Below are 53,971 nucleotides of genomic sequence, written 5' to 3'. Positions count from 1 at the left end.
CGAAGAGCACGGCAATGGAAACAACGTACAGGGCAATGACGGGGTATCCCTGATCCGGGTCGAGGAACGGGTAAGGAACCCATCCATCGGACGCTCCGCGAATCAGCACTACCCCGGTCCAGAGCAACGGGTAAATCAGCAATAGCGGCACTGCCCGGTAGGACAGGGAAGTACGGTCCCTGGCCAAGAGCCAATCGGCCAGAACCAGCAGGGGACCGAGAATATGCATTACCCAATTCGCCCAAGGAAGCGGAACCCCGCCTGCGGCCCCTAAGGGTGCCAGCAGCGTGAGGTAGATCAGCCCGACCACGACCATGCACACGCTCGCCATGGCACGCAGGCCCACAACCCAGCGGGGCATCGAAGCACCCTTGGCTAGGCCCATCAGTCCTGCGATAAGCCCGACCAGAACCACCACCAGATTCGACTGGATGGTGAAGTAGCCAAAGAAATTCAGTGGCTGCACCGGGCCCCGTGAGGCAGTGTCGGCGTAGGTCGCCACGATAGCGCCCAGGGTGGCCAGCGCCCACAGTATCCGAGCCAGGTTGAGGAAGCGCAAGGCGGTTTGACGGGTCTTCACCCTGGAAGACTATAGCCAGCTGCTGCCTCATCCAAGGATTCATGCGTAGCTGCTCGGAGATTCCGGAACTTTGCCGGCCGTCAAAACCGCCCGGGAGAACTCTCGCGATGCAACAATTATTCCAAAACCAGCCAAGGGCTTGCCCCTGACACAGTGTGAGGGCGGAGAACTGAAGCATGCTATCCATCGGGGCGTTTGCGCAGATCGGCCAGGTTACCCACCGCATGCTGCGGCACTGGGATACCGCCGGGGTGCTCAAGCCCGCCCACGTAGACCCGTGCAGCGGCTACCGTTCCTACGACCCTTCCCAGCTCCAGCGCTTGCATCAGATCGTGGCCTTGCGCGAGCTGGGTTTCGGCCTGGAAGAGGTTTCCCTGATCCTGGATCAGGGAGCCACCGCGGAAAAGATTGCTGAGCACTTGCAGAATCGTGCCGCGCAGGTCGAGGCCGAACACCGGCTGGCCACGCAGCGGCTGCAGGATGTGCAACGGCGCCTGCGCTTGATCTCAAAGGAGAATCTCATGTCACGCATTGAAATCATCCACAAGCCACTGCCCGCAGTGCGCTTGGCCGCAGGCCGCTTCACGGTGTCCGAGCAACCTGAAATCGCTGGTCGCATCGGCCCGCTCTTCGACAGAATCGCGCAGTCCATTCAGGGCCAAAGCCTTGCCACGCCCATTGCGCAATACAACGGAACTGAGGATGGAGTAGAGGTCATTGCCGGATACGCCACTAACGCTCCCAACCTCGCCGATGTCGAAATCATCGAGCTCCCCGCGGTGCCCGAAGCCATCTGCGGAGTGCACCTCGGCTCCATGGACACCATCCATGAAAGCTGGCAGGCCGTGCACGAAGAAGTCCTAGCCCGCGGTTTGGTTCCGACCGGTCCGTGCCGCGAAGTCTACGTGCGTGCCATCTCCGAAGACCAAGGTGATTGGGTGGCCGAACTGCAGCAGCCGGTAGGCGTTTCTCAACCCACCAGCTGATGCGGGGCCTCCAACAGGTCCCCCGCCACGCTGCGCGCGGCACCGACCAGCGCACCTGTTTGACCCAGCGGCGAGCACAGCAGTCGAGCCTGGCCGGCGATGCTCGGCGCGTGCATCTGGAGGCTGGCTTCCATGGCAGGACGTAGCCACTGTTCCAGGGCGGCAAAGTGCCCGCCAAAGACTACCGTGGAAACGTCATACAGGCGCATGGCCGAGGCCACCGCAATTCCCAAGGATTTTCCGGCCTCGGCTACCGCGCTCAGCGCGGGTTCGGTTCCGGTTTCCAGCGCTTGGAATAGCTGGTGGATCCGCCGTTGGCGCGAGGCGCTATCGACCATCGCCCCTAGATCAGCGGCAGCCAGGATCGCTTCCTGCCCGGCAATGGTTTCCAAGCATCCACGACCGCCGCAGCTGCAGGCCCTGCCCTCGGGGGCAATCACCACATGCCCGAGTTCACCGGCGTGTCCCTGGGGACCGGCAAAAAGTTCAGCGTCGATTATCAATCCGCCACCGATGCCCACTTCCCCGGAGACAAACAGGAAGTCGCGTTCTTGGACGTCCATCAACTGCTGCTGGGCCAGCGCTGAGGCGTTGGCTTCGTTAAAGAGCCTGAAGCGGGTTTTGGCGTCGGGCAGCAATGCTGCGACATCCAGGTCTTGCCGCTCCCAGCCGAGGTTAGGGGCCTGCAGGACGGTGTACCGCTCCTCGTTGACCAAACCAGGAACAGCCAACCCGCCGCCGAGAATCATTAGCCCTTGGGCCCGGGCGGCAGCTTGGAGCCTTTGACTCAGCTCTCCCAGCGCAGCGAGCACTTCGCTGGCTGTTGAGCTGTGGTTGGCACTGGGCAGGATTTCGTGTGCCAGCAGTTTGCCGCTGAGGTCCACCAGCCCGGCGGCTATGTAGTCAACGTTGATTTCCATGCCCATGACACAGCGTGCGGGGTTCAGGATGAGCCCCACCGAGGGCCGCCCGCGTTCCCCGTCGCGGTGCACGCCAATTTCGATAACTAGTCCGGCCGCCAGCAAATCGGCGACCAGGCTGGAGACCGAGGCCTTGGTGAGCTGGCTGAGTTGGGCGATATCGGCGCGTGATAACCGCTGGTCTTCCCCTGCGCCTGCGATCACCGATAGGACCCTGGCCAGGTTGGCTTTGCGCACGTCTCCGACGTTACCCGGGGCCGAAGAGCTTGCGGCACGGGCGCTAGACGCTGGTTGGCGCATGCCTTCTCCTTGAGAATTTATTGGGACGAATCGTTCACTGCTCGCTATTGACTCTAGCGCATCACCACCCATATAGTTCAGGACATAAACTAAATGGCATCAGCCAACCCCCGATCCAAGGATGCATCCCATGACTCTTCAGCCAACCGCCGCCGACCGCTTCACTTTTGGACTGTGGACCGTGGGATGGACCGGTGCCGATCCCTTCGGTGTCGCCACCCGCAAGAACCTGGATCCGGTGGAAGCTGTCCACAAGCTGGCCGAGCTCGGCGCCTACGGCATCACCTTCCACGACAACGACCTGATTCCTTTTGACGCCACCGCTTCCCAGCGCGAGCAGATCCTTTCGGACTTCCGTGCAGCACTCAAGGAAACCGGCCTGAAGGTCCCGATGGTGACCACCAACCTGTTCAGCCACCCGGTATTCAAGGATGGCGGCTTCACCTCCAACGACCGCTCGATCCGCCGCTTCGCGCTGGCCAAGGTCCTGCACAACATCGACCTGGCAGCCGAAATGGGCGCCGAAACCTTCGTCATGTGGGGCGGCCGCGAAGGCGCCGAGTACGACGGCTCGAAGGACCTGGCCGCGGCACTTGACCGCATGGGCGAAGGCGTGGACACCGCAGCCGGCTACATCAAGGAAAAAGGCTACAACCTGCGCATCGCGCTGGAGCCGAAGCCGAATGAGCCACGCGGCGACATCTTCCTGCCAACCGTAGGCCACGGCCTGGCCTTCATCGAGAAGCTGGAACACGGGGACATTGTCGGATTGAACCCGGAGACCGGCCACGAGCAGATGGCTGGCCTGAACTTCACCCACGGCATCGCCCAGGCGCTGTGGGCAGGCAAGCTGTTCCACATCGACCTCAACGGCCAGCGCGGCATCAAGTACGACCAGGACCTGGTCTTCGGCCACGGCGATCTGACCAGCGCCTTCTTCACCGTCGACCTGCTGGAGAACGGCTTCCCGACCGGCGGACCCAAGTACGATGGCCCCCGCCACTTCGACTACAAGCCATCGCGCACCGACGGCTACGACGGCGTGTGGGACTCGGCCAAGGCAAACATGTCCATGTACCTGATGCTCAAGGAACGCGCACAGGCATTCCGCGCAGACCCCGAGGTCCAGGAGGCGATGAAGCTCTCGGGCGTGTTCGAGCTGGGCGAGAGCACCCTGGACGCCGGCGAAACCGCGCAGCAGCTGATGGACGATGCGGCAAGCTTCGCCGACTTCGACGCCAACGCCGCAGCGCAGCGCAACTTCGCGTTCATCCGCCTGAACCAGCTGGCCATCGAGCACCTGCTCAACGCCCGCTAGACCGCTCACCCCCGCCCACCGCAGAAAGCAGCCGAAGAACAATGACGCTCGTTGCCGGCATAGATTCATCCACCCAGTCATGCAAGGTGGTCATCCGCGACGCCGCAACAGGCGCCCTGGTCCGCTCCGGCCGTGCCTCGCACCCCGATGGCACCGAAGTGGATCCGGAATCCTGGTTCAGCGCATTGCAGGAAGCGATCGCCCAGGCCGGGGGCCTGGACGACGTGGACGCCATCTCGGTGGGCGGGCAGCAGCATGGCATGGTGGTGCTCGACGCCAGCGGTGCGGTGATCCGCCCGGCACTGCTGTGGAACGACACCCGCAGCGCGCAGGCGGCCAGCCAGATCATCACCGAGGCAGGCCAGGGCGATGCCGCGGCGGGCGCCCAGTACTGGGCACAGCGCACCGGCACCGTCCCGGTCTCCTCGATCACGCTGACCAAGCTGCGCTGGCTGAGGGACAATGAGCCCCAGAACGCGGCCAAGGTCGCTGCCGTCTGCCTGCCGCACGACTGGCTGTCCTGGCGCCTGGCCGGCTACGGCCCGGGCTCCGGGGCAGCAGGGCTGGCCGCCCTGCGCACCGATCGTTCGGATGCCTCGGGCACCGGCTACTACCGTGCCGCCGAAAACGCCTATGACTACGAGGCGCTGGAGCAGCATCTGGGCCACGCCCCGATTCTGCCTACGGTCGCTGGCCCGCTGGAATCCATTGGCCGCACCACTTCCGGAGCACTGATCGGTGCCGGCGCGGGCGATAACGCCGCGGCCGGCTTGGGCGTAGGCGCCACGGTGGGCGACGTCGTCATGTCCCTGGGCACCTCCGGCACCGTCTTCGCGGTTGCCGATTCCCCATCGGCAGATGCCTCCGGCCTGGTGGCAGGCTTCGCCGACGCCACCGGCAACTACCTGCCATTGGTATGCACCCTGAATGCCACCCGCATCTTCGATGCCACCGCCACCCTGCTGCAGGTCAGCCTCGAAGAATTCAATGACCTGGCACTATCCGCCGTCCCGGGTAGCGACGGGCTGGCCTTGCTGCCCTACTTCGACGGCGAGCGCACCCCGAACCTGCCAGAGGCCACCGGCTCGCTGCATGGCATCACCCGAGCCAACTACACCGCCGCGAATCTGGCCCGCAGCGCCGTGGAAGCGGTGGTTTGCTCGCTAGCCGACGGCCTGCGCGCACTGGAAGCCCAAGGGGTTGAAGCGCAGCGCATCATCCTTGTCGGCGGTGGAGCGCAGTCCCGCGCGGTCCAGCAGATCGCCGCCCAGATCCTGGGATTGCCAATTTTGATCCCGGCCCCGGGCGAATACGTCGCCGATGGCGCAGCCCGCCAGGCGGCCGGCGTACTGGCCGGGGAATTCCCCAATTGGGCCCAGGGCACTGCCCAAGTCCCAGCGATGGAACTGGCCCCGCAGATACTGGAACGCTATCGCGCACTGGTTTCCAGCCAGTGGCTCGACAAGTAAGGATTAGCCGTGGAACTGCGCAACAAGGAACTGAACTGGGCCGGAAATCTTGAATACCGGGCCGCGCAACTGCTGTTTCCCGCCAGCCTCGAGCAGCTGCAGGATATTGTTCGCGCAGCCAAGGCCGTGAAGGTCCTGGGCTCCCGCCATTCCTTCAATGACATCGCCGATACCCGCGAAACCATGATCACGCTGGCCAAGATGCCGGAAGCCATCGAGATTGATGCGCTGGCCATGGCCGTGCGCGTCAGCGCCGGCACCACCTACGGCGCCCTGGCTGATGCACTTCAACGCGCCGGCTATGCCCTGCACAATCTCGCCTCCCTGCCGCATATCTCGGTAGCCGGCGCAGTATCCACCGGAACCCACGGTTCGGGCGAAACCCATGGCAACCTCGCCACCGCCGTGCGCGCAGTGGAACTGGTGCTGGCCGACGGCTCGCAACTGAGCGTGCAGCGCGGCGACGAGGATTTCAATGGCATCGTGGTCGGCCTGGGCGCGCTGGGCGTGCTGACCCACCTCACCTTGGATATCCTGCCGAGCTTCGAGATGCAGCAGACCGTCTACCAGGATCTGTCCTGGGACAAGGTGCTCGACGGCTTCGACACCATCCAGGCTTCGGCCTACAGCGTCAGCCTGTTCACTGACTGGAGCGGCGAGCAGGTAGGCCAGACCTGGCTCAAGCGCCGCGTCGGCGATGCGCTGGTAGAGCATTTTGACCAGGGCCGGTTCGGCGGGTTCCCGGCAACTGCTGCGATGCACCCGCTGCCCGGTGCCGATGGGTCCATCTGCAGCCAACAGCTCGGAGCAACCGGTCCATGGTCGGATCGCTTGGCGCATTTCCGCATGGACTTCACCCCCAGCGCCGGCGATGAACTGCAGACCGAATACCTGGTCCCGCGCGAGCACGCGGCAGAAGCGATCCAGGCCGTCCGCGGGCTTTCCCCCGCCATCACTCCCCTGCTGCTGGTCTCGGAAGTGCGCACCATTGCCGCCGATGAACTGTGGCTCAGTGGAAACTACGGCCGTGACGGCATCGCCCTGCACTTCACCTGGAAACCCCAGCAGGAGGCTGTCGAGGCGCTCCTACCGCGGATCGAGGAAGCACTGGCTCCTTTTGCGGCACGCCCGCACTGGGGCAAGCTCTTCGCAGCCACCTCTACGCAGCTGGCCGGGCTGTATCCGAAGTTCAACGACTTCATTGCATTGGCGCAGCGCCTGGATCCGTCCGGCAAGTTCCGCAACGACTTCCTGGACCGCACGGTGTTTGGAGCCTGAGCGCGCACAGGCGTTGCGACTAGACTTGTCACCATGGCATTGACTCAGTTAACGGTCGTGGACACCGCGGTCGGCATCCTGCAACAGTTCGGGTTGGCTGATTTGTCGATGCGCCGATTGGCCAAGGAACTCGATGTCCAGGTCGGTGCGCTCTACTGGCATGTGAAGAACAAGCAGGAGCTGCTGGCGCAGGTTGCCGCCCAGCTGCTGAATACCCCTGCGCTGTCGGTGGATGCCGAGGACTACAATTCCCCATCCGAGGCAATCCTGCAGCTGGCGCGCAAGCTCTACCTCGCGTTGCTGCCGATCCAGGACAGCCCCGAGGTCATCGAAGTCGCCACCGCAATGCAGGCCACCGAGCTCCAGCCGGTGCTGCAGCTTCGCACCCTGCTGGAAGCAGCAGGGCTGCCTGCCGAAAATGCCCGCCATGGACAGCAGCTTTTGCTGAACCACGTGCTCGGCTCGGTCGCCTACCGCCAGAACCTCGTGCAGCTCGATGTCGACGCGCCCCTGGCTGATGGCTTCGACTGGGGGCTGCGGCGGGCCGTTGCCGGCCTCATCGGCTAACGCCTCGCGCCGGGAATTCCCAGCTCTGCCAGCTCCCGCGCGCTAGCGGTCATTTCTCGAACTTCCTTTTTGGCCAAGGCAGCTTCCGGGTTATCGCTCAGGACCGAGACGTCCTCAATCAAACTTGCCAGGTAGTTCTTCGCTTCCCGCACCGAGTCGACAAGCAGCTGGGCTTGTCGAGCACCCGAGCGGCAGCGATCCATTCCTGCGCGAAGTCCCAGTACGGTTGGGCGTCCTGCGTGATCCGGTGGTGGTCGAGCTCTTCGACCAGCATGCCAGGGTCGTGGAGCACTGCCATGGCAACAGCCTCGGCAGTACGCCCTTGCTCGATCGCATCATGCATCAATTCCTTGTTCACGACTCCCTCCAGGAATCCCTGGTATTTGCCTGCGGCCGCAAGCGGGCGGTTGCTTCCGCAATGGGTTTGGGCCCTCTAGCTGTCCGGCATGAATCGGTGCCGATGAATATTCGATTCCGTGGCCTTCGGTACCGCACCTTCGAGAGATCCCGATGCGCCGGAAGCAGGGCCAGCGGGATGAACCTTCATTCTGGAGGTTCTTCCTGGAATGAGCCATCGCCGTTCTGTTCTTCGAGCTGGTCGTATCGTTCCCGCGCTTGTTCGATATCGGGCATATGGCTCACTGTCCAGTCGAGGAGCGCATCGATCGGTGCGCGCATGGTCTTGCCTATCGGCGCAACACGGTACTCGACTGCTACCGGACGGGAGCGCAATACCCTGCGGTCGATGACGCCATTTCGCTCCAGCCGGCGCAGCGTATTGGTCAAGGACTTCTGGCTCACTCCCGGAACGGCTCGCCGCAGCTCGTTGAATCGCTTGGGTGATTCGCAAAGCTGGCTCAAGACATGCAAAGACCACTTGTCCAAGACCTGGTCGAGCAGTTCGCGGTGGGAAGCCGATATGCCCAGCGGCGATTCGGAGGTTTCTTCCATTGCACCTAGTTTCGTTGCAGTTGCTTTTGTAGACCAAGTATAAGTTTTATACCTGCATCCAGCAGCGAACTACTGAAGGAGAATTCCATGCCAGTGAATTATTCAAGCCCCGCCGGGATGCTCCCCGGAACTCCCTACCACCACGTAGCGGTGGGATCCGGCACGCGGCATATCCACATCGCCGGACAGGTAGCCCACATGCCCGACGGCTCCAGGATCCCCGACGATTTGGCTGGCCAGGTGGCGCAGGCGCTACGCAACGTTTCCGCAGGCTTGAACTCGGCAGGGGCGGGGTTCCAAGACGTCGTCAGGCTGACCGTATACGTAACCGACTGGGAAACCAGCAAAATATCGGAGTTCATGCAAGGAGTCGAATCCGTCGCGGAGGAAATCGGGTTGCAGCTTCCAATGCCGCCTGCATCGCTGATCGCCGTGGCCCAACTGTACGAGCCAGCAGTTCTCGTGGAGATCGAAGCTACAGCGATACTCTGACCCGCAACGAAAACGCCGAATGGGCCGCGGCCAGCGCCTTACCCGGCTGGCCGCCACTGGGTGGACCGGCCGCCGGCGGCTATCGGCCGGCGCGAGGCTTCCGGTCCGAAAGGCTACCGAGCTAGCCCAGCTTGCCGCCGGAGGCTTCCAGATAGCAGGCAGCGCACAGCGACTCGTACCAGACCTCTTCACCGTCGATAGCGACCTGGTCTCCATCAAAAACAATGTGGTCACCCGATCGGCGGGTATTGAACATGGCCTTGCGCCCGCAGCGGCAGATGGTCTTCAGCTCTTCAAGCGAGTGCGCCAGTTCCATCAAGCGTGCCGAGCCCGGGAAGGCACGGGTGCGGAAGTCGGTACGGATACCGTAGGCAAGCACTGGGACATCATCGAGCACGGCAATGCGCAGAAGATCATCGACCTGGGTGCGGGAGAGGAATTGAACTTCGTCGACCAGCAGGCAGGCTACCGGCGGCGCATCCACATGCGGCAGCAAGGCATCAGGGTCATCGCCGAGGCAATGGGCCGCGAACTTCTCGCGGAGGTTCTCTTCCGGCCCCACGCTGAAGTCGACTTCGCGTTCGATTCCCAGGCGGGAAACGATTGATTTCTCGCCCTTGGTGTCAACCCCCGGCTTGGCCAGCAGGATACGCTGGCCGCGTTCTTCGTAGTTGAAGGCAGCCTGCAGCAAGCTCGTGGATTTGCCCGAGTTCATCGCTCCGTAGCGGAAATACAGCTTGGCCACCATTGCTCCTCGAAAGTTGCGGCGCCTGCCAACCGGCAGGCCCCTTAAGATCTTAGTGCCCGCTCCGCAGATCTCAAGCGAACCAGCACCGCGGACGACTGCCCTGCTACTTCGCCGCAGGCTGTTTCTTGCCGGCGAAAACCAGCCTGTAGAGCACCGACATTACGATGACGAAGGGAACACCGAAGATCAGGGTGTACTTGAATTCCGGCACGAAGAACGAGGTCACCAGCAGGCCGCCGAGCAGTACCGAGCCGAGAATCGACGCGGCCGGGTAGCCTGGCAGCTTGTACTCCAGGACGGCCCGGTCCAGGCGCACCTGGCGGCGGAAGGACACGTGGGTCACCAGGATCATGAACCACGTCGCCAGGGCACCGAAGGTAGCCAGCGACATCATGATGCCGAAGCCTCCCTCCGGAACCAGCGCGTAGACCAGTGCTGCCACGGCGATGCCTCCGGCAGACATCCACACCGCGTGGATAGGAGCGCCCGCGCTGTTGGTCCGGTGTGCCAGGCGCGGCGCGTGCCCGGAATCAGCCAGCGAATGCAGCATGCGGGTTGCCGCATAGAGCTGGGCATTCATGGCCGAGAGCGCGGCAATGATGAGCACGAAGTTCAGTACCGAATCGGCGAACGGGATACCCATCTGGGACATCACAGTGACAAATGGCGATCCGCCGGCCAGCAGTTCGCTGGTGGGCGCCACCGCGAGGATCAGGGCCATGGTGAACACGTAGAAGAGCAGCAAGCGCAGGAAGGAGACCTTGAAGGCCTTGCGTACGGCAATCTTGGGGTTCTTTGCTTCTGCGGCGGCAATGGAGATCGCCTCGATGCCCATGTAGGAGAAGATCGCCACGATGACAGCGGTCCACATGCCGAACAGGCCATTGGAGAAGAAGCCGCCTTCGGCCGAGTAGTTATGGAACCCGTATTGGTCGCTGGGGTCGTGGAACACCAGCCAGAGGGCAATGATGATGAACGCGACCACCGCGAAGACCTTGATCGCGGAGAACCAGTATTCGGTGGTTCCGAAGATCTTCACGCTGGAGAAGTTCACGCCCAAAAGCGCGGCCGAGAAGACAAGGACCCAAACCAGCCCTGGAATCTCGGGGAACCAGTACTGCATGTACTCGCCTACCGCGCTGACTTCGGTGCCCACGGCGAAGATCAGCGCCGACCAGTACAGGTACTTGGTCAGGTACCCGGCGAAACGTCCAAGATAGCGTTCGGCGTAGACCCCGAAGGAACCGGCTACCGGCTGCTTGACGGTCATTTCCGCCAATGCGCCCATGACCAGCAAGGCGACGACCCCGCCAATGAGGTAGCTGATGATCACCGAGGGACCGGCCATGGCGATGGCGAGCTTGCTGCCCGCGAAAAGACCGGTGCCGATGGCACTGCCCAGCGCGATCATGGACATCTGCCCAGGAGTCAGCGACTTCTTCAAACCCGAACCGACTTCAATGGCGCGTACCGGCTGCTTGCCCAACGATGCTCCCTTTAGACCTATGCGAACAGCACGGCATCGAAAATGCCGTGCTGCTGTTAAGGCTACTCTCGCGCAGATTCGCCGGCTTCGGCGCACCAAGACCCGAAAGCGGCGGAATTTGCGTTATGTCACGGCATTACGCACGGCGTACTCTTCGCGCTGCCAGGCATTGGTGTGCAGAATTTCACGCAGTTTCTCCACGGCATCCCAGATATCGGTACGCGTCAGGTACAGCGGGGTGATGCCAAAGCGCAGGACTTCCGGTTCGCGGTAGTCCCCGATGACGCCCTGGTCAATGAGCGCAGCGATGATTTCGTACCCATGCTCATGGCGGAAGCTGACGTGGCTGCCGCGAGCAGCATGTTCGCGTGGAGTCACCAGTTCCAGGCCGTAGCCGGCGCAGCGGGTTTCAACCAGCTCGATGAACAGGTCCACTAGCTCCAGCGAGTTGGCGCGCACCTTGTCCATGTCCGCTTCCAGCGCGATATCCAGGCCGACCTCGATCATGGCCAGTGAAGTAACCGGCTGGGTACCGCACATGAAGCGGCGAATGTCATTTGCTGGCGTGTAGCTGTCAGCCATCTCGAAGGGCGACTTGTGCGACCACCAGCCGGACAGCGGCTGCCAGAAACGTTCATGGTGGCGGGCATTGACCCAGATGAAAGCCGGAGAGCCCGGGCCGCCGTTGAGGTACTTGTAGGTGCAGCCCACAGCGTAGTCGGCATCTGCGGCATTCAGGTCAATCGGTACTGCACCTGCGGCATGGGCCAGATCCCAGACCACCAGGGCTCCGGAGCCGTGGATGGCTGCAGTGGTCTCGCCCATGTCCCACATGGAACCGGTGCGGTAGTTCACATGCGACAGAGCCACCACGGCGACAGTTTCGTCCAGTCCAGCGCGCAGCGAGGACTCTCCATCGATGAGCTTCACCTCATAGGCCACACCGGTTTCCTGCGAGAGCGAGTTGACCAGGTCGGCCAACCCCTCGGCGATATAGATGTCCGTGGGGAAATTGTCTCGTTCGGTGAGAATCACCCGGCGCTGCGGGGCATCGGCCTTCTGCGTGCGCAGTGCCGAGGCCAAGGCCTTGAACAGATTCAGCGTGGTGGTATCGGTGATCGCAGTCTCGCTGGGGTTCGCGCCCAGCAACCGCCCCAGCTTGTCGCCGAGCTTCAGCGGCATCTCGAACCAGCCGGCGGTGTTCCAGGAACGGATCAGGCCCTGGCCCCATTCTTCGGTCACCACCTGGGCGGCGCGTTCGGCTGCACCCTTCGGCAACGCGCCCAATGAGTTGCCATCGAGGTAGATGACGCCTTCCGGGAGGTTGAAGCGGTTGCCAAAGGCCACCAGCGGGTCTGCCGCGTCCAATTGGGCAAGGGACTCTCGGGTCAGTTCCGTGGTCATTGGATCTCCTGTTCGGCCAAGATCAAAGCGGGAGGACTTCCGTTCTCCCTGGTGCATCCATCGTAGAATCTAGTTCGATATAGTGCGACCAGATCCAAACTTTTCCAAAGAATTGAGTTGATTAGCCGTGGCAGGTTCATTATGGACGGTTCAAGGCGATGCCATGCCGAATCCTGTTCGCGTCGACGAAACGGATCTGTCCATTCTCACCGAGCTGAGCAAGGATGCTCGAATTGCCAACAACGTCTTGGCTGCCACAGTCGGCTTGGCGCCATCGACCTGCTTGGGCCGGGTGAAAGCACTCTCCAAGGCGGGGGTGATCACCGGTTACCATGCCGCGATCAATGAGCGTCTTCTTGGTGTTGCCGTCAACGCCATGATCTCTATTGTGGTCTCGTCCACAGCCCGAGACCGCTTGCTCTCCTCGGCGCATCAGCTCAAAGAGCTTGCCGAGGTCAGGGAAGTCTTCGTTCTTGGCGGCTCGCCGGATTTGCTGGTTCGGGTGGCTACCCAAAGCATCGAAGACCTACGGGCATTCGTGGCCGCGCACTTGGGCTCCAACCGCGCGTTCTCATCCACCCAGACGGTAATTATCTTCGAGCACCTGGCTTAGCCGAGACAGGCTTTTTGTCATCTAACGGCGTCTCTCATCTATATCTCATTTATTTCAGCCACAATGAAAAACATGGGAAAGGAAGCTTTGCGCCGCGTCTTTGCGACGATCGCTGTCATCGCAGTCGTTTTTCTTGGCGCGTTCGGAATCAGCCAAGCCTTGGAAGGCCCGGCGGACCGGGACCTCGGTGAAGGGTTCATCTTCGAAGAAGTGACTCCTTCCCCGACAATCGGCACACCTGGCACTCCTTCCTCTTCACCTTCTTCCTCGGCGGCTGAATCCCAAAAGCCGTCCTCCAGCCCGAGCACCTCTGCCAAGCCGACAACCTCGGAAAAGCCCAAGCCCAGCGCTACCCCGACACCGAAGCCCAAGCCGAAACCTCCAGCACCAGCACCGCCAAAGAAGACCGTTGTCCCGCTGCCTCCTTCGGGCACCCAGTATGACGACGATGACGACGATGACGATGACGACTACGAAGACTATGACGACGACGATGACGATGACGACTAGAGCGCCGGAACGCCGGTGGTCCATCCGGGCCCGAGTTCTGACCGGGATGATGCTCCTGGTTGGCTTGGCCTTGCTGGCAGCGGGTACGGCAAGCTTCGGCGTACAACGCCACGAACTCAATGAGCGCTTGGATGAGTCATTGACTCGCACCGTCAAGGAATTCGAAGTCCTCACCGAAACCGGTGTTGATCCGCGCACCATGGAACGCTTCAAGCACGCCGAAGACCTGCTGTACATTGCAATGCAACGCACCCTGCCTTCTCCGAAGCAGGGCATGCTCTCCCTGGTAAGTGACGAGGTGCGTTGGACCGCACCGGATATCGTCAACACCCGCCTGGAAGATGATCCGGAATTCCTGGAATGGGCCAGAAGCGTCCAGGACGCCAACCATATCCGCTTGGGAACTGTCGATACGGAAATCACGACCTACCGCGCCGTTGTTGTTCCGGTCAGCCTTCCTGCAGACCACGAGCACGGCGCCTTCGTGCTGGCCTATGACTACTCGGCAGAGGCCATCGCTAATGACCGCAATTTCATGATCTTCGGCGCCGTCGGCGCCTCGGTCATGCTCGTCGCCGCACTGGCCGCCTGGCTTGTGGTAGGACGGATGCTCGACCCGATCCGCCGCCTGCAAACTACCGCGCAACAGATTTCCGAGACCGATGTATCCCAGCGCATTGAAGTTTCGGGAAATGACGAGTTCGCCGAACTGACGGTCACGGTCAACGAAATGCTGGATCGCCTCGAAGGAGCACTCGGTTCCCAACGCCAGCTGCTCGATGATGTCGGGCACGAATTGCGCACTCCGGTGACTATCATCAACGGGCATCTGGAACTGATGGATCCCAACGATCCCGATGATGTTATCCAGAGCCGGGATATCGCGATGGATGAGCTCGGGCGCATGTCCTTGCTGATCAATGACCTGGTCACCCTGGCAAAGTCCAACCGCACCGATTTCCTCCAGGTGGAGCCTGCAGAAGTCGGCAAGCTGCTTGACGACATCCTCGACAAGGCCCGCGGTCTGGGGCCGCGTCAGTGGCGCGTTGACTACCGCACCGAGGCCACCGTGACTCTCGACCCGATCCGGACTACCCAAGCCATGCTGCAGCTCTGCGCCAACGCGGTGAAGTTCTCTGCTGAGGATACCCGCATCGGCTTGGGCAACGAGATCGTCCGCGATGGCCAAGGCAACACCACCTTGCGCTGGTGGGTATCCGATGCCGGCGTGGGCATACAGGCTGAAGATCTTGAACGTATATTCGAGCGCTTCGGACGTGGCCAGAACTCGGTTCGTTCTTCGGGGTCCGGTCTGGGGCTGAACATCGTGCAGGCCATAGCGGAGACCCACGGCGGACGCGTGTGGGTGAATTCGGAACATGGCAAGGGTTCCACGTTCTACATTGATATGCCGTTGACGACTGGAAGCAAGGAAGCATGAGCCAGATACTGATCATTGAAGATGAACCGCGAATCAGTTCGTTCGTAGCCAAGGGGCTGCGTGCTGCGGGACTGACCTCATCCATCGCAGAAACCGGGCATGATGGCTTCACCCAGGCCATCGAGGGTGATCATGAGCTGATCATCCTCGACCTCGGCCTGCCGGATGAAGACGGCTTCTCGGTATTGCGGCGTCTGCGCGCCGCGCAGATCGATACTCCGGTGATCATCCTGACCGCACGCGGCAGCGTGGAAGACACGGTAGCCGGCCTGCAGAACGGCGCCGATGACTACATGGCCAAGCCATTCCACTTCGATGAGTTGCTGGCACGGGTGCGCTTGCGCCTGCGCGCCGAGGACAATGCACCTGAAGTTTCCTCGCTGACCCACGAAGACCTGAACATGGACCTGCTGCGCCGCCGGGTGACGGTCAATGAGCGCGAAGTCGATCTTTCCGCGCGTGAATTCGCGCTGGCCGAAGCCTTCTTGCGCAACCCCGGCCAAGTGCTGAGCCGCGAGCAATTGCTTTCCAGGGTCTGGGGTTATGATTTCGACCCCGGATCCAACGTGGTGGATGTGTATGTCCGCTACCTGCGCAACAAGCTCGGCTCGGAACGCTTTGAGACGGTACGCGGATTCGGCTACCGACTCGCCTCGGAGCGGTAGCCGAATCCTGCACGGGGTCTAGCGCAACGTCGGATCCGGAACGAAGCTCTGCTGGAGCAAACGGCTCCAGCGATTGGCTGGCAGCTGCGGATTCAGCAGTGCAATGCCGATGCAATACTTGGACATCGATACCTCTCGGATGCCCAGCTCGGCCAAGGCCTGGTCCGAAGCGCCCCGGCCATCAGCGGACTTGGTCTCCACGACAATCAAGTCTGGTCCGTCAACCCTCGATTCGCCGTTGGCGTATTCCAGTTCGACGTCACAGGTCAGCCGTTCGCCGTCGATGGGATTCACGAAAGTCGCACGCCGGTAGGCGCTGTCCAGCACTGGCTGCAGCTGGGGGACGTCCTGCCCGTACTCGCGGCGCAGAACCGATTCCAGGAACCCCAGGTTCTCTTCGGTCAGCTCGCCCGCGCTGTCCAGATCCTGCTCTACGCGGTGCTTCACCGTCGACCCTCGAAGCCCCTTGGTCTTGATCTCGAACATCGACAGCCCTGTGTCCGCATAAGTGCGCGAACGCACCTTGTATCTCCGGCGCCGTCCCTGGCGGTGGGCGCGGTACTGGTCGTAGTCCTCGGTATCGAAATACACCGATTCGTAGCGGAAGGTGCGCAAGCCGTCGATCTGCATGATCTTGAATTTATCGCCCAAGCGCTCGGATAATTCCGTGAATTCCTCTGGGGTCAGCAAGAACTTCTTGTCGACGCGGGTCTGCAGCGCGGCTTCGGAGATGACCTCTTCGAGACTGATCGGTTCCCGGCCGATGACGGCTTCTTCCAAAGCCGCTCGCGCCTGGGAGGCAGCGAGGTCCGCGCGCTTGGTAGCAAGCGCCGTCATCAGGACCACGTCTCCTGCTTGGCTCCGTTCTGCGCTGCCGGTGCGGACTGGCTGTTCGCCAATTCATAAGTGCCGGAGAAGCTCTCGGATGCGCTGGACTTGGCATTGGACTTGCTGCCGGCAGCGTTGGTACGGAAGCGGACATCAACGATGGTCAGGTCGCGAACCATGTCCAGCTCGACAACTACGGTTCGCAGTACCTTGGCATCCAGCAGTTCTTCCAATGCAGCCTGCAGGTCCGCCTTCTTCGGGTAGGCACGTTCCAGGGTCACGGTCTGGCGATCGGTGCGTGGGGCGAAGCTCGGGTGGTCGGCCAAGAACATCACCAGGACCAATGCCGCGGTGGCTGCTGGAGCCAACCATGCCGGATCCGGGTGCAAGCCATTGACCAATCCGATGGCCAGTGAAATGAAGTAGTAGGCCACTTCTTCCTGGGTCAGGGTGTCCGAACGAAGGCGAATAATCGAGAGAATACCGAATAGGCCGAGGCCAAGCCCCATGCCCGCGCCGCTACCCGAGAGCAATAAGGTGACAGCGAAGATGCCCATGCTCAAAGCAATATAGGCCAATACGAGGTCGCGGCGGAAGTGGCGGCGGAAGTATACGAAGTACACGAGAACCGTAATACCGATGACGTTGGACGCTAGTCCCATCCAGAATGACAACATTGCTCTACCTTTCAAAGGTGTGAAGTGATGATCCCTTCTAAATGAACTTTAGGTGAACTAAATGAGTCCAAAAGTAGAACAACATGAGAACGCCCTCATATTACTGAATGAGTCATGACCTGCATGTTTACCTTCTCATGACGGAGAGGTCGCCGTCTGGCAGGTTTTTCTCAGCTTCTGCGCACCCGATTTTTCCTAGTTCATGAGCGCATCCTCGATGCGTTAAACAGCTATCGGCGGCTCCTCTCTTTGCGAGAGGAGCCGCCGATAGCTGTTTAAGAATTGCTTACTTGCCAGCTTCGATTTCAGCCTTGGCCGTAGCATCCGAGTCGTTCAGGAACTTGCCAATGCGGTCGACTTCTTCAGTCTCGCCGATGGCAGCAGCTGCACGGCCCAGCGCGTAAAGCGAACGCAGGAAACCGCGGTTCGGTTCGTGGCGCCAAGGCACTGGACCCTGTCCGCGCCAGCCGGCTTTGCGCAGCGAGTCCAAGCCGCGGTGGTAGCCAACGCGTGCGAACGCGTAGGACTCCACGATGCGGCCCTCACTGTGCGCTTCGTTGGCAAGCAGCGCCCAAACCAGTGACGAGGCAGGGAATCTTGCCGCCAAGTCCGTGGCTTCATCACCGGCTTCATAGCGTGCGAGCACTTCGGTTTCTTCCGGAAGCAGGGTTTCCGGGATGCCCAGCAGGTTTTCTCCGACCATGGTTACTTCAGCGACTTTCCGGCCGAGCCGAGCTGCTGGGCAGCTTCAACGATGCGGGCAGCCATGGACTCTTCGGCCTTGGCGCCCCACACGCGTGGGTCGTAGGTCTTCTTGTTGCCAACTTCGCCGTCAACCTTCAGCACACCGTCATAGTTGGCAAGCATGTGGCCAGCTACCGGGCGGGTGAAGGCGTACTGGGTGTCGGTGTCGATGTTCATCTTGATCACGCCATAGGCAACTGCGTCAGCAATTTCCTGCTCAGAAGAGCCCGATCCGCCGTGGAATACCAGGTCGAATGGGTTCGCCTTGCCAATCTTGGCGCCAACCTGGGCCTGGATATCCTTCAGGATCTCTGGGCGCAGCTTTACGTTGCCTGGCTTGTAAACGCCGTGGACGTTGCCGAAGGTCAGCGCGGTGATGTAGCGGCCCTTTTCGCCAGCGCCCAAAGCCTCGATGGTAGCCAGGGCATCTTCGACGGTGCTGTACAGCTTGTCGTTGATTGCGTTTTCCACGCCGTCTTCCTCGCCGCCAACGGCACCGATTTCAACTTCGAGGATCTGCTTGGCGGCTGCGGTGCGCGGCAGCAATTCTGCGGCGATACGCAGGTTCTCTTCAAGGGTTTCAGCAGAGCCATCCCACATGTGGGAGTTGAAGAATGGATCGCGGCCTGCAGCGACTTCAGCTTCCGAAGCGGCAAGCAGTGGCAACACGAAACCGTCCAGCTTGTCCGCTGGGCAGTGGTCGGTGTGCAAGGCGATGTTCACGCCGTAGTTCTTGGCAACCTGGCGGGCGAAGGCCGCGAAGCCCAGCGAGCCGGTAACCATATCCTTGATGGATGCACCAGACCAGTATGCGGCGCCGCCGGTGGAGACCTGGATGATGCCGTCGGATTCAGCCTCTGCGAAGCCGCGAATTGCGGCGTTCAGAGTCTGCGAGCTGGTCACGTTCACTGCTGGGAAGGCGTAGCCGCCTGCCTTGGCAGCATCGATCATTGCATTGTACTTATCGGGGGTTGCGATAGGCATGCTTCACTCCTGGTGATTAGCGAGGTTACGCGTCTCCATTGACGGCGGTTCGCCATCCATCCTATCGGCTATGTCACTAACTAAGCCCTAAATCTCGTATCGTGACACGGGGAATTCCGCGGTTGACCGCAAAGCAAACGGCCAACCCAGATGAGAGCTCGTCTCATTACGGTTGGCCGCTGGCTTTTTACCTTCTCTATTTGGTTGTTGCGCTTACAGAGGTGCTTCCCGACGGAGCTAGCTGTGTCTTGGTCGTGGTGCTGGGCACTGATGCAGAGCTCGTGGAAGCCTTCGGAGTTTCAGTTCCGGTCGAGGTCGACTTCGACGAATCCGTCTTTGGCGCAGAAGCTGAGCCGGTTGGAGGATCCGGAACGACTTCTTTTTCAGGCTCCGTTGGCGTTTCCGGAACTGAAGGTACCTCCTCCTCAGGTTCTTCCGTGGGTTCAGGTGCCGTGGATTCGCTCTCGCCTGGACTCTTCGAATCGTCTGGGCTCTTCGAACTATCCGGGCTCTTCGAGCTATCAGGGCTCTTCGAACCGTCCGGGCTCTGTGAACCATCCGGAGAATGCGAACCGCTTGGAGTCTCACTCTCGCTCGGCGACGGGCGCTGCGACTCCGATGGCGTCGGCTTCGGCCGTGGAATGATTGGAGTGTCATCCTCAGGGACAATGACGTCTGGATCCGGACCGCTTGGAGCCCGATCAGGAACCCGCGAGCCGTTGCCCTTCGGAGCACTGCCCGCATTGACCGTCAGCCGCTGCGAATTAATCATTGCCTGGCGCTGCCCCGGAATGGTTGGCAGGTAGTTACGCGGATCGTGCCAACGTCCGTCGATGATGACCTCGAAGTGCACATGGCAACCGGTCGAGTTGCCGGTAGTGCCAGCCAAGGCGATCAGCTCACCCTGCTCAACGCGTTGCCCCACTTTGGCAATCAACTTCGAATTGTGGCTGTAGCCAGTCTGGACATTGCTGCCGTGATCAATAGTCACGCGCATGCCGGAGTGCCCGGCCCATGCCGATACGGTCACCGTTCCAGCTTCAGAAGCGTAGACCGGCGAGCCGCAGGAAATAGGGTAGTCCTGGCCAATGTGGATCTGGTTGCCAGGACCGGTAGGGTTGGCACGCCAGCCGTAAGGGCTGGAAATACTGCGGGTCTTGACCGGGTGCATCAGTTGCAGGTCGCCAGGCAATTTACCGAGCTCGCCGACCATGCCCGCGAGCAGAGCTGAGGATTCGTTGTCATTGCCGGACGCTTCTGAGCCGGCGTCAGCGCCATCAAGCATTCCAACGGGACGGCCGTCAATAGCCAGCTCCTTGCCGGAACCGCCAAATGAGTTCAGTGGCGCATCTGCACTGACATAGACCGGTCCGTTGAACATTGATGGATCTGCCACAGCATCGATACCTACAGGGATATCGCCCTGCCTGGAGTCACCGGCCTGCGCCATGATCGGGATCGCCAAGGCTCCCGTCAGTCCTAGCGCGGCGACGATAGAAGTCGACCATATAACCAATGGCCTTCTGCGCCGAGGCAGCCCGGGCAACAGCAAGTCACGGTTCACTTGATGACGTCGTTTCACGACCGCCCTCTCCCAGATCACGTTTTCATAACTAAAACCCAGAGTAGGCGGAAAATGATAACTAATCCAGATGCTCGACTAAACTCGTCAGTATTAAATTTCTTGTTAACCTACTTTTTGCCCAAACACGTGCCTGCGTACCCACGCATGCATGGCAATCCCGGCTGCGGATGCCGCGTTGATTGAACGAGTCGAGCCGAACTGCTCGATGGACAAGGTGTCCTTGGCCGCAGCGTGGACTTCCGGGCTGAGTCCCGGACCTTCCTGCCCGAAGACCAGCACGCAGTCCTTCGGCAGGTCGTAGGTTTCCAGTGGAACGGAGTCCGGGAAGATATCGATTCCCAGAATCGTCAACCCCTCGCCTTCAGCCCAGGCAACGAACTCCTCCACTGTTGCATGGTGGCGTACGTGCTGGTAACGATCAGTAACCATGGCGCCTCGTCGATTCCAGCGGCGACGGCCGATGATATGGACTTCTTTGGCCAGGAAGGCGTTTGCGCTGCGTACCACGGTGCCGATGTTCATATCGTGCTGCCAGTTTTCAATGGCGATATGGAAATCGTGGCGGCGTTCGTCAAGATCAGCAATGATGGCGTCCATCGTCCAGTAGCGGTACTTGTCCGCGACGTTGCGCCGGTCGCCCTCGGCAAGCAGCTGGGGATCGTACTTTCCGTCGGTTGGCAGTTCCCCCTCCCAGGGGCCTACTCCGATCACATGCTGCGCGCTCGGGTCATTAACTGGTTCATGCGTTTCTTCGTTCACAGTATTAAGCCTAGTTCGTTATGTTCGTGCCCTTGTTCACGGTGCATTTGCGTGCGCCTGTGTAATCTCTTAATAGAACGGGATACTTTCAGTGCCGATAGCTCCCACCACATATTTCCCTAGGGAGGATCCACGCCTCGTGACAACTTCAATCCGCGGTACGCGAACTGTCCACGACATCAAATGCTGGCTCACGGACATGGACGGCGTATTGGTTCACGAGAACCAGGCCATCAAGGGCGCCGCCGAGATGCTGAGCTACTGGCGCGACAACAACCTGCGCTTCCTGGTCCTGACCAATAACTCCATCTACACCCCGCGCGATCTGCGTGCTCGCCTATTGGCCTCGGGCCTGGACGTCCCGGAGGAAAACATCTGGACCTCCGCGATGGCCACTGCAGAGTTCCTGGCTCGCCAGCGCCCCGGCGGCCGCACCTTCGTCATTGGCGAAGCCGGTTTGACCACTGCCCTGCATGATGCGGGGTTCATCATGACCGACCAGAACCCTGACTACGTCGTGCTGGGCGAAACCCGCACCTACTCTTTCGAAGCCATCACCAAGGCCATCCGCCTGATCGAAGGCGGGGCGAAGTTCATCGCCACCAACCCGGACGCTACCGGACCGTCCACCGAAGGCATTATGCCAGCCACCGGTGCGATCGCGGCCTTGATCTCGCGTGCAACCAACCGCGAGCCATACGTGGTGGGCAAGCCGAACCCAATGATGTTCCGTTCTGCCCTGAACCGAATCGATGCGCACTCGGAAACCACCGCAATGATCGGCGACCGCATGGACACCGATATCGTTGCGGGCATGGAAGCCGGACTGCTGACCGCATTGGTCTACACCGGCATCACCGCCCGCGAAGACATGGACACCTTCCCGTTCCGCCCGGACCTGCAGTTCCCATCCGTGGCGAATCTGCACGCGGAACTCGCCAAGGGTGCCGCTGCAGCGGAAGCGCCTGCAGCCAAGAAGTAGCAGCTAGCGGATTCAGCAAGGCCGGGCTTTTGCCCGGCCTTGCTGCGTTGACGCAAGATTCCGGAAGTATGCTGAAACCGTGACCGAGCAAGTACCGAACGAGGTCCCGAGCGCGCGGAAGCGTGGACGGCCCAAAGGCAGCACCACGGGGACAACTAGAGCGGCGATCCTCAAAGCCGCGTCCAAGGAGTTCTCCCGTGCCGGATACGAGGCAGCCAGCCTCCGGTCGGTAGCGCGCCGAGCCGGGGTGGATCCAGCACTGGTTCACCACTATTTCAAGGACAAGAGCGACTTGTTTGTCCAGACCATGCGCATCCCCGTCAACCCAGGGGAAATCATCGCCGAGGCGGCAACAGCGCCGTTGGAGGAGATGGGCGAGGCGCTGACTCGCGCATTGCTCGCTACCTGGCGCAAGCCGGCTTTCTGCACGGCAGCAACGGCAATGATCCGGGGCTTGGTCTCCAGCAGCAGCGCGGCGAAAGTCCTCCGTCCATTCCTGCAAGAGCAGATCTTCTCGCGCTTGGGTGCGCGTTTGCCGGAAGAAAGCGCCGAGCCGAGGGTAGCCCTGGTGGCCAGCCAGGTTGTCGGCCTGATTGTCGCGCGCTACATCATTGGCTTGGAGCCTTTGGCCTCCATGGATGATGAGCAGGTTATCGAGCTGGTGGCCCTCACCATCCAGCGCTACCTCACCGGCCAATTGCCTGCGTTGAACCATTGACATGCCGCTGGCAGAGGTCCCTAATTCATTATGTGATGAATAAAACGGCTTGTGTCGATGTGCAGCGGCTCGACGTCAGACGCGGAAGGGCATTGGTCCTGGACCACGTGGAATTCCAGCTCGCGCCGGGACGGATCATCGGCTTGCTCGGCCCCAGCGGCAGCGGCAAGAGCACCTTGCTGCGAAGCATCGTGGGCAACCAGGTCATCAGCAGCGGAACAGTCTCCGTTCTCGGAAAGCCCGCCGGGCACAAGTCCCTGCGCAACCGGGTCGGCTACATGACCCAGGCAGCCAGCGTCTATGACGATTTGAGCGTCCGGCAGAACATCGCCTACTTCGCCAAGATCCTCGGCCAGCCCCCAGCAGAAGTGGATCGAGTCCTCGAAGCCACGGACCTGGCGGACCAGGCTGGCCGGCTGGCCATGGGCCTGTCCGGCGGACAGCGCAATCGGGTGTCCTTGGCCATCGCGCTGCTCGGCTCGCCAGAAATCGTCATCCTGGATGAACCCACGGTGGGTTTGGACCCGGTGCTGCGTGCGGATCTGTGGGCGATGTTCTCGCAGTTGGCGGCCACCGGCCTGTGCCTTGTCGTCTCCAGCCATGTCATGGACGAAGCCATGCGTTGCGATGAAATCCTGCTGCTGCGCGAGGGGAAGCTGCTCGGCCAGATGAGCCCGGCTGCATTGATGGAGTCAACCGGTGCAGACAATCCCGAAAATGCCTTCGTTGCCCTGATCGCGGCAAAAGGGAACCAGCCATGAAACGGACGCTCGCCACCACCGGTCGGGTCCTGGCCCAGGTGCGCCATGACCCGCGGACCATTGCCTTGATGCTCATCGTGCCCAGCCTGCTGATCGGCCTGATCGCATGGATCTTCACCGACACCCCGGCCTTCAGCCGCATTGGCCCGGCAATGATCGCCTTGTTCCCATTCGTGGTCATGTTCCTGGTCACCAGCATCGCAACACTGCGCGAGCGGCGCAGCGGAACCCTTGAGCGCCTGCTGAGCATGCCGCTGGCCAAGGGCGAATTCATCTTCGGCTACGCGCTGGCGTTCACCCTGGTTGCGATCCTCCAGACCATGATCGCGGTCAGTTTCGCCATCTGGGTTTGCGGCTTGGAGATCGAAGGCAGTTTCTGGCTGCTGTTTGCGGTGGCCGCCCTCGACGCGCTGCTGGGCATCAGCCTCGGCCTGATGGCCAGCGCCTTCGCACGCACCGAATTCCAGGTGGTTCAGTTCATGCCGGCGCTGGTCATCCCGCAGTTCCTGCTGTCCGGAATCATCCTGCCCCGCGAGCAGCTGCCCGGCGCGCTGGAGGCCATCGGCGCCTGGCTTCCGCTGTCCCACGCCATCGACGCCCTCTCGGATGCCGCGGCGGGAACAGTGGATTCGGCGACGGCAAGAAGCATGCTGGTCATCGCCGCCTGGATCGCCGCCGCGCTGATCGTCGGTTCCCTGACCCTGCGGCGGCGCACCGCCTAGCGGCTACGCGATGTCCACCGGGGTGTCCAGCACGCGGCCCTCGGCCACTTCGCGCACCTTCCCGGTGATCCGGAACTCGGCCTGCAGTGGCAGGTCCTCGCTGCTGGTTCCCACCAGCGCGGTGAACTTGCCCGGTTCCACAATGCGCTTCCCGGACAGCCCGGTGAACGAGGTTCGGTCAGCATGCACGGTGAAAGCCACGCGCTTCGACTCCCCTGCCTCAAGCTGCACCTTGGCGAAGCCGGCCAGCCAGCGGCGCGGGCGCACCACCTGCGACACCGCGTCAGCCAGGTACAGCTGCACCACTTCGGCACCGGAGCGCGCTCCGGTATTGGCCACGGTGGCACTGACCCGAATGGTGCCGTCGGCAGCGATTTCAGTTTCCGGCAGTTCCAGCCCGGAGATCTCGAAGCTGGTGTAGGAGCTGCCGTAGCCGAAGGGGTAGAGCGGACGCGGATCGAGGTTGGTTACGCCTTCTGAATGCCACGCCAGCTTGGAAGCCAGGTAGGTGCCCGGCTGCCCGCCGATATGGTCGGGGATCTGCACCGGCAGCTTGCCCGAGGGGTTGACCTCGCCGGTCAGCACGCCAGCCAGTGCCGGCCCGCCTTCCACCCCGGGCATGAAGCACTGGATGATGGCCGCGGTGCGATCAGCGAATTGCCCCAGCGAATACGGGCGCCCAGTGACCAGCACCAGCACCGTCGGGGTCCCCGTGGCCAGCACGGCTTCCACCAGATCCCCCTGCCGCCCGGGCAGGCGCAGGTCGACGACGTCGCAGCCCTCCCCCGAGGTGCCACGGCCGAAGAGCCCGGCGAGGTCGCCAACGGCAACCACCGCGACTTCGGCGTTGCGGGCGGCCTGGACCGCCTGGGCGATGCCCGAATCATCCAGATCGGTGAAGTCCACGCCACGGGCATACTCGATCTGCGATCCGGCGAGCGCGGGAGCCAGCTGCAAGGCTTCGAGGATCGAGGCCATCGGCACGCCGTAGTCCTGCTGCTCGGCGAAGCGCGAGTAGACATGGTTGGTGAAGGAGTAGCAGCCCAGGTGGGTGCGAGGCTGGGAGGCGCTGGGCCCGATGACCGCCAAGCGTGCCGGGCTGGCCAAGGGCAGGATCTGCTCGTTGCGCAGCAGGATGATCGATTCCTCGGCCATTTTCCGGGCATGGGCACGGTTATCGGCCGAATCCAGTTCCACGTCATCGCCCAGCCAGGCCTGGCGCGGGTTCCAGCCCGGATCCAGCAGGCCCATCTGCAGTTTCTGGGCCAGCACGCGGCGCACCGCGGTGTCCAGGACTTCCTGCTCCAGCGCTCCGGCGCGGACCGCCTGGGCCAGGTTGGCGAAGGCGGTGGTCTCCGGGAGCTCAACGTCCATGCCGGCTTCCAGGGACAGCCGGCCCGCGGCGTCCTCGTCTTCTGCGACTTCGTGCATGCTGTGCAGGAAGCTGACGGACCAGTAGTCCGCCACGACGGTTCCCGCGAAGCCCCAGCGGCCCCGCAGCACTTCGGTGAGCAGCCGGTGGCTGCCAGCGGGCGCTTCGCCATCCACGTCCGCATAGGAGTTCATCACGGACTTCACTCCACCCTCGCGAACCGCGCGTTCGAACGGCGGGAACACCGTGTCTTCCAGCGCCCGGGGGCCCATGGAGACCGGCGCGTGGTTGCGCCCGGCTTGCGAGGCCGCGTAGCCGGCGAAGTGCTTCAAGGTGGCGTGCACCCCCGAGTCCTGCAGGCCGCGCACGTAGGCTACGCCCAGCTCCCCAACCAGGTGGGGGTCTTCGCCCATGGTCTCTTCCACCCGGCCCCAGCGGTAGTCGCGGGTGACGTCCAAGACCGGGGACAGGCCCTGGTGCACTCCCATCTTCAGCATGTCGGCGCCGATGCGCCGGGCCATGCCGCCAATGAGTTCCGGGTTGAAGGTGGCGCCCCAGGCAATGGACGCCGGGTAGCAGGTCGCGCCAAGGGTGGTGAAGCCAGTCAGGCATTCCTCGTGGGCGATGGCCGGGATGCCCAAGCGGTTCGCGGCAATGACCTGTTCTTGCAGCTCGACCAGGCGTTCGCGGCCTTCGGCGGGGGCCAGCGGGATGGTGCCGAAGGCGCGGGTGATATGCCCCAAGCCGTCCTTGATGGCGGTTTCGAAGCTGGGGCCTGCGGTGAAGGTATCGGCCATCGGCGCGACGTTGCCTTCCCCGTCCTGGTTTTCTTCCTCCGGGCGGATCCAGAACGAGCCCAGCTGCCCGGCTTTCTCTTCCAGGGTCATTTCATCCATGAGCGCGGCGACGCGCTGTTCGGCAGGAAGTGAGATGTCGTGCCAGGTTTGCTCGACGGTTTTCATGGCAGTTCCTTGTCTTCAAAGATTTCGATTGCTTGCGGGGGCGGATCAGCCCTTGACTGCGCCCTGCAGTCCATTGACGATGCGCTTCTGCATGGCCAGGAAGAAGATCAGTGCCGGGATCATCGCCAGCGCGGTGAACGCGAAGACGCCGGCGGTGTCGGCCGAGTGCTCGCTGGAGTAGTCGGCGACGCCCAGCGGCAAGGTGCGCATATCCCCTTGCAGCAGCAGCAACGGCAGCAGGTAGGCGTTCCACGAGCCGACGAAGGCCAGTACGCCGACGGTGACCATGCCCGGCCCGGACAATGGCAGCAGGATCCTCCAGAAGAAGCCGATGCGGCTGGCGCCATCGAGCTGGGCGGCTTCTTCCAGCTCCTGGGGCAGCGCCATCAGGAAGGGGCGCAGGATGACCACGGTCATGGGCAGCGCGAAGGCCGCCTGCGGCAGGGCGACGCCCCACCAGGTGTTGCCCATGTCCAGGTCCCGGGTAATCAGGATGAACAGCGGAACAATCGCCACGGTGGCCGGGAACAGCAAGCCAAGCACGAAGACCATGAAGATCGGCTCGCGCAGGCGGAACGTGTAGCGGGCCAGCGGGTAGGCAGCCATGATGCCGAAGACCACCACGACGATGGTGGTGATCACCGCGATCATCGTGGAGTTCAGCGCGTACTGCCAGAAATCCGGGTTCTTCAGCACGCCGGCGTAGTTCTCCAGCACCCACGGCTCGGGAAGGCCTGCCGGGTTCTCGGCCAGCTGCGCGTTGGTGCGGAACCCGCCGAGCACCCCGTAGAGGACCGGGCCCAGGGTGATCGCGACAACCGCCAAGGCGATGGCGTAGACCAGGACGTTTCCGCCTTGCCGGCCGTTGCGCTTCTTGGCGCGTTTTGCCTGGGCGGGGGTGTGCTGGGGCCTGGTAGCCAGGGTGGCGCTCATGCTTTGGCCTTCTTCCGCTTCGTGCGCTCATCATCGGGCTGCGAATCCCGCTTGAGGATGAACTGCTGGTAGGAGATGGCCAGAACCAGGGCGACGATGAACAAGATGACCGAGGCGGCCGCGGCGATCCCGAAGTTCTGGCGCTTGGTTCCTTCCGAAACCAGGAAGCTGGCCATCGTGGTGGTGGCGTTGGCCGGTCCGCCGCCGGTGAGGATCCAGACCATGTCGAAGAGCTGCAGCGAGCCGATCATGGACAAGAAGCCCCAGGTGCGCAGGGTGGGGCCCAGCAGCGGGATGGTGATCTTGCGCTGGATCTGCCACCAGGAGGCGCCGTCGATTTCCGCCGCTTCGTAGAGCTCGGACGGCACCCCCTGCAGCCCGGCAAGGAACAGGATCACCGCCAGGCCAAGGTACTTCCAGGTCAGCACTGCCAGCACGGTCCACAAAGCGAGTTCCGGCGTGCCCAGCCAGCCCTGGGCCGGCCCCTGGATTCCCAGCTTGGACAAGATGGTGTCGAACACCCCGTACTGCGGCTGCAGCAGCTGGAACCAGACCACCCCGGCGATGACTTCGGACAGCACGTAGGGCACGAAGATGATGGTGCGCAGCAGGGACTGGATCTTCATCTTCCGGTTCAGCAGCAGGGCGATGCCCAGGCCGATCGGCAGCTGCAGGGCGATGGAGCCGCCGATGATGACCAGGTTATGGACCAGGGCATCGGTGAACACCTCGTTGCCCAGCACCCGGACGTAATTCTTGAAGCCCACGAAGTCCACCAGCGGGCCGAAGCCCTTCCAGTTGTACATCGAGAAGCGCACGGCCTGGATGATGGGGACCAGCATGAAGACCGCGATCAGCAGCAATGCCGGGCTGACGAAGAACAGGATCTCCAGGTTCTTGCGCCGCTGCGCGGGCTTGCGCGTGCGCTTGGCACCGGCAGGCGGCAGTCCGCTTGGCGCAGAACGCCGCCTTTCGGAAAGCCCTGGGCCACCGCTGGCTGGCGGACTGGCTGCGTAGGTTACTTCTGGGGCCACGGCGTGGATCACTTCTCCAGGTCAGCGGCATCTTGGCTGGCGTCGACGATCTTCTGCGCGTCGGATTTGCCGGCGAAGAGCAGGGCGATCTCGTCGTTCATGGCCCCGCCAATGGAGGCGCCGAACGAGGTGTCGAAGTACAGCTGGAAATATGGCGCCTTGTCGCGCACGTCCATCAGCGAAGCCAATGCCGGATCCGAGATCGCGTCCTTGGCCGCCGGGTTGGTCGGCAGGCCCATGTCCAGCTCGGCGAAACCGCGCTGGACCTCGTCGGAGAGCATGTGCTTCACGAAGTCCACCGCCGCGTCGGGGGCGCCTTCGGAAACTGCCCAGGCGTCGCCTCCGCCAAGCTGCGCGGCCGGGTCGCCCTGGCCGCCCTCAATGGCAGGGAAGGGGAACCATCCGGTGTCTTCCCCCATGCCAGTGCCGTCTTCGGTCAGGCCCTGCATGACCCCTGGCTCCCAGTGGCCAGCCAATTCCATGGCTACCTTTCCGGTGGCCAGCAGGCCCGAAGCGGAGGTGGGGCCGGACTGCGCCGGGGTAGAGAGGAAGCCCGGGTTGAATGGCTCGGATTTGATCAGCTGGTCCACGTCTTCCCCTGCCTTGGTGAAGCACTGGTCGCTGAATTCGAGATTGGCGACCGAATCGGCCAGGGTCTGCTGGGAGCATTCGCGCACTGCCGCGTAGTACCAGTAGTGGGCTGCTGGCCATTTGTCGCCCGCGCCGATGGAAATCGGGTCGATGCCTGCCTGCTTCAGCTTCCCGGTGGCCGCAATCAGTTCATCGAAGGTCTGCGGGGCCGAGCCGATGCCCGCTTCCTCGAACAGCGCCTTGTTGTACCAGAACCCCGCGCCGCCCAGCGAGAACGGCAAGGCGTAGGTCTTGCCATCGAGCTGCCAGCCGCCGGCGTTCTCGCCGAGGAAGGCGATTTCCTCGGAGGCCGCCTCGGTCAGGTCCTTGGTCAGTCCGGCGGCCACGTGGGCTGCGAGCTCCCCGCCACCACGTTCCATGTAGACATCCGGGGCGTCGCCGCTCTGGAAGGCCGCATCGAGCTTGGTGAGCATGTCCTCGTGCTGCATTGCGCTGACTTCGACCTCCACCCCTTCATGGGCGGCTTCGAAGTCGGCTGCAACCTGTTCGTAGTAGGCCTTGCCGTCGCCGTTATTGGAGTTGTGCCACCAGGTGATGGTGGTGGTTCCGTCTGCCGACGTCCCTTCCTGGCCTGCATCGGCGGCGCAGCCGGTGGCCAGCAGGGCAGTCGTGGCGGCCAGCGCCAGAATCTGCGCACCTCGGATCTTGGATAACATGCTCGTGCTCCTCAGCTGTGATGAAGACCTGCCGGCATCGGACGGCAGGCGATTGGCTCCACCAAGAATTGCACCGTGACGCAGGTCATGTCAATCGTTTTCGATAACGTTTTCGAAATCCATTGCGAAAACGTTGTCGAAAGATCCGCAATCGGTCGTCATGCCCCCGTGAAGTCACGGAATTCCGGAGTATTTTGCGCTACTGTTAGTGACGTGATGACCCCTCAGACCGGAATCCCCGGGATCGCCAATGCCCAGCAGCCGCAGATCCCCGGCGAGCCTTCCAGCGCACGCGTGACCATCAACGACGTCGCGCGCGCCGCGCAGGTCTCCGTCTCCACCGTCTCGAAGGTCGTCAACGGCCGCTACGGGGTCGCCCCGGCCACCATCGCCAAGGTCCACCAGGTCATCAGCGAACTGGGCTACGAGACCTCGCTGGTCGCCTCCTCGCTGCGCAGCACCCGCACCAACATCATCGGCATCCTGGTGGCGGAGTTCGAGCCCTTCTCGCTGGGCCTGCTCAACGGCATCTCCGCGACCCTGCGCGGAACCCAATACGATTTGATGGCCTACGCGGGCAACCTTTCCCCCGAAGGGCATGCCGGCTGGGAACGCCGCTCCCTGTCCCGCTTGGGCGGAACGCTGATCGACGGCGCCATCATCGTCACCCCCACCGTGGAAGTCCCGCACAGCTCGGTGCCGGTCGTCGCCATTGACCCGCATGCCGGTCCGGAAATGCCGATCGCCATCGACGTGGACAACCGTTCCGGGGCCTATACGGCCACCCGGCACCTGCTGGATCTGGGCCATCGCCGCATCGGGCACATCCGAGGGCGCGGGGACCTGGCTTCCGCGCACCTGCGCGAGCAGGGCTACCGCCAAGCGCTGGAAGAGGCCGGCGTGGAATTCGATGGGCAGCTGTCGCACGATGGCGATTACCAGCATGATGCCGCGGTGCAGGCCGCCCATGACCTGCTGGACCTGCCCCAGCCGCCCACGGCGATCTTCGCGGCCAATGACCTCTCGGCCCTGGCCGCCTTGCAGGTGGCCGGCGAGCGCGGGCTGCAGGTTCCCGGCGATCTTTCGATCATCGGCTTCGATGACATCCCGGCCGCGGCACAGTCCTCTCCCCCGCTGAGCACCGTGCGCCAGCCGCTGCATGAGATGGGCGCCCAGGCGGTGAGCATGCTGCTGGGCCTGCTTGCGGGCGAGGACGTCCGCTCCCCCGGCCACCTGCCTGCCGTGCTCGTCCCGCGCGAGACCACGGGCCCCGCGCGCAGCAGCTAGCCGGGAAAAGCAGAGCACCCCGCCGCGCACCGGGAATTCTCCGGTGGGCAACGAGGTGCTGTGCAGGGAATCGCTTGCCGGCTACAGGCCCAGCTCGTTCTTGCCGTAGGCGAACAGGTACGGAACGCCGGCTTCTTCTTCGATGCGTTCCTTGGCTCCGGTGTCGCGGTCAACGATCACGGCCACGGCAATCACGTTGCCGCCGGCCTTGCGCACGCCCTCGACAGCGGTCAGCGCCGAACCGCCGGTGGTGGAAGTATCCTCGAGCACGATGACATCGCGGCCTTCGACGCTCGGGCCCTCGACCTGGCGGCCCATGCCGTAGGACTTCTGCGCCTTGCGGACCACGAAAGCGTCGATGGCGCGGTCCTTGGCCCGGGCGGTGTGCATGATGGCGGTGCCTACCGGGTCAGCGCCCATGGTCAAGCCGCCCACATTGCTGAATTCCAGCTTGGCCTCGTCCAGCAAGCCAAGCATGACTTCGCCAACCAAGCCCGATGCTTCCTGGTGCAGGGTTACACGGCGCAGATCGATGTAGTAATCAGCTTCCTTGCCCGAGGACAAGGTGACCTTGCCGCGCACAATGGCTAGTTCTTGGATCAGTTCTTTTAGTCGCTCACGGGCGCTGGTTTCGCTCATACCCTCGATTCTAGTCGGCATCATGGCTAGGCTGATTCCATGAACGCAAAACGCCCCTTGGGTTACTGGCTGAAATTGGTGGATTCGCTGATTGACGAGCAGTTTGCAGCGACTTTGGAAGAGCACGGTGTGACACGCAGGCAATGGCAGGTGCTCAACCTGCTGGAGCAGCAACCTGCCACCGAGGCGCAACTGGACGCCGGGCTTTCCCCGTTCTTCGCCTCGCCGGATGAACCGCAATCATTGAGAGAGCACCTTGCCGAGTTGATCGAATCCGGCTGGGTTACGGCAATCAACGGCGAGTATTCCATCACCGATCGGGGCCACACCTCGTTGCTCAAGCTCAGTGAGCTCGTGGAAAAGATCCGCACCCAGTTCGGCCAGGATCTGGACGGTTCCGAATATGACGCGGTGGTCGAAGCCTTGGAAAAGATTGCGCGCAATCTCGGCTGGAACCCGGACCAGGATTCCGAATAGCCCCTCCGGGATTTGTTGAGAACAGATTAACTTTCGTTCCCAGCCTGTGCAGCGGTACCGCACGGCGAGGGCTCATGCCTAGGATTAGAAGCATGCGTGAACTGCAAGCAAAGATCATTGAAGAGCTGGGCGTGCGCCCGGAAATCGACGCGGCCGACGAAATTCGCCGTCGTATCGACTTCCTCAAGGACTATCTGGCCGCTACCGGCGCCCGGGGTTTCGTGCTGGGCATCTCCGGCGGCATCGATTCAACGCTGGCTGGGCGCTTAGCCCAGTTGGCCGTCGAAGAGGTGCGCGAATCCGGCGGCGAGGCGCACTTCGTGTCGGTGCGCCTGCCGCATGGCGTGCAGAAGGATGCGGCCGATGCGGAAGCGGCCATGGATTTCGTGGCTGCCGACGAACAGTTCGAGGTGAACATCCAAAAGCCTGTCGCCGCTTTCGATGAAGCCCTGGCCGATGCGGGCCACCTGGCGCTGAGCGATTTCAACCGCGGAAACCTCAAGGCCCGCACCCGGATGATCATGCAGTACGCCATGGCCGGGGACCGCGGGATGCTGGTCCTGGGCACCGATCACGCGGCCGAATCGATTACCGGCTTCTTCACCAAGTTCGGCGATGGCGGAGCGGACCTCCTGCCCCTGGCCGGGCTGAATAAGCGCCAGAACCAGGCACTGCTGCGCGAGCTGCAGGCTCCTGAGCTGCTGTGGGCCAAGGAGCCTACCGCGGACCTGCTGGACGGCCAGCCGCTGCGCGCAGATGAAGAGGAACTTGGCCTGACCTATCCGCAGATTGATGACTACCTCGAAGGCCGCGAGATTGACCCTGCGGCGGCCGAGGTCATCGAAAGGCGCTTCGTGGGATCCCGGCACAAGCGCACCGTACCGGCCACCTACTGGGACAAATGGTGGCGCGCTTGAGGATTACCCCAAGCCGGTGATTTCCTTCAGCGCCTGGACATGTTGCGCAAAGGCCTCCTGCCCAGCTGAAGTCAGCTTCGCCCAGGTACGAGGCCTTTTGCCCACATACCCTTTCTTGATCTGCACGTAACCGCCGGCTTCCAGTGCGCTCAGATGCCGGGAAAGCACCGAATCCGAAATACCGATGGCTTCTTTCAAGGATTTGAAATCGGCTTCGTCCACGGCTTGCAAGGAGCCCATCAGTGAAAGCCGTACCGGGTTGGAGAAGTCGTCGTTGAGCCGTTCGCGAGCATGGGCATTCACTTGCGCACCATCGCAATTCCGGTCAGGAACAACGGCGCGGCAACGATAATCCAGATCAACGCGATGGCGCCCCAGCCCATGGGTCCCGCCCCGAGCAAGGCCACTGCCACCGCGTAAAGCACCATGCTCGCAATGAACCCCCGAAGATACATCTTGGAATGCCCGCGCGGCAGCGAGCGGTAGAGCTTCCCGTAAGCCAAGGACATCGCTGCAACGGATACGCAGAACAACGCCATGATGACGATGAAGCCGATAAAATCCGCATCGGGACGAAAGACCTGCAGCAGAGCAGCCAGGCCGCCCATGAGCACTCCCAAGATGATGCAATAGGTGCCCAGCAATTTGGCTCCGTACCCGGCGGCACGCTGCATTCCCTGCTGCGCCAACCCCAGGGCGGCCAGTTGCTCTTCAGGGCTCATTTTCTTGCCGGAACTCATTTGCTGGCCGCCTTGCGAGCCTTCTGCTGGCGCTGTGCGTAGACGGACGTCATGGTCATGCAAATTGCCATGAAGAAGCCCATGCCAATGAAGATCAGGGAGTTGTTGCCCGTGGCATAGGCGGTCATGGCCATTGCCGCGAAGGCCAGACCTGCCGCAACGGTGATGATGGTGTACCAGGTGCTGAATGGAATCTTCATTGTCCTGCTCCTTTGGCTTTGATCTTCCGAGTTCCCCAACCATAACAAGTACTTTCCGCTTTGGAAAGTACTTGTTATGAATTAGCTGGAAAGATTCCAACGGACGGATGCCCCGGCTACACGAAGGCACTGACTCCGGTCAGGGCACGTCCCACAATCAGCGAATTGATTTCATAGGTGCCTTCATAGGTATGGAGAATCTCGACATCGCAGAAGACCTTGGCCATTTCGAAATCGCTCACAATGCCATTGCCGCCAAGCATCGCTCGGCCCAAGGCGGCCGAATCCCGCGCCAGGCGGGTGGCAGTGGACTTCGCCATTGCCGCATCCACCATGTGCAATTCCGCGCGCTCTTGCTTGCGGGCAATATCGCCCATCATGGAAAGGCAGGCGCTCAGGTTGCCTGCAATTTCGGCCAGGGGCTGCTGAATCAACTGGAAAGCGGCCAGCGGCTGCCCGAACTGCTGGCGCTGCGCGACGTACTCGCTGCAGATGTCGAGCGTTGCCATCATCGCGCCGACAGCCTGCCACCCCACCCACGCGCGAGATTGCATCAATAGCTGGTTTGCCGCAGCGAAGCTGGTCACCCCTGGAAGCTTATTCGCGACGGGAATCCGCACATTCTCCAGCCGAATATCCGCATTCTGCATGCTGCGCAGCCCGATCTTGTGTTCGATCTTGGAAGCGCTATATCCAGGGCGGTCCGCTTCAACGAGGTAGGCCCCGACCTGCGAAGTTTCCTCGTCCTTGGCCCAGACCAGCGCGAAATCGCTGAAGGTGCCCATGCCGATCCACCGCTTGGCCCCGTTCAGAACGTACTGGTCCCCGTCGCGCTGCGCGGTGCTCCGTATGCCGCCGGCGATATCCGATCCATGTTCCGGTTCGGTCAGCGCAAATGCGCCGTAGGCTTCAAAGCCGGCGAGCTTGCCCAGCCACTGCTCGCGCTGCTCCTCCGACCCCAAATCGCGGATCATCCCGAGCACCAGTTCGTTGTGGATGCCGACCACGGATGAGATTGAAATATCGGCGCGGGCGAGTTCTGCATGGATCAGCCCCCGCAGCAAATGCGAGCTGTCCCCCAGCTGCAATCCGCCCAGTCCGAGTTCGGCCAGTTTTCCAATCAGCTCGGTCGGAAATTCTTCGCGGTCCCAATAGCCAACGGACTGCTTGCGCACCTGATGCTGCGCTACCTGCCTGATTCCAAGCAGTCGCTGCCGTTCGGTTCCACTTAGTTCTCCGGCCACATTCAAGAGGTCCATCCGGGGATTCCTTCCAAACCATAGGATGTCCAAGTATATTGTTGGACTAAGTCTTCTTTTGGGGGTATGCACATGACTTCTCCGCTCTCACGCGATCCAATCGCGCAAGCCAGGGAACAATGGATTTCCCATGGATGGTCAGCCGAGGCCGACTCCATGGCCGCAATTACCGCGGTGATGCGCACGGCATCGATTTACCTGCAGCGAGCCGATGCCATCCTCAAGCCGCACGGGCTGACCTTTGCGCGATTCGAAGTACTCGCCTTGCTCGGTTTCTCCAAGCGCGGCTCCCTGCCCATGAGCCAAGCCAGCCAGCTCCTGCAGGTCCACGCCACCAGCCTGACCAATTCGGTAGACCGCCTGGAAGCTACCGGTTTGGTGCGGCGCATCCCGCACCCGACCGACGGCCGCACCCGCCTTTTGGAACTCACGGCCGCAGGCCAGCAAGTGCTGCCAGCGGCCCGCGGCGATCTGAACGAAAAGCTCTTTGCCCAGAGCGATCTCTCCGGCACCGACGCCACCGAGATTTTCGAGATCCTGGCCCGATTCCGCAAGGCCTCCGGGGACTTCCTATAGCGATCCGTCGCGGATCGCGTTGATGATCCCGGAAAAATCGGTTCCCGCATCGCCCTCATCGCTGAACTTGCGGTACAGCGCTGCGGCCAGGGAGCCGAGCTGGGCATCGGTACTCGTATGCTCCAGCGCGCTAGCTGCCAGGCCGAGGTCCTTGGCCATCAGCGCTGCGGCAAATCCTGGCTGGTAATCGCGATTGGCAGGGGAAGCAGGCACAGGTCCGGGCACCGGGCAATTGGTGGTGACCGACCAGCATTGCCCCGACGCGGAGGAAATGACATCGAAGAGCGCCTGGTGCTCCAAGCCCAGCCGTTCTCCGAGCACGAAGGCCTCGGCAGCGCCAATCATCGAGATGCCCAGCAGCATGTTGTTGCAGACCTTGGCGGCCTGGCCTGCGCCGTACCCGCCGCAGTGCACGATCCGCTTGCCCATGTGCTCCAGCAGCGGGGTGATCTCTCCGAGATCTTCGGCCTGCGCACCGAGCATGAACGTCAAAGTCCCCGCTTCTGCCCCGACCACGCCCCCGGACACCGGAGCGTCGGCGCTTCGATGCCCCGCGGAGACCGCAAGCTGCGCCGCTTCACGGGCCTGCGCTACGTCGATGGTGGAGCACTCCAGGAACAGCGTATTGGGCTTGGCGCTATCGAGCAGGTATTCGCGGTAGGCATCGAGCACGTGCTTGCCCGAAGGGAACATCGTGATGACGATGTCCACGCCGGCGGCCGCCTCGGCTCCGGTAGCCACGGTGCCGATGCCTGCTTCTCGGGCGGCCTGCACCGCATCAGGAACCACGTCGAAGCCCTTGATCCGGTAGCCTGCCTTGTGCAGGTTGATGGCCATGGGCAATCCCATATGGCCCATGCCCAGGAATCCGATAACTGGTTTTGCGTTCATGAGTGGCTCTTTTCCGCTAGATCTTCACCGAGCAGTGCGAAAGTTAGTTCTGCCCCGAACAGGGGCTCCAAATGCCGTTGCGTGCGCTGGCCCGGGCTTAGCCCCGGGACTGCTTCCGTCCATTGCGGGGTGCGGTCCTTGTCGATGACTGCGGCGCGAATCCCCTCGGCGAAATCGGGGTCATCAAGCCGGTGAACGGCAGCCCGATACTCTCGCTGCAGGTCTTTTCTCAAATCCGCTCCAGCCAGGTGGATCAGTTCTTCGGCCAAGCGCACCGAGCTCGGGCAGGCGGCGCCCAATGCCTTCAACGCCTCTTGGGCTTGCGGGTACTCGTGCAGCTCCAGTGCACGCATGACCGCTGGGGTGCTTGCCTCGCCAAAGGCCTGCACCCATTCTTCGTGCAGGAAGCCAGGCTCCGGAGTCTCGGCATAGCTGGCCAGCACCGACGCGGCCGGCTGGACCTCGAGGTCTGCGAGCACGTCGGGGATCCGGGCCTCGGGCACATACGAGTCGGCCAGGCCCAAAGCGATGGTGTCGGCCGCGCCGAATTTCATTCCAGTCAATGCCGCCAATCGTCCGGCCGCATGCGGGGCACGCGCCAGCAAATGCGTTCCGCCTACGTCCGGGAAGAATCCGATACCGACTTCCGGCATGCCGCAACGGCTGGTTTCGGTAACTATGCGATGGCTGCCATGCGCCGAGATGCCGATGCCGCCGCCAAGGACGATTCCGTCCATGAGCGCAATGTACGGCTTGGGGTACTCGTCGATCAGGACGTTGAGCTGGTATTCAATGCGCCAGAAGTCAGCCGAAGCACCGCTGCGGTCCAAGATATCCCGGTAGATCGCCACGATATCCCCGCCGGCGCACAGGCCGCGCTCCCCTGCGCCCATAACCGCTACCTGAGCGATATCCGGGTCATCGCGCCATTCCAGCAGCACGTCGAGGAAGTCGCGGCACATGTCCGCGTTGAGGGCGTTCAGGGCCTTCGGCCGGTTCAGCGTAATGAGCCCCAGGTGCCCCCGGCGTTCGGTCAGAATCTCAGGCAACAGACTCTCCTTTGAGTGATTGAGGTCACCTACTAGTGTCGAATATACTCGGACTTCCAACTAAATTGAAGTGGCACAAGACAGCAAACTTGATAGGTTGAACTAGTGAAGATTGCAACCTGGAATGTGAACTCGCTGCGAGCCCGCGCCGACCGTGTTGAGGACTGGCTGCGACGTACCGATGTAGATGTCCTGGCTATCCAGGAAACTAAGTGCAAAGACGACAATTTCCCCTGGGAACTGTTCGAGAACAACGATTACGAGGTAGCGCACTTCGGAGTCAACCAGTGGAATGGCGTTGCCATCGCTTCTCGCGTTGGCCTCGAGGATGTTGAGCGCACCTTCCCCGGGCAGCCGGAATTCGGCAAGGCCGGCAAGAATCCGATCCAGGAGCCTCGCGCCATCGCGGCAACCTGTGGCGGAGTGCGTGTCTGGAGCCTGTATGTACCCAACGGACGCGCGTTGGATGATGAGCACATGGGCTACAAGCTGAACTGGCTGGATGTGCTCAAGCAGGAATCCGCCCGATGGCTGGCGGAAAACCCCGAGGCGCAGATTGCCTTGATGGGCGATTGGAACATCGCGCCAAAGGACGAAGACGTGTGGGATATCGACTTCTTCCTCGAGAACAAGTTGACCCACGTCTCGGCGCCAGAGCGCGCCTCCTTCGCTGCCTTCGAGGAGCTGGGCTTCACCGATGTCGTGCGCCCGCACACCGAAGGCGAATACACCTACTGGGATTACACGCAGTTGCGTTTCCCGAAGGGCGAAGGCATGCGCATCGATTTCTCGCTCACCTCGCCTGCGCTCACCGCACGCGTAACCGGCGCAAGCATTGACCGCGAAGAACGCAAGGGCAAGGGCGCCAGCGACCACGCCCCGGTCATCGTGGAGCTGGCCGACTAGTCATGGCGGCAAAGATGATTGGGCCCGCCGCAGAGCTGACCGCAGCTACAGCGCACCTGCGCGTCTACGAGCCGCTGGATGCTTTCGAGGATTGGGCCCAGTCCATCATCCTGCGTACCCCGCGGCGCACCGCGGAGCAGTGGGATGACTTCGAGAACGAGCGGCTGTGGAGCCGCACCCTGCGCCATGTCTCCGACCCGTTCCCGCACAATGAGCCGGAATTCTTCCGCAGCGTGAAGTCCTTGGACTACCAAGGGGCCGAGCACACGCGCTATTGCCCGGGGCAATTGCAGGCACGCAGCCTGCTCGCTGCCGAACAAGCCGAAGAAGCCATGCGGGCCGAGGTTTTCGACCTGCTGGTACCGCCGGCAGCGCGGCAGGCTAACGCACAACGCGTTGATGCCGACCGCCTGGCCAATGACCTGACCCATCTTCACACGAGGACCTCTTCATGGGGCATCCCGCTGGGCTGGTTTGCCCTCTTCCGCGAGGACGACGAGCACGAGCTGGTTCACAGCGGTGAGCAGCTGAAGACGGTTCGCATGTACGCCACCTTCGAACAAGCCATTGACCGCCTGGCTTGGGCAGTCCAAGCGCTGGCATCCCATGCGCCGCAGTCGCAGCTCTTCGAGGAGCTGGGCAGCCTTGGCGGATGGCTGGAATCCTTCGACAACAGATCGGTCATTGAACTGGATTATGGCCTGTTGGCAGAAATTGTGTGGCCCGATGATTCCGCGAACGACTTGATGCACGGCATTCAGGCGTTGGAAGACGAGGACATGACTAGCGCCGCCGCCGCATATCGCCGGCTGAGCAATCGCTGGATTGGACCGCGGCATCTTGGCCGCGCGAACTAACTGCCCCTGGATACAGCAAAAGCCCCGGAATCCGGAGCTTCTGTTTAGTGTGCGACCCTGACGGGACTTGAACCCGCGACCTCCGCCGTGACAGGGCGGCGCGCTAACCAACTGCGCTACAGGGCCTAGTGCTTTGAATAAATTCAAGTCACACAGTAAAACCCCCGGGATAAACCGAGGGCCTGCGTGGCTCCGACCGGCGTCGATCCGGTGACCTTTCGATTTTCAGTCGAACGCTCTACCAACTGAGCTACAGAGCCTGGTACCACTAAGTGGACACCAAATCTACTATTGAAATAGTAAATTGAGCGACCCTGACGGGACTTGAACCCGCGACCTCCGCCGTGACAGGGCGGCGCGCTAACCAACTGCGCTACAGGGCCTTGCTTTCGCAAGCCAATGGATTTCTCCATCTGACAACCACATAATGGTTGTTTGTACCCCCAACGGGATTCGAACCCGTGCCGCTGCCGTGAAAGGGCAGTGTCCTAGGCCGCTAGACGATGGGGGCCTAAGTTGTTCGCTTCGGTTTCTTGCTTCTCCGTAGCGGACTCCAATAACTATACGCAGTGTTTTTTGCTTTTGCAAAATCGGCACCTGGACGAGTTTCACCCATGCCAAATCGGGTGCGCGGGCCTAGTCTGGAAGCATGCTTTTTGAGATGGATGACGACGAATTCCAGACCCTGGTCGAGCAGGCCATCGACGCCATTCCGGAGGCTGCATTCGCCATGATGGACAACGTCATCTTCTTCATCGAAGACGAGTATGAGCCGCTTCCAGGAGAACCCAAAAACCCTGAAATTCTGGGGTTATACGAGGGTATTGCACTCACGGAACGGGACCTGGACTGGGGCACGGGCGCACTTCCCGACCGCATAACGATCTTCAAGAATCCGACGCTTCGAGCCTGCGAAACACGTGAAGATGTAGTGCGGGAAATTGGGATTACAGTGATGCACGAAGTGGCCCATCACTTCGGAATCGACGACGCAAAATTGCACGATTTAGGGTGGTCATAGCCCCAAATCCGCAGAATCTTCTTTTGAGATCTGCCTCACAAAAATACTCGAATACAGTGGTCGCGTCGAGGTCGAAAGAGACCCAAAGCACAGGCGTGGCGCTTGGAATCGCCATCCGGGTCCAGTCGACCGGCGGGCAAGCCGCCCAAAAGCCGTTTCGCAACGACTGGCGCGCCGGTCGGTTTCCCGTTGCCCCGCTAGCGGCTGCTTTATCCGGGCGTGATCAGGTGCAGCCAGCCGGAGGAACCTGGCATGTCCCTTGCCCTTGTCCACCCAGCAGCTCTGGGCCCCTCCGCCACCAAGGGCAGCGAGGTGATCCCGATTGGGAGCACGGCACCGCACCCCTTCAAGAGGATTTCGCCATTGGAGCCGGCGCCTCCGAGGCAGACCCAGCGAAGCAGAGCTTTGCGCCCTCCCGGAGTACCTTCACTTTTAAAGGCAAACCTTTTTTGCAGCCGCACATTCCCCTCCGGCACGTTACCCAAGCTTCACGACAATCGATACCTTGGTAACGAGGCGAGATATATGTCTGAGTAATTTCCCAGCCACTCTTGATCAGCCACACAGATCCCAAATGCCACTATCTTCGCAGATCACCGCCGAATACCCAGGCGAATTACACGAATGGGATTCATGTGACTGATGTGAACAGTGTTGCCAAGCGTGTCTTAATTGGCCTAATGTGCTATTTGGAGTCTTATCCGAATCGTGACCTACTCATCGGTGAAGGTCACGACTCACGCACTCCGCGTCATCCAAGTACTTAGTGAGGAACGATATGGCTACTCGCCACACGCTCGGTGTTGCTGCAAGCACCCTAGCCCTAGCGGTGTCCTGCATTGCAGGCGCTTTGCCCGCTTCCGCATCTACTTCAGCTCTGCTTCCTCAGTCTGTGGCCATCGCTGCCGCACCTAGCGCTTCCGCGCTACCTTCGGACGCAGAGGTCCAGGACGCAAAGAAGGATAAGGCTTCGACGAACGCGATGATCGCGCGCATCGAAGCTTCCCTGGCTTCCAGCCGCGCCGAACTGAAGCGCGTTGAAACTGAGGCCGCTCAGGCTCAGGAATCCCTGCTCACCGCCGGCGAAGAGCGCGATCTGCGCACCGCTGCGGCCGAGAAGGCTGTAGAACAGCTCGAGTACGCAAAGACTTACCTGGAGCAGAGCCGCAACGATCTGGGTGCTATCGCTTCGGATATCTACCGCAATGGTGCAGGCACCTCGACCCTGAGCCTGCTCCTTGATGACAACCAGGAAGGCGACCTGTTCTACAAGGCCGCTACCATCGACGCGTTGAGCGAACAGAAGGTCCAGTCCGTCAACACCGCCACCGAGGCCGAAGGCCTCGTTTCGGCTTGGCAGGAATATGCTGATGCGGCACAGAACGCCGCCGAAGAAGCTGCAGCCAACTATGACGCAGCCGCAGCGACCGCGAACAGCACCCTGTCCACCTACGAAGCAGCTATCGCACCTGAGAAGCAGCTGCGCGATGACTTGATCGGCCACCTCGCTACCTTGAAGCAGAAGGAAGAGGCCGAGGTTCGCCAGGCGGTTGAAGAGCGCGAAACGCAGGAGCAGGAAAAAGCTCTCGCGGACGCCATCGCCGAAGAGGAAACCGCCAAGGTTCCCGAAACGAAGCAAGACTCCGTTCAGCCGCTCTCGGTTGAAAAGCCACGTGAGCTGGAGCAGGCCGAACCTGAAGAGGAAACGGTCGAGTCGGAGCCTGAGAAGGTTGAAGAGGAACCGGAAGCTGTCGAGCCTCCCGTAGCGCCGAAGCCGGAGCCAACTAAAAAGGCCGAGCCAAAGCCGGAACCAACTAAAAAGGCCGAGCCGAAGCCGGAACCGACCAAAAAGGCCGAGCCGAAGCCAGAGCCAACCAAAAAGGCCGAGCCGAAGCCAGAGCCAACCAAGAAGGCCGAGCCAAAGCCGGAGCCAAAGCCAACCAAGAAGGCCGAACCGAAGCCGGAACCCACCAAAAAGGCCGAGCCGAAGCCGAAGGCTACCCCGAAGCCGGCACCCAAGCCTGAGCCAAAGCCGGAGCCCAAGCCGAAGGTCACCCCGAAGCCAGCGCCTAAGCCTGAGCCAAAGCCGGAACCTAAGCCGGAGCCGAAGCCTGAAGTCGCGCCGCAGTCCGGCAGCAACTACTCAGCAGCGTTTTCCTGGGCCTTGAAGACCGCGGATGATCCCAGCAAGTACTACGTCTACGGTGCCAACGGTCCCGATGCTTTCGACTGCTCGAGCTTCTCGCAGCGAGCTTTCGGCAAATCCGGCATCAGCCTGCCACGTACTTCGTCCCAGCAGTTCGCTAGCGCCCCGCAGTACGTGTCGCTGAGCAACCTGCGCCCAGGCGACTTGGTGTTCTCGTCTTCCAACGGCGGTTCCTCGTTCTACCACGTAGCCATCTACATCGGCAACGGCCAGGTCGTCCACGCTCGCAACCCGAACGCCGGCATCTCGGTGACTCCACTGAGCTACGTCAACAACCTCTACCCGAAGGCAGCCCGCTACTAAGCGCCACCCCTCGAGCACGAAGGCCGCACACCCTGGTGGGTGTGCGGCCTTCGTGCATTCTGGCTACAGGCGTGCGGTCACTGCTCCTGCGCCCGCGTATCGAAGTCCTTGCGGTTCTCCAGGCGAGGGTCATCCGAGTCCGGCACGACCATCACCGGGCCCTTGGAGTGGTGCAAGACGCCCTGCGAGGTTGAGCCAAGCAGCATCCCGGTAAAGCCGCCGCGGCCACGCGAGCCGGTGACGGTCAGTACCGCATGCTCGGATTCGCGGATCAGCACCTCGACGGGAGGCCCGGAGACCACGTCGGTTTCCATCTTCAGCGACGGATAGTGCGACTTCAGCCATTTGGAGCCCACACTCATCTGGTAGCGCACATCTTCCAGCACGGCTTCCTGGTCAACGGTCGCCGGCATCCATGCCAGCGCCGCCCCCACCGGCGGCACCGCGCAGATCAGGCGCAGCGTCAGGTCGCTGGCGATGGCCGCGTCCGCGGCCGCCAGCACCGCTGAACGCGCGCGGTCTGAACCGTCAACGCCGACCACGATGCAGTTGCGGTTCGACGCCGCGGCGGCACCGGCCTCTTCCTGCTCCTTGGCCATGGCCAGCGGAACCACGACGGTCGGGCACTTGGAGTGCGCGGGCAGTGCCGAGGAAACCGAGCCGAGCAGGCGGCCAACGAAGCCACCGCGGCCACGGGTTCCGACCACTACCAATTCGGCGTCCTGGCTCAGGTCCAGCAGCACGCCGGACGGGTCGCCGGATTCGATATAGGTGCGGATGGCCGCCGTGCTGCCTTCAAGCTCTGCGCGGGCCTGGCGCACAATGTCCTCGGCTCCCCCGCGGATCAGGTCGTCATCCAAGGTCGAGTAGCCTGCGTCCATGGAGGACGCGGCGAACACCGGGATGGTGTAGGCGGACACGATATTCAACACGCTGCCGCGGCGTACCGCTTCGCGTTCGGCCCAGCGCAAAGCGCATCTGCTCTGCTGGGATCCGTCCACGCCAACGACAATTCCTTCAATCTTCTCTGCTGCGACTGGTGCTTCGTCACTCATCAGACTCGCTCCTCAACTACCTCAGATATAACGGGATGTGATTTCCCTTACCACCAATGTACTTGCTTCCGCAGTTCTAGGTGTGAGTTGGGTCTAAAGTTTTCGCGTACAGCCTACTGGACACTCGGATCGATATGAATCAGCGCCCGAAACGTCATAGAATTTTTCCATGTCCTCCTCCACACAAACCGCGTCCGGGAATGCTATGACCGCGCGCATCGACCGATACTTCAAGATTTCGGAACGGCGTTCAACGTTCTCCACCGAAGTTCGCGGCGGCATCGCCACCTTCTTCGCGATGAGCTACATCGTCGTCCTCAACCCGCTGGTTCTTTCCGGTGCCGATTCCTCGGGCGGCGAGTTGGGCATCCAGCGCGTTGCCGCGGTGACCGCATTTGTCGCCGGTATCCTGACCATCCTGATGGGCATCTGGGCCCGCCACCCATTCGCCATGGCTACCGGCTTGGGCGTCAACGCCTTCGTCGCTATCACCGTGGCAACCAACCCGGAACTGACCTGGGCTGATGTCATGGGCCTGGTGCTCATTGCGGGTGTGGTCATGTTCGGCCTGGTGCTCACAGGGTTCCGGACCGCGGTGTTCAATGCGGTTCCAGCCGGATTGAAAACCGCCATCGTGGTGGGCATCGGCATGTTCATCGCACTGATCGGCCTGGTCAACGCCGGCTTCGTCCAGCGCCTCCCGGATGCCGCGAACACCACCGTTCCGGTGGGCCTGGGCTTCGACGGAGAGCTGATGGGCTGGCCGATCCTGGTCTTCGTTGTCGGCCTGCTGCTGACCATGGCCCTGGTGGTGCGCAAGGTCAAGGGCGCGATCCTGATCGGCATCGTCGTTTCTGCGATCCTTGCCAACATCCTCGAAGCCGTCTTCCACATCGGCGCGATGGAGACCAATACCTGGTCGCTGGTGGTTCCGTCGCTGCCCGAGTGGACCCTTCCGGACCTGTCGCTGATCGGCCAGGTCAGCGTGTTCGGCGCCTTCAGCAAGATCGGCGCCACTGCCGCTTCGCTGCTGGCCTTCGTCATCCTGCTCTCGATCTTCTTCGATGCCATGGGCACCATGGTGGGCCTGGCTTCCGAAGCGGGTTCCATGGACGAGAACGGGCAGATCCCCAACGTGGACAAGGTCCTGCTGGTGGATGCGGCCGGCGCGATCGTCGGCGGCGGCACCTCCAGCTCCTCGGCGCAGATCTTCGTGGAGTCCGGTGCCGGCATCGGCGAGGGCGCCCGTACCGGTCTGGCCTCGGTAGTCACCGGCCTGCTGATGATCGTCGCGATGTTCCTGAGCCCGCTGATCTACTTGGTGCCTTTCGAAGCCGTGGCGCCGGCACTGGTCGTGGTCGGTTTCATGATGATCACCCAAGTCTCCAAGATCGATTGGAACGACTGGGGCATCGCGCTGCCGGCCTTCCTGACCTTCACCCTGATGCCGTTCACCTACTCGATCGCCAATGGCATCGGTGCCGGCTTCATCTCCTACGTCTTCATCCGCGCCACGCAGGGCCGCGCCAAGGAAATCCACCCGCTGATGTGGGTTGTTTCCGCGGCTTTCGTGCTGTTCTTCGGCATCGGACTGATTGAGATGTGGGCCGGGGTCAAATAGCCCCGAAGCCCTCCAGGCGCCCCGTCATTGCTCCGGCGATGGCGGGGCGTTTTTTGCCTCCGTCCCGGCGGGCACTGGCTAGGATGGGCTCTATGAGCGATCAACAGAACACCGCTGGGCAGTGGATCCAGGTGGCCGCAGGCTTGAAGAACCCCTCGATGCGCCGGCTTCTCGGGGCCGTATTGAGCGGGCACGGGGTACCCGAGCAGGCCAATAAGTCCGAACGCAAGGACTTGGAGCGCTGGGCCAGCATCGGGCTTCTGCGCCAAGAGGGGTCCGGCTGGGCGCTGAACGACGAACTGCTGGAGAAGACCTTGGCTTCGGCCTCGGCCGCGAAGGCCGACCGCGTCGGGATCCGCCGCTTCTTCGACGGGCACCGGCTGCATAGCCTCCCGGCGAAACCAGCGGACCGCCATGAAGTGCTGGTCTACCTGCGCAATGCGGTGATAGGAGCCGGGGACGAACTGCGCGAAGAGCAGCTCAATGAACGGCTGCGGGTATTCCACCCGGACGTCGCGCTGCTGCGCCGCTACATGGTTGACCACGGCCTGCTGCAGCGCGCAGCAGACGGGAGCGGATACCGGATGGGCCCCGGGAGCTAGCCGGTAACCGGCACGGCCCCGGTGGCGAAGCGCTGCACTGCCGCCCCTGAAACCAGCTGCGCCGGCAACGGCGCAGTGCGCAGGCTGCGTTCGAATGCAGGGCCGAGCTTGAGCGGTTCGTCGCTGGCCAGGAACACGATGTTCCCGTAGCGCCGGCCCTTGAGCATCGGCGGGTCGGCGATCATGGCCACATGCTCGAAGACCTCCAGCAGCGTCGCGGCTTCCGCCTTGGCGCCGGACAGGTCCGCGGTATCGCCGCAATTCATGATGTAGACGCCCCCGGCATCCAGCACGCGCTGGGCTTCGCGGGCGTAGTCCGCCGTGGTCAGCACGCGCGGGGTGGTGCTCCCGGCGAAGACATCGCGGATGATCACATCGCGGCTCGCATCGCTCAAGGTGGGCAGCACCTGGGCTGCGTCTCCCACGCGCAGGCGTACCAGCGGAGCGCGCGGAACCTCGAAGTGGACGCGCACCAGCTCGGCCAGCTTGGCATCCAGCTCCACCACGACCTGCCGGGCGTTTTCATAGCTGGCCGCGACCCAGCGGGCCATGGAGCAGCCACCTCCGCCAAGGTGGAGCACGCGCAGCTTGCGGGCGCGCCCGTCGTATTGCCCGGCCGGGAAACCGATGGCGAAGACCGGTTCCATCCAGCGCATGTACTCGAAATCGAGGTAGGCCGGGTCCTCCAGGTCCACATGGGAGGAGGGCACGCCGTTGACCTTCAGGATATAGCGGCTGGCGCCGTAGGGATCAGCTTCAATGATCGCCGTTCCGGTGTCGATCGGATACTCTCCGAGCATTGATTCCTTGGCATCCCTAGCCACGCGCGCGCACCATTCGTTGTTCGATTAAGCCATCCCAGCTGCCAGTCAGGGCTTCACTGGTTCCATCAGGCGTGAATCCCTGCTTCGCGAAGAAGGCCAGGGCCCTCTCGTTGCCTTGCAGGACCCAGACCAGGGCGTCGTGCTGTCCAAGGACAACATCGAAGAGGTGCTGGCCCAGTCCGGTACCGTAGTACTCTTCCAGGACATAGAGCATGCCCAATTCGACGTCCACTCCGGCATCCTGGTCTTCTTCGATGGCCGGAGTTCCACCGGCTAGCCCGATGATGCGGCCATCACGGTCTTCCGCGATGAAGAATTGCGCTCCGGATGCCAGCCCGCGTTCCCACCAGGCTGTCTGGCCATCAAGTTGGCCTTCATGGTGGGCGAAAAAGGACTCATCGCGAAGTGTGGCGTACGCTTCTCGCCAGGCTTGCAATTTCATTTGCAGCGCTGGGCGGACGTCTTGTTCAGTAGCCAGTCGGATTCGGTAGTCGTTCATTTGCGGCACTTCTCTAGCCTACGGCAGTGACTTCGCTATTTTCTTCCAACGCACCAAGGCCCCCTCCTACTAAAGTAGTATTGCGGACTGTCCAAATGCTTGAAAAACTATTCATGTAGTCGTAAACTTTTTGGCTCAAAGGGGGGTCGGACTTGAACCGGAATACAAAATACGCTGCCTTGACTGGTGGCCTTGTCGGTTCCCTGACCCTGACCATCAGCCTTTCCTCGACCTTCTGGGTGATTTTGCTCGGATGCGTTCTCCTAGCCGCCGGCTTCAGCATTCTGGCCAGGTTCGAACGCTTCTGGGGCCCGGCCGAACCGGACCACTACTACTACATCGTTCCCATGCTGGTTGGCCCGGTAGTTGCGGGGCTGGTGCGCAATACCGGTTATGCCCTGTGGGTCGGCCCGCCGATGGGTCTTCTCTGCGGATTGGGCGTGTACTTCTTGATCCTGAAGTCGCCGCCGTTCAAGCACGATGAAGCCGGGGAACTCGAATTCGAGCGCCCCGAGCGCTATCCAACGCCCTAGAGGACTCGCGCTAGCGCGAACCCGTCCCACCCCTTGACGCCTATAGTCTGCAGCGCCGTGGCTGATACGCGCGGGTCATCGCGCAACCACCGCAAAGAGTCCTGGATTCCGCGAACATCGGCTTCTTGCGTCCCATGCCGGGATGGGTCATCCAAGACCGCGCCGCTGCGCACCACGTTGTCGAGCACCAGCACGGTGCCTGAATGCGCCAGCTCCAGTGCGCGTTCCAGGTAGGGCACGTTGTTGCGCTTATCGGCATCTATGAAGATCAGGTCAAATGGTGCAACGCGTTTGGAAATCAGCGAATCCATGGAACCCTGAGCGGCCCCCAACCGGATTTCAACACGTTCTGAAAGCCCTGCCCGCTGCAAGTTCTCACGCGCAATCGAGGCATGCAGGGGTTCAAATTCGCAGCTGATGACGGTACCAGCTGCACCGACGCCCCGGGCGAGCCAGCTGGTGGAGTAGCCTCCGAGGGTTCCGATCTCGAGGACCCTCCGGGCACCTGTGATCTCGGTGAGCAGCTGGAGGAACTTTCCCTGGGCAGGACTGACTTCAATCCGTGGAAGCCCGGCACTATGGGAATGCTCCCGGCCTGCCTCCAAGGCATCAACGCGCAACCCCAGCGCCTGTTCCAAATATTCATCGACGGCTGCGGCATGGTGCTCTGCAGAATGGTGGATCATGACGACATGTTCTCCTCACTATCCTCAATAGCCTTCTCCAGGCGTTGGATTTTGCCATCGAGCTCACCTTCGTAACCGGGCCGAATATCGGCTTTCAACACCAGCGATACGCGCGAACCGAATCGGCCAACGGCCATGGTGGCTTGCTTGACTACCTCCATGACTTCGTCCCATTCACCTTCGATCTCGGTGAACATGGAGCTGGTGCGATTGGGGAGGCCAGAATCGCGGACGATTTTCACCGCTTCGGCCACTGCATCGTGGACCGAACCGTTGGGGTTGTCGTTACTTGGGGCTACGGAGAAAGCTACAATCATGCTTCCACTGTCCCACTACGCCTTGTGCTTGTCACCCGCCTTGCAGGCAATATCTAGGCAGCTAGTCCGCTCGCCCTCAAGACGATGGCCGCCAGAGCACCGACGACAACGACGACAAGATAGGGTGCCTTGAAAGCCAGTGCGATAATCGCCGCCGCGAGCGCACCGATACGGGCGTCAATCACCAGTTCCTGCCCGGAGGTGAAGGCATTGACCGTCACCAACGAGGCGAGCAACGCAATGGTCAGCGTGGCCGCGACATGGGACATGGTCGGCGAGTCCAGAACCTTGCGTGGCACAAAGTAGCCGCAGAGCTTGATTGCGTAGGCCGTCAGGCAGGCTCCCAGAATCCACCAGCTCAATTCGCTCAAGGCTGGTCCTCCTCAATGCTTTCCAGATCGCCGTGCTCGGTCGCAGCCGGGGTCCGGCGGCCGGTGGCCACCGCGTAGATCGCAGCGCAGGCCGCGGTTACCAGAATCGGCAAGCCCGGCGCGGTGACCGGCACAGCCAGCGCGGTGAGGATTGCGGCCGCAATCGCGATCATGACCGGTTCAACTGACTTCAAGCGCGGCCAGAGCAAACCGATGAAGGCGGCGACCGCGGCGCCATCGAGCCCCCAAGCCGCGGGGTCCCCCATGCGTTCTCCGAGCAAGGCTCCGACGAGGGTGAACAGATTCCACAGGACGTAGACGCCCACCCCGGCGGTGAAGAAACCACGGCGCTTCTCGGCCAGGTCCGATTGCCCCAAGCTGACTGCGGTGGATTCATCGATGGTCACCTGGGCCATCCAGGGCACATGCCGTCCCAAAGGCCGCAATGCCTGCTTGATCTGCATCCCGTACACGGCATTGCGGATTCCCAGCAGCGAAGCGGCGGAGAACGCTGCCGAGGCAGCACCTCCGCCTGAGATCACGCCGATAAAGGCGAACTGCGATCCGCCGGTGAACATCAAGGCGCTCAAGGCAACGGTTTGCCACAGATCCAGTCCTGCAGCAATGGACAGGGCCCCGAAGGAAATGCCGTAGAGCCCGGTGGCGATCGCGATGGAAAGGCCCATCCTGGTCGCCGGAGTGAACCAGCTAGCGGACGTGGCGTGCATCGTACCTGACCTTGTAGACACCGCGCTTGACCTTTGCGTCGCCGATCTCGACGTGCTGCAGCTGGTTCAGGTGCTTCACGTGGGTGCCACCGCAAGGTTCGGCATTCACCCCGGCGATGCTCACGGTACGGATGCCCTGAGCATCGGTGGCCGTTGTGATTTCTCCGCCGCCAGCGATGAGTTCATCGACGCGTCCTTGGAGCCAGGCCTTGGCGGCGGCCCGTTCGTTCTCATCGCCCAATGGCAGGTCGACGCTGGCCGGATCGAAGTCGAGGCGCGACTGCCCAGGGAAGTGCGAGTGGCCCTGGTGCTGCCAGCCGCGGTCTTCGCCAGCGAAGCCCAGGACGTGCCCTGCGGTGTGCAATGCGGCATGGGAAAGGCGCAGCTCGCCATCGATCTCAGCTAGGACCTGATCACCCACCTGCCGGGCGCCGGCGCCGTACAAGACCACCAGTGCATTCGCGTCGCGCTGGACTGAGACAGGCAGCCCGTCCACGGTGCCTGAGTCTTCGGGCTGGCCTCCACCACGGGGATGGAAGATATTGGGGCTCAGGGCAATCCACTGCCCGTCTTCGCCGCTTCCCGTTGCAATGACTCGGGCCTCCGCAGCAAAAATGTACGTGTCCTGCAGGTACAGGTTGACCTGTGCGATTTCTCCGGTGTTCATGTGGCCTAGCTCAGCTCCAATTCTTTGCGCAGTTCTGCCGGGCGGTTGCTCGTCAATTCCCCGACACCCAGGTCCACCAGGAATTGCGCATCCGCGGGACGGTCAACCGTCCAGATGCGCGCCTTCAGCCCTTGTTCCAGCCATCGGCGCACAAGATGCTCATTGGCTCGGGTCCAGGCGACCCCGGATCCAATGATGCCAGCTCCCCCTGCGTTGATCAGTTCGATTCCTTCAGTCACGGAGCGGTAAAGAACATCGTAGACACCTGCTCGCCCCAGGTCGCCGGAATCAATGAGCTGCCGGACATAGTCCGGGTTGACCTCGGTCATCAGCTGGCACAATAGTGAAGTGCTGACGGTGCGTGCCAGATAGCGCAGGGAATTCGGCTCAAAGCTCATCAGGGTCACCGCGATCTGCCCTTGCGAGCCGGCCGTGCCCGTCTGCGGGTCGAAGCCATGGGCTGCGAGAACCTGCAGCACACCCTTTTCGAGCAGGTGGCCATAGGGGCTTGGATGCTTGATTTCGATAGCCAGGCCAATTGGCTTGCCGCGTGCTTCAATGAGCTCGAAAAGTTCGCCGAGGCTCAGGAGCTGTTCATTCTCCGCCCCGTACTCGGCCGGGACCATGCTCGGAACGACTCCAGTGAAGTCCATGGCTTTCATCTGGGCCAAGGTAAATCCGGCAACCAGACCGGCTGAATCAGAGGTGCGGTCGACTGTTGGATCGTGGTGGCAGACGACGATTCCGTCTTTGCTCAGATGGACGTCGCATTCGATTCCATCGGCGCCTTCGTCGATGGCCTGCAGATAGGCAGCACGAGTGTTCTCCGAATATTTATGGGAGCTGCCGCGATGGGCGAAAAAAAGCGTATCCATAATTCCTACGCTACGCGATCATCGCTCCTTGGCAACGCAGATTGCCCTCTGCCAAGACGCTTATTTCTTCGACTGCTTTCGTGGCTTCGGCCTGCGGATGCAAGCGCTTGCTGCCATCGTGCAAAACACGAAGTTACCCGGCAAGAAAAGGTGTCCACTTTCCTGATTCTGCCCCGGAATTCCAAGGCAAAATCGCCATCGTCATGAGAATCAGCCTGCACGCCGATAGCTGGCTGCGATTGCCCCGCTGGCCAGCGGCTGCGCTGATATCAACTGGAGGTGACGGGAATCCTGCAATCCTGCCTCATGCAGGGTTGGTCCATGCCCGGCGATGACTGGATGGACTAGGAAGTGGTATTCGTCGATAAGTTCCATCCGGTCCAGAACCGTTGCCAATTTGCCGCTACCGAGCAGCACTCCATTGGGGTACTGGTCCTTCAGCTTCAGCACCGAGGCGCGTAGGTCGCCGCTTAGCAAGTGCGAATTCTTCCACGAGTACGCGGTGCGGGTGCTCGAGACAACGTACTTGGGCTTCTCCTCCAGCTGCTGCGCCCAGCGAAGCAAAGCTGGCGGCGCTGCGATATCTCCATGAGCGACGGCCGGCCAGTAATCTTCCATCAGCTCGTAGGTGGCACGCCCCCAGAGCATCGCTCCGTGCGCATTCATCAGTCGTGTGAAGTAGTCGTGCAATTCGTCGTCGGCGATGCCTTCGCGATGATCTACACAGCCATCCAGCGTGACGTTGATGCTGAATGTCAATAGTCCCATCGCAAGCTCCTGTAGCTATGGCCTTACCACCAGGTCCCCGGTGCCTTGACTGTAGGGTTGCCGGCCAGTCACGTCAAGCAGCGACGATGCAGCATCAGGCAACCGGTGCGAAAGCAGAGACAGGCTCGTTTCGCATCGGCGATGTCCGCCCAGCATCTGCGTTGGATGCAGGACCTGTAAGCGAAACACAATTTCATGGTCCTCTTCCGGGAGACTAAGCGTCAAAGGTAGGCTCGCAGTACGCCGCCACCAGACTCATCCCCAAGTTTGTCCCCTGGTCCCCGTGATCTCATGCCTGTTGTCCAGGGCCTGGTCCAAGGTCCCTGGCCGAAGAACAAAGTCGAGCGTGAAGTCTTGTTCGGTGCCCTTGGATTCGTTTCCGGAAACAACGTTGATGCCGAAGACCACGATTCACCACATCAAATGATGAGCCTAGACCTCGGCCTGCCAGGAAAAATGGTGAGTTTCTGGGATACTTACCGTCAGCAATTCCTCAGCGTCTGCACCCACCTCTACGGATCGCTGAACGCCCAGGACCCCGTGGCCCAGTATGGCTACGAAGTCCTGCAGGCACAGCTTTCCCAACTGTATGGCACTCCTGAGCGCCCTTGGGACGACGAAGATCAGTCGGTGGGCATGTGGCGCTGTAATGGCCGGAGCATCACCCTGCAGCTATTTGACCGGTCGGATAGCACCGTGATGCTCACCATCGAAGACCTGGCACTCGCGTCAATAATTGAAGCCGAAGAAGCAGCCCACTAGTCTTCTCACTCCGTAAACTGCTTGTAGCGGCTCAAAGTGATTGCGATGCTTTCTCGGCGATGCTTCGATAATAGGCAGGCCGTAAGCCAACAGGTACAGTACTTAAACAGGTACAGGGGCCGGGCTTTCAGGCCTGGCCCCTGTACGGGTTAAACAGGTGAGGCCCCGGCACCAAACGGTACCAGGGCCTCAAACCATCTACTCAAGTTAAGTCCGGCGGTGACCTACTCTCCCACACC

Annotated in this window: 60 protein-coding genes and 4 tRNA genes (1 of these 64 cut by a window edge); 26 read left to right on the top strand and 38 right to left on the bottom strand. The window is 61.8% G+C overall.

The window, feature by feature from the left end; genetic code table 11:
• Positions 1-580 carry the 5' portion of a Pr6Pr family membrane protein gene (locus ACIOU9_RS15480; RefSeq protein ID WP_105657920.1) on the bottom strand. 74 nt of this gene lie to the left of the window's left edge, so 580 of the gene's 654 nt are visible here — the first part of the coding sequence; its start codon is at positions 578-580; the stop codon falls past the left edge of the window.
• A gap of 176 nt (positions 581-756) precedes the next feature.
• Between ACIOU9_RS15480 and ACIOU9_RS15475 the strand changes: the two genes are divergently transcribed.
• Positions 757-1,566: a MerR family transcriptional regulator gene (locus ACIOU9_RS15475; protein WP_332503703.1), complete on the top strand. Its 810-nt coding sequence runs from the start codon at positions 757-759 to the stop codon at positions 1,564-1,566.
• On the opposite strand, the gene ACIOU9_RS15470 is transcribed toward ACIOU9_RS15475, so the two are convergent.
• On the bottom strand, positions 1,551-2,786 hold the full coding sequence (locus ACIOU9_RS15470; RefSeq protein WP_332488375.1) for an ROK family transcriptional regulator: 1,236 nt from the start codon (positions 2,784-2,786) through the stop codon (positions 1,551-1,553). The two genes, ACIOU9_RS15475 and ACIOU9_RS15470, sit on opposite strands and share 16 nt — an antisense overlap.
• Positions 2,787-2,916: 130 nt before the next feature.
• Between ACIOU9_RS15470 and xylA the strand changes: the two genes are divergently transcribed.
• Genes xylA through ACIOU9_RS15450 form a run of 4 tightly spaced genes read left to right on the top strand, consistent with a single transcriptional unit; the run spans position 2,917 to position 7,418 of the window.
• Positions 2,917-4,104 carry a xylose isomerase gene (xylA, locus tag ACIOU9_RS15465; protein ID WP_105662643.1) on the top strand — a complete coding sequence of 396 codons (1,188 nt, stop codon included), beginning with the start codon at positions 2,917-2,919 and terminating at the stop codon, positions 4,102-4,104.
• Positions 4,105-4,145: 41 nt separating this feature from the next.
• Entirely contained in the window at positions 4,146-5,573 is a 1,428-nt protein-coding gene (xylB, locus tag ACIOU9_RS15460; protein WP_133834953.1) for a xylulokinase, read from the top strand.
• A gap of 9 nt (positions 5,574-5,582) precedes the next feature.
• The gene (locus tag ACIOU9_RS15455) at positions 5,583-6,851 is read left to right on the top strand and encodes an FAD-binding protein (protein WP_133834954.1); all 1,269 of its coding nucleotides are present in this window, start codon (positions 5,583-5,585) and stop codon (positions 6,849-6,851) included.
• A 33-nt stretch (positions 6,852-6,884) separates the two neighbouring features.
• Positions 6,885-7,418 carry a TetR/AcrR family transcriptional regulator gene (locus ACIOU9_RS15450; RefSeq protein ID WP_133834955.1) on the top strand — a complete coding sequence of 178 codons (534 nt, stop codon included), beginning with the start codon at positions 6,885-6,887 and terminating at the stop codon, positions 7,416-7,418.
• Between the two features lie 118 nt (positions 7,419-7,536).
• Here the strand turns inward: ACIOU9_RS15450 and ACIOU9_RS15445 are convergent, their stop codons facing one another.
• Both ACIOU9_RS15445 and ACIOU9_RS15440 read right to left on the bottom strand, forming a co-directional pair.
• Positions 7,537-7,776 carry a hypothetical protein gene (locus tag ACIOU9_RS15445; RefSeq protein WP_133834956.1) on the bottom strand — a complete coding sequence of 80 codons (240 nt, stop codon included), beginning with the start codon at positions 7,774-7,776 and terminating at the stop codon, positions 7,537-7,539.
• Positions 7,777-7,961: 185 nt separating this feature from the next.
• The gene (locus ACIOU9_RS15440) at positions 7,962-8,369 is read right to left on the bottom strand and encodes a helix-turn-helix domain-containing protein (protein ID WP_128470770.1); all 408 of its coding nucleotides are present in this window, start codon (positions 8,367-8,369) and stop codon (positions 7,962-7,964) included.
• 87 nt (positions 8,370-8,456) lie between these two features.
• On the opposite strand from ACIOU9_RS15440, the gene ACIOU9_RS15435 reads away from it, so the two are divergent.
• Positions 8,457-8,861: a RidA family protein gene (locus ACIOU9_RS15435; protein ID WP_133834957.1), complete on the top strand. Its 405-nt coding sequence runs from the start codon at positions 8,457-8,459 to the stop codon at positions 8,859-8,861.
• Positions 8,862-8,982: 121 nt separating this feature from the next.
• Here ACIOU9_RS15435 and ACIOU9_RS15430 read toward each other — a convergent pair whose 3' ends face one another.
• The 3 genes from ACIOU9_RS15430 to kynU all read right to left on the bottom strand — a co-directional run bounded on the left by ACIOU9_RS15430 (position 8,983) and on the right by kynU (position 12,499).
• Positions 8,983-9,606: a thymidine kinase gene (locus ACIOU9_RS15430; RefSeq protein WP_133834958.1), complete on the bottom strand. Its 624-nt coding sequence runs from the start codon at positions 9,604-9,606 to the stop codon at positions 8,983-8,985.
• A gap of 106 nt (positions 9,607-9,712) precedes the next feature.
• Positions 9,713-11,095, bottom strand: a complete 1,383-nt coding sequence (locus tag ACIOU9_RS15425) for an amino acid permease (protein ID WP_402697466.1) — start codon at positions 11,093-11,095, stop codon at positions 9,713-9,715.
• A gap of 123 nt (positions 11,096-11,218) precedes the next feature.
• Positions 11,219-12,499: a kynureninase gene (kynU, locus tag ACIOU9_RS15420; RefSeq protein WP_332731524.1), complete on the bottom strand. Its 1,281-nt coding sequence runs from the start codon at positions 12,497-12,499 to the stop codon at positions 11,219-11,221.
• Positions 12,500-12,662: 163 nt separating this feature from the next.
• Here kynU and ACIOU9_RS15415 point away from each other — a divergent pair, with 163 nt between their 5' ends.
• From ACIOU9_RS15415 to ACIOU9_RS15400, 4 genes are all read left to right on the top strand, one after another.
• The gene (locus ACIOU9_RS15415; protein WP_133834961.1) at positions 12,663-13,112 is read left to right on the top strand and encodes an Lrp/AsnC family transcriptional regulator; all 450 of its coding nucleotides are present in this window, start codon (positions 12,663-12,665) and stop codon (positions 13,110-13,112) included.
• A gap of 72 nt (positions 13,113-13,184) precedes the next feature.
• The gene (locus tag ACIOU9_RS15410) at positions 13,185-13,622 is read left to right on the top strand and encodes a hypothetical protein (RefSeq protein ID WP_133834962.1); all 438 of its coding nucleotides are present in this window, start codon (positions 13,185-13,187) and stop codon (positions 13,620-13,622) included.
• Positions 13,606-15,063, top strand: a complete 1,458-nt coding sequence (locus tag ACIOU9_RS15405) for a sensor histidine kinase (protein WP_402697464.1) — start codon at positions 13,606-13,608, stop codon at positions 15,061-15,063. Before ACIOU9_RS15410 ends, ACIOU9_RS15405 begins: the two co-directional genes overlap by 17 nt.
• On the top strand, positions 15,060-15,728 hold the full coding sequence (locus ACIOU9_RS15400) for a response regulator transcription factor (RefSeq protein ID WP_133834963.1): 669 nt from the start codon (positions 15,060-15,062) through the stop codon (positions 15,726-15,728). The genes ACIOU9_RS15405 and ACIOU9_RS15400 overlap by 4 nt, the downstream gene beginning before the upstream one ends.
• An 18-nt stretch (positions 15,729-15,746) precedes the next feature.
• On the opposite strand, the gene ACIOU9_RS15395 is transcribed toward ACIOU9_RS15400, so the two are convergent.
• From ACIOU9_RS15395 to ACIOU9_RS15370, 6 genes are all read right to left on the bottom strand, one after another.
• A complete protein-coding gene (locus ACIOU9_RS15395; RefSeq protein ID WP_402697462.1) occupies positions 15,747-16,565 on the bottom strand; it encodes a polyphosphate polymerase domain-containing protein in 819 nt (272 codons plus the stop codon).
• Positions 16,565-17,233: a DUF4956 domain-containing protein gene (locus ACIOU9_RS15390; RefSeq protein WP_133834965.1), complete on the bottom strand. Its 669-nt coding sequence runs from the start codon at positions 17,231-17,233 to the stop codon at positions 16,565-16,567. The genes ACIOU9_RS15395 and ACIOU9_RS15390 overlap by 1 nt, the downstream gene beginning before the upstream one ends.
• A 286-nt stretch (positions 17,234-17,519) precedes the next feature.
• Positions 17,520-17,936: a DUF3151 domain-containing protein gene (locus ACIOU9_RS15385; RefSeq protein WP_133834966.1), complete on the bottom strand. Its 417-nt coding sequence runs from the start codon at positions 17,934-17,936 to the stop codon at positions 17,520-17,522.
• 2 nt (positions 17,937-17,938) lie between these two features.
• Complete coding sequence (fbaA, locus tag ACIOU9_RS15380; protein ID WP_133834967.1) at positions 17,939-18,961, bottom strand: class II fructose-bisphosphate aldolase; 1,023 nt, start codon at positions 18,959-18,961, stop codon at positions 17,939-17,941.
• A gap of 196 nt (positions 18,962-19,157) precedes the next feature.
• The gene (locus tag ACIOU9_RS15375) at positions 19,158-20,426 is read right to left on the bottom strand and encodes a M23 family metallopeptidase (protein ID WP_133834968.1); all 1,269 of its coding nucleotides are present in this window, start codon (positions 20,424-20,426) and stop codon (positions 19,158-19,160) included.
• 222 nt (positions 20,427-20,648) lie between these two features.
• On the bottom strand, positions 20,649-21,305 hold the full coding sequence (locus tag ACIOU9_RS15370) for an RNA methyltransferase (protein ID WP_105657903.1): 657 nt from the start codon (positions 21,303-21,305) through the stop codon (positions 20,649-20,651).
• Between the two features lie 139 nt (positions 21,306-21,444).
• Here ACIOU9_RS15370 and ACIOU9_RS15365 point away from each other — a divergent pair, with 139 nt between their 5' ends.
• From ACIOU9_RS15365 to ACIOU9_RS15350, 4 genes are all read left to right on the top strand, one after another.
• Positions 21,445-22,287 carry an HAD-IIA family hydrolase gene (locus ACIOU9_RS15365; RefSeq protein ID WP_105657902.1) on the top strand — a complete coding sequence of 281 codons (843 nt, stop codon included), beginning with the start codon at positions 21,445-21,447 and terminating at the stop codon, positions 22,285-22,287.
• Positions 22,288-22,366: 79 nt separating this feature from the next.
• Positions 22,367-23,005 (top strand): TetR family transcriptional regulator, encoded by a 639-nt coding sequence (locus ACIOU9_RS15360; RefSeq protein ID WP_402697460.1) that lies wholly within the window; start codon positions 22,367-22,369, stop codon positions 23,003-23,005.
• 35 nt (positions 23,006-23,040) lie between these two features.
• A complete protein-coding gene (locus tag ACIOU9_RS15355; protein WP_133834970.1) occupies positions 23,041-23,766 on the top strand; it encodes an ABC transporter ATP-binding protein in 726 nt (241 codons plus the stop codon).
• Positions 23,763-24,488, top strand: coding sequence for an ABC transporter permease (locus ACIOU9_RS15350; RefSeq protein WP_133834971.1), 726 nt, complete (start codon positions 23,763-23,765; stop codon positions 24,486-24,488). The genes ACIOU9_RS15355 and ACIOU9_RS15350 overlap by 4 nt, the downstream gene beginning before the upstream one ends.
• A gap of 3 nt (positions 24,489-24,491) precedes the next feature.
• Here the strand turns inward: ACIOU9_RS15350 and ACIOU9_RS15345 are convergent, their stop codons facing one another.
• From ACIOU9_RS15345 to ACIOU9_RS15330, 4 genes are read right to left on the bottom strand one after another with little or no spacing between them, the layout of a single operon-like run.
• Positions 24,492-26,822, bottom strand: a complete 2,331-nt coding sequence (locus tag ACIOU9_RS15345) for a glycoside hydrolase family 3 N-terminal domain-containing protein (protein WP_133834972.1) — start codon at positions 26,820-26,822, stop codon at positions 24,492-24,494.
• Between the two features lie 45 nt (positions 26,823-26,867).
• Positions 26,868-27,755, bottom strand: coding sequence for a carbohydrate ABC transporter permease (locus tag ACIOU9_RS15340; RefSeq protein ID WP_105657897.1), 888 nt, complete (start codon positions 27,753-27,755; stop codon positions 26,868-26,870).
• Entirely contained in the window at positions 27,752-28,789 is a 1,038-nt protein-coding gene (locus tag ACIOU9_RS15335; RefSeq protein WP_402697458.1) for a carbohydrate ABC transporter permease, read from the bottom strand. The genes ACIOU9_RS15340 and ACIOU9_RS15335 overlap by 4 nt, the downstream gene beginning before the upstream one ends.
• A gap of 8 nt (positions 28,790-28,797) precedes the next feature.
• Complete coding sequence (locus ACIOU9_RS15330; protein WP_402697457.1) at positions 28,798-30,096, bottom strand: ABC transporter substrate-binding protein; 1,299 nt, start codon at positions 30,094-30,096, stop codon at positions 28,798-28,800.
• Between the two features lie 216 nt (positions 30,097-30,312).
• Between ACIOU9_RS15330 and ACIOU9_RS15325 the strand changes: the two genes are divergently transcribed.
• Positions 30,313-31,383 carry a LacI family DNA-binding transcriptional regulator gene (locus tag ACIOU9_RS15325; RefSeq protein WP_105657895.1) on the top strand — a complete coding sequence of 357 codons (1,071 nt, stop codon included), beginning with the start codon at positions 30,313-30,315 and terminating at the stop codon, positions 31,381-31,383.
• A gap of 81 nt (positions 31,384-31,464) precedes the next feature.
• Here the strand turns inward: ACIOU9_RS15325 and pyrE are convergent, their stop codons facing one another.
• On the bottom strand, positions 31,465-32,022 hold the full coding sequence (gene pyrE / locus ACIOU9_RS15320) for an orotate phosphoribosyltransferase (RefSeq protein WP_181148872.1): 558 nt from the start codon (positions 32,020-32,022) through the stop codon (positions 31,465-31,467).
• Between the two features lie 39 nt (positions 32,023-32,061).
• Here pyrE and ACIOU9_RS15315 point away from each other — a divergent pair, with 39 nt between their 5' ends.
• Complete coding sequence (locus tag ACIOU9_RS15315; RefSeq protein ID WP_105657893.1) at positions 32,062-32,499, top strand: MarR family winged helix-turn-helix transcriptional regulator; 438 nt, start codon at positions 32,062-32,064, stop codon at positions 32,497-32,499.
• 92 nt (positions 32,500-32,591) lie between these two features.
• Positions 32,592-33,416: an ammonia-dependent NAD(+) synthetase gene (nadE, locus tag ACIOU9_RS15310; RefSeq protein ID WP_133834975.1), complete on the top strand. Its 825-nt coding sequence runs from the start codon at positions 32,592-32,594 to the stop codon at positions 33,414-33,416.
• A 3-nt stretch (positions 33,417-33,419) separates the two neighbouring features.
• Here the strand turns inward: nadE and ACIOU9_RS15305 are convergent, their stop codons facing one another.
• The 4 genes from ACIOU9_RS15305 to ACIOU9_RS15290 all read right to left on the bottom strand — a co-directional run bounded on the left by ACIOU9_RS15305 (position 33,420) and on the right by ACIOU9_RS15290 (position 35,615).
• Entirely contained in the window at positions 33,420-33,719 is a 300-nt protein-coding gene (locus ACIOU9_RS15305; protein ID WP_105657891.1) for a transcriptional regulator, read from the bottom strand.
• Entirely contained in the window at positions 33,716-34,156 is a 441-nt protein-coding gene (locus tag ACIOU9_RS15300) for a hypothetical protein (protein WP_105662662.1), read from the bottom strand. Before ACIOU9_RS15300 ends, ACIOU9_RS15305 begins: the two co-directional genes overlap by 4 nt.
• Positions 34,153-34,356, bottom strand: a complete 204-nt coding sequence (locus ACIOU9_RS15295) for a hypothetical protein (RefSeq protein WP_105657889.1) — start codon at positions 34,354-34,356, stop codon at positions 34,153-34,155. Before ACIOU9_RS15295 ends, ACIOU9_RS15300 begins: the two co-directional genes overlap by 4 nt.
• A gap of 116 nt (positions 34,357-34,472) precedes the next feature.
• The gene (locus ACIOU9_RS15290; protein WP_133834976.1) at positions 34,473-35,615 is read right to left on the bottom strand and encodes an acyl-CoA dehydrogenase family protein; all 1,143 of its coding nucleotides are present in this window, start codon (positions 35,613-35,615) and stop codon (positions 34,473-34,475) included.
• 72 nt (positions 35,616-35,687) lie between these two features.
• On the opposite strand from ACIOU9_RS15290, the gene ACIOU9_RS15285 reads away from it, so the two are divergent.
• Positions 35,688-36,191 (top strand): MarR family winged helix-turn-helix transcriptional regulator, encoded by a 504-nt coding sequence (locus ACIOU9_RS15285; protein ID WP_105658003.1) that lies wholly within the window; start codon positions 35,688-35,690, stop codon positions 36,189-36,191.
• Here the strand turns inward: ACIOU9_RS15285 and mmsB are convergent.
• Both mmsB and ACIOU9_RS15275 read right to left on the bottom strand, forming a co-directional pair.
• Positions 36,186-37,082 carry a 3-hydroxyisobutyrate dehydrogenase gene (gene mmsB / locus ACIOU9_RS15280; RefSeq protein ID WP_105662664.1) on the bottom strand — a complete coding sequence of 299 codons (897 nt, stop codon included), beginning with the start codon at positions 37,080-37,082 and terminating at the stop codon, positions 36,186-36,188. The two genes, ACIOU9_RS15285 and mmsB, sit on opposite strands and share 6 nt — an antisense overlap.
• Complete coding sequence (locus ACIOU9_RS15275; protein ID WP_105657886.1) at positions 37,079-38,131, bottom strand: 3-hydroxyisobutyryl-CoA hydrolase; 1,053 nt, start codon at positions 38,129-38,131, stop codon at positions 37,079-37,081. The genes mmsB and ACIOU9_RS15275 overlap by 4 nt, the downstream gene beginning before the upstream one ends.
• Positions 38,132-38,236: 105 nt before the next feature.
• Between ACIOU9_RS15275 and ACIOU9_RS15270 the strand changes: the two genes are divergently transcribed.
• Both ACIOU9_RS15270 and ACIOU9_RS15265 read left to right on the top strand, forming a co-directional pair.
• The gene (locus ACIOU9_RS15270) at positions 38,237-39,037 is read left to right on the top strand and encodes an exodeoxyribonuclease III (protein ID WP_105657885.1); all 801 of its coding nucleotides are present in this window, start codon (positions 38,237-38,239) and stop codon (positions 39,035-39,037) included.
• A gap of 2 nt (positions 39,038-39,039) precedes the next feature.
• Positions 39,040-39,894, top strand: coding sequence for a hypothetical protein (locus ACIOU9_RS15265; protein WP_286134704.1), 855 nt, complete (start codon positions 39,040-39,042; stop codon positions 39,892-39,894).
• A 52-nt stretch (positions 39,895-39,946) separates the two neighbouring features.
• Here ACIOU9_RS15265 and ACIOU9_RS15260 read toward each other — a convergent pair.
• From ACIOU9_RS15260 to ACIOU9_RS15245, 4 genes are all read right to left on the bottom strand, one after another.
• Positions 39,947-40,020, bottom strand: a tRNA-Asp gene (locus ACIOU9_RS15260).
• A 61-nt stretch (positions 40,021-40,081) separates the two neighbouring features.
• Positions 40,082-40,154: transfer RNA gene (locus tag ACIOU9_RS15255), tRNA-Phe, on the bottom strand.
• Positions 40,155-40,203: 49 nt separating this feature from the next.
• Positions 40,204-40,277: transfer RNA gene (locus ACIOU9_RS15250), tRNA-Asp, on the bottom strand.
• A 55-nt stretch (positions 40,278-40,332) separates the two neighbouring features.
• Positions 40,333-40,405 (bottom strand) — tRNA-Glu (locus ACIOU9_RS15245).
• A 138-nt stretch (positions 40,406-40,543) separates the two neighbouring features.
• On the opposite strand from ACIOU9_RS15245, the gene ACIOU9_RS15240 reads away from it, so the two are divergent.
• Positions 40,544-40,915: a metallopeptidase family protein gene (locus tag ACIOU9_RS15240; protein ID WP_133834977.1), complete on the top strand. Its 372-nt coding sequence runs from the start codon at positions 40,544-40,546 to the stop codon at positions 40,913-40,915.
• Positions 40,916-41,693: 778 nt separating this feature from the next.
• Positions 41,694-43,424, top strand: coding sequence for an NlpC/P60 family protein (locus ACIOU9_RS15235; protein WP_402697454.1), 1,731 nt, complete (start codon positions 41,694-41,696; stop codon positions 43,422-43,424).
• A 77-nt stretch (positions 43,425-43,501) separates the two neighbouring features.
• Here the strand turns inward: ACIOU9_RS15235 and ACIOU9_RS15230 are convergent, their stop codons facing one another.
• A complete protein-coding gene (locus ACIOU9_RS15230; protein WP_105657882.1) occupies positions 43,502-44,479 on the bottom strand; it encodes a universal stress protein in 978 nt (325 codons plus the stop codon).
• A gap of 169 nt (positions 44,480-44,648) precedes the next feature.
• Here ACIOU9_RS15230 and ACIOU9_RS15225 point away from each other — a divergent pair, with 169 nt between their 5' ends.
• Both ACIOU9_RS15225 and ACIOU9_RS15220 read left to right on the top strand, forming a co-directional pair.
• Complete coding sequence (locus ACIOU9_RS15225; protein WP_402697452.1) at positions 44,649-46,100, top strand: NCS2 family permease; 1,452 nt, start codon at positions 44,649-44,651, stop codon at positions 46,098-46,100.
• A gap of 92 nt (positions 46,101-46,192) precedes the next feature.
• Entirely contained in the window at positions 46,193-46,702 is a 510-nt protein-coding gene (locus ACIOU9_RS15220; RefSeq protein WP_181148870.1) for a DUF2087 domain-containing protein, read from the top strand.
• Here ACIOU9_RS15220 and ACIOU9_RS15215 read toward each other — a convergent pair.
• Positions 46,699-47,526: a spermidine synthase gene (locus tag ACIOU9_RS15215; RefSeq protein ID WP_402697449.1), complete on the bottom strand. Its 828-nt coding sequence runs from the start codon at positions 47,524-47,526 to the stop codon at positions 46,699-46,701. The two genes, ACIOU9_RS15220 and ACIOU9_RS15215, sit on opposite strands and share 4 nt — an antisense overlap.
• Positions 47,519-48,025: a GNAT family N-acetyltransferase gene (locus tag ACIOU9_RS15210; protein WP_286134237.1), complete on the bottom strand. Its 507-nt coding sequence runs from the start codon at positions 48,023-48,025 to the stop codon at positions 47,519-47,521. The genes ACIOU9_RS15215 and ACIOU9_RS15210 overlap by 8 nt, the downstream gene beginning before the upstream one ends.
• 152 nt (positions 48,026-48,177) lie before the next feature.
• Here ACIOU9_RS15210 and ACIOU9_RS15205 point away from each other — a divergent pair, with 152 nt between their 5' ends.
• Positions 48,178-48,558 (top strand): hypothetical protein, encoded by a 381-nt coding sequence (locus tag ACIOU9_RS15205; RefSeq protein WP_402697447.1) that lies wholly within the window; start codon positions 48,178-48,180, stop codon positions 48,556-48,558.
• Here ACIOU9_RS15205 and ACIOU9_RS15200 read toward each other — a convergent pair.
• The 7 genes from ACIOU9_RS15200 to ACIOU9_RS15170 form a co-directional block, all read right to left on the bottom strand.
• Positions 48,555-49,244, bottom strand: coding sequence for an O-methyltransferase (locus tag ACIOU9_RS15200; RefSeq protein WP_133834982.1), 690 nt, complete (start codon positions 49,242-49,244; stop codon positions 48,555-48,557). The two genes, ACIOU9_RS15205 and ACIOU9_RS15200, sit on opposite strands and share 4 nt — an antisense overlap.
• Entirely contained in the window at positions 49,241-49,561 is a 321-nt protein-coding gene (locus ACIOU9_RS15195) for an MTH1187 family thiamine-binding protein (protein ID WP_400291005.1), read from the bottom strand. Before ACIOU9_RS15195 ends, ACIOU9_RS15200 begins: the two co-directional genes overlap by 4 nt.
• A 53-nt stretch (positions 49,562-49,614) precedes the next feature.
• A complete protein-coding gene (locus tag ACIOU9_RS15190; protein WP_105657874.1) occupies positions 49,615-49,932 on the bottom strand; it encodes an AzlD domain-containing protein in 318 nt (105 codons plus the stop codon).
• Complete coding sequence (locus ACIOU9_RS15185) at positions 49,929-50,660, bottom strand: AzlC family ABC transporter permease (RefSeq protein WP_286134236.1); 732 nt, start codon at positions 50,658-50,660, stop codon at positions 49,929-49,931. Before ACIOU9_RS15185 ends, ACIOU9_RS15190 begins: the two co-directional genes overlap by 4 nt.
• Positions 50,641-51,327 carry a hypothetical protein gene (locus ACIOU9_RS15180; protein WP_402697445.1) on the bottom strand — a complete coding sequence of 229 codons (687 nt, stop codon included), beginning with the start codon at positions 51,325-51,327 and terminating at the stop codon, positions 50,641-50,643. The genes ACIOU9_RS15185 and ACIOU9_RS15180 overlap by 20 nt, the downstream gene beginning before the upstream one ends.
• Before the next feature lie 5 nt (positions 51,328-51,332).
• Positions 51,333-52,202, bottom strand: a complete 870-nt coding sequence (locus ACIOU9_RS15175) for a glycerophosphodiester phosphodiesterase (RefSeq protein WP_400343223.1) — start codon at positions 52,200-52,202, stop codon at positions 51,333-51,335.
• 210 nt (positions 52,203-52,412) lie between these two features.
• Complete coding sequence (locus tag ACIOU9_RS15170; protein ID WP_402697443.1) at positions 52,413-52,970, bottom strand: dihydrofolate reductase family protein; 558 nt, start codon at positions 52,968-52,970, stop codon at positions 52,413-52,415.
• A 291-nt stretch (positions 52,971-53,261) separates the two neighbouring features.
• Here ACIOU9_RS15170 and ACIOU9_RS15165 point away from each other — a divergent pair, with 291 nt between their 5' ends.
• Positions 53,262-53,732 carry a hypothetical protein gene (locus ACIOU9_RS15165; protein WP_402697441.1) on the top strand — a complete coding sequence of 157 codons (471 nt, stop codon included), beginning with the start codon at positions 53,262-53,264 and terminating at the stop codon, positions 53,730-53,732.
• The last annotated feature ends 239 nt before the right edge of the window (positions 53,733-53,971 follow it).

The organism is Glutamicibacter sp. NPDC087583 (assembly GCF_044743685.1).
In the GTDB taxonomy this organism is placed as follows: domain Bacteria; phylum Actinomycetota; class Actinomycetes; order Actinomycetales; family Micrococcaceae; genus Glutamicibacter.
Note: the sequence above shows the minus strand (reverse complement) of the source record. Positions and strands in the feature narration are given on the sequence as shown.

Coding starts and splice junctions, on each gene's coding strand:
- xylA (WP_105662643.1), top strand. CDS start 2,917: ATGACTCTTCAGCCAACCGCCGCCGACCGCTTCACTTTTGGACTGTGG.
- xylB (WP_133834953.1), top strand. CDS start 4,146: ATGACGCTCGTTGCCGGCATAGATTCATCCACCCAGTCATGCAAGGTG.
- ACIOU9_RS15285 (WP_105658003.1), top strand. CDS start 35,688: ATGACTTCTCCGCTCTCACGCGATCCAATCGCGCAAGCCAGGGAACAA.
- ACIOU9_RS15415 (WP_133834961.1), top strand. CDS start 12,663: ATGCCGAATCCTGTTCGCGTCGACGAAACGGATCTGTCCATTCTCACC.
- ACIOU9_RS15210 (WP_286134237.1), bottom strand. CDS start 48,025: ATGAACGACTACCGAATCCGACTGGCTACTGAACAAGACGTCCGCCCA.
- ACIOU9_RS15405 (WP_402697464.1), top strand. CDS start 13,606: ATGACGATGACGACTAGAGCGCCGGAACGCCGGTGGTCCATCCGGGCC.
- ACIOU9_RS15325 (WP_105657895.1), top strand. CDS start 30,313: ATGACCCCTCAGACCGGAATCCCCGGGATCGCCAATGCCCAGCAGCCG.
- ACIOU9_RS15435 (WP_133834957.1), top strand. CDS start 8,457: ATGCCAGTGAATTATTCAAGCCCCGCCGGGATGCTCCCCGGAACTCCC.
- ACIOU9_RS15390 (WP_133834965.1), bottom strand. CDS start 17,233: ATGTTGTCATTCTGGATGGGACTAGCGTCCAACGTCATCGGTATTACG.
- ACIOU9_RS15475 (WP_332503703.1), top strand. CDS start 757: ATGCTATCCATCGGGGCGTTTGCGCAGATCGGCCAGGTTACCCACCGC.
- ACIOU9_RS15350 (WP_133834971.1), top strand. CDS start 23,763: ATGAAACGGACGCTCGCCACCACCGGTCGGGTCCTGGCCCAGGTGCGC.
- ACIOU9_RS15395 (WP_402697462.1), bottom strand. CDS start 16,565: ATGACGGCGCTTGCTACCAAGCGCGCGGACCTCGCTGCCTCCCAGGCG.
- ACIOU9_RS15230 (WP_105657882.1), bottom strand. CDS start 44,479: ATGAGTGACGAAGCACCAGTCGCAGCAGAGAAGATTGAAGGAATTGTC.
- ACIOU9_RS15170 (WP_402697443.1), bottom strand. CDS start 52,970: ATGGGACTATTGACATTCAGCATCAACGTCACGCTGGATGGCTGTGTA.
- ACIOU9_RS15165 (WP_402697441.1), top strand. CDS start 53,262: ATGCCTGTTGTCCAGGGCCTGGTCCAAGGTCCCTGGCCGAAGAACAAA.
- mmsB (WP_105662664.1), bottom strand. CDS start 37,082: ATGAACGCAAAACCAGTTATCGGATTCCTGGGCATGGGCCATATGGGA.
- ACIOU9_RS15450 (WP_133834955.1), top strand. CDS start 6,885: ATGGCATTGACTCAGTTAACGGTCGTGGACACCGCGGTCGGCATCCTG.
- ACIOU9_RS15300 (WP_105662662.1), bottom strand. CDS start 34,156: ATGAGTTCCGGCAAGAAAATGAGCCCTGAAGAGCAACTGGCCGCCCTG.
- ACIOU9_RS15315 (WP_105657893.1), top strand. CDS start 32,062: ATGAACGCAAAACGCCCCTTGGGTTACTGGCTGAAATTGGTGGATTCG.
- ACIOU9_RS15200 (WP_133834982.1), bottom strand. CDS start 49,244: ATGATCCACCATTCTGCAGAGCACCATGCCGCAGCCGTCGATGAATAT.
- ACIOU9_RS15355 (WP_133834970.1), top strand. CDS start 23,041: ATGAATAAAACGGCTTGTGTCGATGTGCAGCGGCTCGACGTCAGACGC.
- fbaA (WP_133834967.1), bottom strand. CDS start 18,961: ATGCCTATCGCAACCCCCGATAAGTACAATGCAATGATCGATGCTGCC.
- ACIOU9_RS15220 (WP_181148870.1), top strand. CDS start 46,193: ATGAGCGATCAACAGAACACCGCTGGGCAGTGGATCCAGGTGGCCGCA.
- ACIOU9_RS15440 (WP_128470770.1), bottom strand. CDS start 8,369: ATGGAAGAAACCTCCGAATCGCCGCTGGGCATATCGGCTTCCCACCGC.
- ACIOU9_RS15410 (WP_133834962.1), top strand. CDS start 13,185: ATGGGAAAGGAAGCTTTGCGCCGCGTCTTTGCGACGATCGCTGTCATC.
- ACIOU9_RS15225 (WP_402697452.1), top strand. CDS start 44,649: ATGTCCTCCTCCACACAAACCGCGTCCGGGAATGCTATGACCGCGCGC.
- nadE (WP_133834975.1), top strand. CDS start 32,592: ATGCGTGAACTGCAAGCAAAGATCATTGAAGAGCTGGGCGTGCGCCCG.
- ACIOU9_RS15195 (WP_400291005.1), bottom strand. CDS start 49,561: ATGATTGTAGCTTTCTCCGTAGCCCCAAGTAACGACAACCCCAACGGT.
- ACIOU9_RS15265 (WP_286134704.1), top strand. CDS start 39,040: ATGGCGGCAAAGATGATTGGGCCCGCCGCAGAGCTGACCGCAGCTACA.
- ACIOU9_RS15470 (WP_332488375.1), bottom strand. CDS start 2,786: ATGCGCCAACCAGCGTCTAGCGCCCGTGCCGCAAGCTCTTCGGCCCCG.
- ACIOU9_RS15290 (WP_133834976.1), bottom strand. CDS start 35,615: ATGGACCTCTTGAATGTGGCCGGAGAACTAAGTGGAACCGAACGGCAG.
- ACIOU9_RS15385 (WP_133834966.1), bottom strand. CDS start 17,936: ATGGTCGGAGAAAACCTGCTGGGCATCCCGGAAACCCTGCTTCCGGAA.
- ACIOU9_RS15235 (WP_402697454.1), top strand. CDS start 41,694: ATGGCTACTCGCCACACGCTCGGTGTTGCTGCAAGCACCCTAGCCCTA.
- kynU (WP_332731524.1), bottom strand. CDS start 12,499: ATGACCACGGAACTGACCCGAGAGTCCCTTGCCCAATTGGACGCGGCA.
- pyrE (WP_181148872.1), bottom strand. CDS start 32,022: ATGAGCGAAACCAGCGCCCGTGAGCGACTAAAAGAACTGATCCAAGAA.
- ACIOU9_RS15180 (WP_402697445.1), bottom strand. CDS start 51,327: ATGAACACCGGAGAAATCGCACAGGTCAACCTGTACCTGCAGGACACG.
- ACIOU9_RS15400 (WP_133834963.1), top strand. CDS start 15,060: ATGAGCCAGATACTGATCATTGAAGATGAACCGCGAATCAGTTCGTTC.
- ACIOU9_RS15330 (WP_402697457.1), bottom strand. CDS start 30,096: ATGTTATCCAAGATCCGAGGTGCGCAGATTCTGGCGCTGGCCGCCACG.
- ACIOU9_RS15340 (WP_105657897.1), bottom strand. CDS start 27,755: ATGAGCGCCACCCTGGCTACCAGGCCCCAGCACACCCCCGCCCAGGCA.
- ACIOU9_RS15240 (WP_133834977.1), top strand. CDS start 40,544: ATGCTTTTTGAGATGGATGACGACGAATTCCAGACCCTGGTCGAGCAG.
- ACIOU9_RS15345 (WP_133834972.1), bottom strand. CDS start 26,822: ATGAAAACCGTCGAGCAAACCTGGCACGACATCTCACTTCCTGCCGAA.
- ACIOU9_RS15185 (WP_286134236.1), bottom strand. CDS start 50,660: ATGCACGCCACGTCCGCTAGCTGGTTCACTCCGGCGACCAGGATGGGC.
- ACIOU9_RS15175 (WP_400343223.1), bottom strand. CDS start 52,202: ATGGATACGCTTTTTTTCGCCCATCGCGGCAGCTCCCATAAATATTCG.
- ACIOU9_RS15295 (WP_105657889.1), bottom strand. CDS start 34,356: ATGAAGATTCCATTCAGCACCTGGTACACCATCATCACCGTTGCGGCA.